The organism is Paraburkholderia sp. Ac-20342, from assembly GCF_017104985.1.
In the GTDB taxonomy this organism is placed as follows: domain Bacteria; phylum Pseudomonadota; class Gammaproteobacteria; order Burkholderiales; family Burkholderiaceae; genus Paraburkholderia.
This window is the reverse complement of sequence record NZ_JAAGPQ010000025.1, coordinates 1-55,787: the sequence shown is the minus strand read 5'-3', so window position 1 is coordinate 55,787 and position 55,787 is coordinate 1. Positions and strand designations below refer to the sequence as shown.

Sequence of the window (55,787 nt, the reverse complement as noted above, 5' to 3'; positions counted from 1 at the left end):
GAAGGGCGGGGCGGGTCCGCGCTGGAGACGTGGGCGAGTTATTGCGTTCTGCAGGCACGGGTTCTGCTTGCCGAGAATCTCGCCGATAAAGCCGCTGCCATTCTCGAACGCCAGCTCGACACGCTCGTCAAAATGGGCTGGCGTGCTCTGGAAGCGCTCGTCGCGCTGCTGCTGGCGCGAGCGTGCGCGCAATGCGATGCCGCCGAAAAATCGTTCGACGCATTGAATCGCGCGCTGCGCATCGGCGTCGAGATTGGGCTCGTCAACAGTTTCGTCGACGAAGGAGCGCCGATTCGCGCGCTGTTACAGCAGTTTCGCCAGAACGCGGGCGACGCTGCAAGCACGGAGGTGGCCTATGCCGACCGATTGCTCGCCGCGTTCGATGAACTCGATAGCTCGTCGCGATCAGGTGCCGCGAGGCCGCTCAGAGTGATGACGTCGTCGTCGGAGATCCTCAGCGTGCGGGAACTGGAGATCGTCAATTGCGTGGCGCTCGGGTTGTCGAACAAGGAAATCGGACGCTCGTTGAAGCTCGCGCCCGAGACCGTCAAGTGGCACTTGAGGAATATCTTCGAGAAGCTCAACGTGAGTTCGCGCATCGAAGCGGTGCAGAGCGTTCTCGGGCTCGGGGTCGGTGAAGGGCGCGCTGCGATGTAGATGCTGCGCGCCGCTACTTGTCGAACAGCGCCGTATACCGGCGCTGCATTTCTTCGGGCGCCACCGCTTCGATCTGCGAGCCGAGCATCCATTCGTGGCCGAACGGATCGCGTACGGTTGCCGAGCGTTCGCCATAGAATTGATCGGTCGGCGGGCGAACCACGGTTGCGCCCGCTTTCACCGCCTGCTCGAAAAGCGGGTCGACGTCGTCGCAATGGATGTGCAGCAGCACGCTCGTTCTGTTCTCGGCGCTCGGTCCGAGCATGCCGTGCTCGGGGTATTCGTCCGACAGCATCACGATCGCCGGGCCGATTTTCACTTCCGCATGGCCGATCCGGCCGCCCGGTTCGGTCAGACGAAACTGTTCGACGCCGCCGAACGCCTGCGCGTAGAACTCGATGGCCTGCGCGGCGCTGCGCACGCGCAGATACGGATAGACCTCGTGAATCGTGTTCATCGTCACCTCCGGGGTTGCCGATGAACGATTATCGGCGAAATCGAGTTCGTTTTGCATACCGGGCGACGACGCAATACCTCGCGCGAATGTCAGCGCAAGAAGCGGATGGCGAGTACATTTTCCGCTTCATATCGTTCACTCCAGACGCGGCCATTCCGCTGCGTCGCTCATCGATAGCAAGGAGTCGAACAATGCCGATGCCGCTTCTCTCGCTTCATGCTCTCGCGGCGCAACGCGGTGATGGTCTGCGCCCGGAGCTTCTCGAGTTGTTCGCGCGTCATGCGAGGCCGTGCGTGGGGCTGAGTGTTTCTATCGAGTCGGAACCACACGAGACCCTAATCCAGGAAGACCCGTACGATCAGTCATTGACGGGGGACGCCTCTCTTCACGCAAAAGGACGGTAGCGATGCGACCCATTTCGACGCCACCGGGTGAGTGCCGACCCGCTCGATGCGAAGGCTGGCTGTGAGGGGCACGGGATTACAATGGTCCGATTGATACGGCATCCTACTATTCGCGAGGCACGAGAATCCCATGAATCCATCGAACCCGTCCGAACGTATCGACCAGATGATCGCGGCTCTCACCGACTGGCGCGGTGAAACCTTCGCACGCATCCGCAAGACGATGCTCGCGGCGGATCGCGGCATCGTCGAGGAATGGAAGTGGATGGGCAGCCCGGTCTGGTCGCGCGACGGCATGATCGCGGTCGCCAATGCGCACAAGGGCAAGGTGAAGGTGACGTTCGCGCACGGAGCGGGACTCGCCGATCCGGACCGGCTCTTCAACGCGGGTCTCGAAGGCAATGCGCGGCGCGCGATCGACTTTCTGGAAGGCGACAAGGTCGATGAACGGGCGCTCAAGGCGCTGGTGCGCGCGGCGATCGAGTACAACCGGGCGCATCTGAAGAAGAATACGCGGGGCAAGAAGGGCGAGGATGCATAGCCCGACCGAACGCGCCGGCTAAGCAGGCCTCGGGCGATAAACGAGGCGGGGCAAGGCGGGCGGCGCACTACCGTGTCGTCATCGATCGAATACCGGAATTGATATTGATATCGCCAAAAATATAATTGGAAAGATATCAACCCGCTCCGTACACTTCACCATCCCCAGAGCCTGAGAGAGGCCTTCCGTCATCGTGCCGGTCGCGTGGCGCCGGTTCGGTCAAACCGGCCGGCGCGGTGTCCCGGCACATGCATCAAGGACAGAGCATGTCGGAAAAAAAGCGGAAATTGCGCTCAGCCGAGTGGTTCGGTACAGCTGACAAGAACGGCTTCATGTATCGAAGCTGGATGAAGAACCAGGGCATTCCCGAGCACGAATTCGACGGCCGTCCGGTGATCGGCATCTGCAATACATGGTCGGAGCTGACGCCCTGCAACGCGCATTTCCGCAAGCTTGCCGGACACGTGAAGCGCGGCGTGTACGAGGCGGGCGGTTTTCCGGTCGAATTCCCGGTGTTCTCGAATGGCGAATCGAACCTGCGGCCGACCGCAATGCTCACGCGCAATCTCGCGGCGATGGACGTGGAAGAAGCGATTCGCGGCAACCCGATCGACGCGGTCGTGCTGCTATGCGGCTGCGACAAGACCACGCCCGCGCTGCTGATGGGCGCGGCGAGTTGCGACGTGCCGGCCATCGTCGTGACGGGCGGCCCGATGCTGAACGGTAAACTCGACGGCAAGAACATCGGCTCGGGCACCGCGGTGTGGCAGTTGCACGAATCGCTGAAGGCGGGCGAGATCGACCTGCATCAATTCCTCTCGGCCGAAGCGGGCATGTCGCGCTCGGCGGGCACCTGCAACACCATGGGCACGGCTTCGACGATGGCCTGCATGGCCGAAGCGCTCGGCGTGTCATTGCCGCACAACGCGGCGATTCCCGCCGTCGACTCGCGCCGCTACGTGCTCGCACATATGTCAGGAATCCGTATCGTCGAAATGGCGCTCGAAGACCTGATGCTCTCGAAGATCCTCACACGCGAAGCGTTCATGAACGCGATCCGCACCAACGCGGCGATCGGCGGCTCGACCAATGCAGTGATTCATCTGAAGGCGATCGCGGGGCGCATCGGCATCGATCTCGAACTCGACGACTGGGTGCGCATCGGCCGCGATACGCCGACCATCGTCGATCTTCAGCCTTCTGGCCGCTTCCTGATGGAAGAGTTCTATTACGCGGGCGGCCTGCCGGCGGTGCTGCGCCGGCTCGGCGAAGCGAACCTGCTGCCGCATCCGGGCGCGTTGACGGTCAACGGCAAATCGCTATGGGACAACGTGAAGGATGCGCCGAGCACCGATGACGAAGTGATCCGTCCGCTCGACAAACCGCTCGTCGCCGATGGCGGCATCCGCGTGCTGCGCGGCAATCTCGCGCCGCGCGGTGCCGTGCTCAAGCCGTCGGCGGCGACGCCCGGCTTGCTCAGGCATCGCGGACGCGCGGTCGTATTCGAGAACCTGGAGCACTACAAGGCGCGCATCGTCGACGAAACGCTCGACGTCGATGCGAACTCCGTGCTGGTGATGAAGAACTGCGGGCCGAAGGGTTATCCGGGCATGGCCGAAGTCGGCAACATGGGATTGCCGCCGAAGCTGCTGAAGCAGGGCGTGAAAGACATGGTGCGGATTTCCGATGCGCGCATGAGCGGCACCGCGTACGGCACGGTCGTGTTGCACGTGACGCCGGAAGCGGCGGCCGGCGGTCCGCTTGCGGCGGTGCAGGACGGCGACTGGATCGAACTCGATTGCGACGCGGGCACGCTGCATCTCGACATCAGCGACGCGGAACTCGCGCGCCGTCTCGCGCAGCACCTGCCGCCGCAGCCGCCCGAGGGCGGCGGGTATCGGCGTCTTTATATCGATCACGTGCTGCAGGCCGATGAGGGCTGTGACCTCGACTTTCTCGTCGGGTGCCGGGGGGCGGTGGTGCCGCGGCATTCGCATTGAGGCTTTCAACACGGGCGGCGCTCGTCTTCCTGCTGAGCAGTCGTGTGCAACGCTCCCTATCTGTGGTTCGGCTGCGTGATACGCATGAGTACCTGCAGGTATTTGCCGTTGTCGATGTCGGTTTCTCCTGGCATCCCGAATCTTTTATTCTCTTCGGAATGATCGAGTAGCTCAAATCCCACTACGAACTCCGACATTCAACGTCTCGCCGGGTGCTTTGTCCGCACACATTCGAAATAAAAGAAAGTGCAGAAATGGTGCATGACCTTTTTCGTCTGCTCTGCAAGCAGATTTAAGCGTTGTCTGACTGTATCGAGAGGAAATCCACTGTAGCGTTGAGTATTCACGATACGAATCCTGTTTGCGGTTTCGTAGTCCACGCGCTGCACGCGCGTTTACTTCAACGTTGTCTGGTCCAAAAAGGTAAGAAGGGCGGCGCAAGATATTTTTATCAAGATCGATGGGATTGCAGGAGAGTCTCGTGATGAACTGCATCTTGGGGAAATACAGGTCAGCAGTTGGCGGTGGAAAATGTCGCAGCAATCCCAAGTGATGACGGGCTCTGGTCGTGGCGTAGGCAAGGCAACAGTCAACGACCTGGAGTTCGTTCATCAAATCGACCGTGCGAGTCCGAATCTGATGCGCTACTGCCTTACCGGAAGGCATATACCCAAGGCGGTACTCAGTACGCGCAAGTCAGGCGGTATTCCGATGGATTTTCTGAAAATTGCGCTGGGCGACGTAGTCGTTACCGCGGTCGAGCCTATTGTGTTTGGTGATAGTTGTTACGAGCACGTCGCGCTGTCATTCGCCCGGGTCAAAAACGAATACACGCTTCAAAGTCCAACGGGGGGAAGCGCGGGAGCGGTTACTGCCAGTTTTGACATCAGAGAGAACCTCGAGCGGTGAAGCGCCCTAACTATTACGCACTCGCCATTGGGGTGGCTGCATCCATTGCGGCCGCGTTTTCCATTTACTCAACCATCGAATTTCGTCTGTCATCCGTCGCGACGGCGGGAACTGTCGTCAGCCTGAATTCCGGTGGGCATCACCCGCGGATAGCCTTCGATGCAAAGAATGGGCAGCACTATGAATTGCCGACCGGCACGATCAGGTCGTTCGAAGTCGGCCAGGCTGTTCTCATTCGCTACAACCCCGGGAACCCGGGCCGCTCGGCCATGATCGATAGTGCGTTCGATCTATGGGCTCCATCCGTTTTCCTGTTGATTCTCGCCGTGGGTTTTCTCGATGCGGGGTTTAGAGGCGAGGCACTTGGAAAGGGCTGGCGATAATGGTTTTGCGAGAGAGTCACTGGAGATTCAATACTAGCGCGGGCATCGGAATTGGTTTCGGCGCGTTCAAGTCAGAAAGCGGTATGTTTGCGCTCGATGCCCCGTCGGGTCAAACGTATGAGTATATTTACGGCGGTTTTGGAGTCGGCACATCCCGTGGGCTTGCGACGCTGCTTCGCATCCCGCGACTCGCACTGCCGAAGGTCCTCGTTAAAAGCGACGAATTGAGCGGATCAGGTTCGACGGCCGACTTCACCAGCAGGGGCAGACTGTATCTGACGGATTCGTTTAAAGGCAATGACTTGACGAATCCGCAAAGCCTCGAAGGCGGAACGATCTATCTGGAAGGGGCCGCCGGTTATCTGTTTGGCGGCACAGGCTCATTCATGCTTCTCGGCATCCACGCGGATCTTCTTCTCATGGCAATCGTGAAGCCGGATCTGATCGGCATGGCAATTTGCAGCGCGCCGGCAGCATTGATAGTGGGCGGGGTCAACGAAGGTCTGCAAGATGCCGTGGGATTTGCCTTCATGTGCGGAAAAATAAAATGCAACGGCTTGTATGTCGATGGATAGGCCGTACATTGCCGTGCCGCGCGATGCAGGAGTCGTTGAACCGTTGACCTATCCGCTCGATAACCGGGCACCGCCAGATTCCACGCAAACTTCCACGCAAACGCCCCCACCCAAACAAAAAACGCCTCACAGAGAGGCGTTTTCCACTACAGCATTCACCACAGCAACCCGGCAAGGAGCGCATGCGCTCCTTGCCGGCAACAAGCCGCTTAGAACTTGTGACGCAGACCGACGCGGAACGCCAGCTGGTTGTCGGCCGTACCCGACGTGCCGAAGTAGCTCGTGCTCGAACCGATCTGAGCTTGCAGATCCTGCGTGCCGTTGTGGCCCGAGGCGATCTGGTAGATGCCGAGCACGTAGACGTCCGTGCGCTTCGACAGCGCGTAGTCGCCGCTCAGGTCCACCTGGTTCCAGTGACCCACGTTCGCGCCGCTCAGGTGCATGTACGTGTAGCCCGCGCCTGCCGTGATAGCCGGCGTGATCGCGTACTTCGCGCCTGCTTCGTATGCGGCGAACGTCGTCGACTGGCCCGAGATCGGGGCGAGGCGCGTGTTCGTGTACAGGGCCCACAGCATGGCCGGTCCGATCGTGTAGCGGCCGCCGACGCCGAACGTGCGCAGATCCTGGATCTGGCCGACGCCGGTCGTCGCGAAGCTCACGTTAGCCAGCGAGGTCGAGAAAGCCGGCGAAGCCTGACCCGGATAGCGGATGTCCGTGTAAGCAGCGCCAAGGCCGAACGGGCCGTTTGCGTAGTTCGCGCCGAAGCTGTAAGCACGCGACGAACCTGCGGTCGTGCCCACAGCCGGCGTGCCGGCGAAGCCGCCTGCCGTGTTCGAGAAGCCGTACATCGCGCCGAAGGTCAGGCCCGAGAAGTTCGCGCTCGAGAACTTCACCGCGTTGTTGATACGGCTCGACGTGAGCTGGTCGACGTCGTTGATGTGGTACGCGTAGTTACCCGCGACGGTATTGCCGCCGGTCGAGTAGTTCGAGCCGAGCACGTCGGTCGAGAACGAGTACTGGCGGCCGAACGTCAGCGAGCCGACGTTGTTTTGCGACAGACCGACGTACGCCTGGCGGCCGAACATCGCGCCGCCCTGGCCGGCCGTGCCGTTCGCGCTGCTGAAGCCGTTCTCCAACACGAACAGTGCCTTCAGGCCGTTACCGAGGTCTTCGGTACCACGCAGGCCCCAGCGGCTGCCTTGCGCAACGCCGTCGTCGAACTTCGTGAGGCTGTCGTGGCCAGTCGACGTCTTCGAGTTGTTGACGTAGCTGATACCCGCATCGATCACGCCATACAGCGTGACGCTGCTTTGTGCGTGAGCGGCGCTTGCGAAGAGGGCGAAGGTAGCGGCGGTCAGGATTTTCTTGTTCAAAACATTCTCCGGTTGAAAATTGGATGATCGCGACGCGCTGCTCTGCGGCAAAGTCGCGCGATTGCCGGCAATTTAAGGGGGCGCTGAGTAGGCTATGTGACAGTGAAAAATTTTTGCCAATCTGTCGTATCGACGCGACACTTTGCTCGTGTGCGGGCCGATAAAGAGAAAAAGGGGATCGCCTGCCGTGTCGGCAGGCGATCCCCTTTTTTATCGGGAGTTGGTGCGACTAAGGCGCTGTTATCAGTTGCTCAGCAGCGAACCGCTTCTGAACGGCGTGGCACCGGCAATGCGGGCGAATTCGAGCCCGGCCGTCGCGAAGCGCGTGAGATGCCGCGCGTACAGCACGCCGGCCACGCTGTTTTTGATCGTGACGACGCGATCCGTCAGCGGATCGACGATGTCGGCGATTTCGTGGCCCGCGTCGACCCAGGTGCCGACTTCGCAGCGGTACACGAGCACGCCGCTGATCGGTGCGACGAGCGGCTCCGTGCCCGCGAGCGGCGTGGCGGCGAATTCGAGCGGCGGCAGCGGGGCCGGCTCGCCGTCGATCACGCCGCGCGAGGTCAGGTACTCGACGATCGCTTGCGCATCGTGTTCCGCGTACTCGTACGACACCTCGCGCTGGCCGCGCAGCTCGATCGTGACCGAGACCGAACCGTTCGGAATCGGGAAGCGCTCGCCGAAGCGGCCGCGCAGATCGGACCAGCAGAAGCTGTGGATTTCATCGAACGGATTGCCGACCGAGTTCAGCGCGAGCAGCGACGCCTTCGCGTCGAGATAGCGCGCAAGCGGTTCGACTTCGGGCCACAGATCGGGGTTCGTGTAGAGGTGCATCGCGGCTTCCCAGTCGCAGTGCAGATCGAGCACGACGTCGGCGTCGTACGAGAGCTTTTGCAGCGCGAGGCGCTGTGAGGCGAGTTCGGTGGCCGGCTGCTGCGCGTCGAGCGCCTCGCGCATCGCGGCGCGGATCGCCGTGCGGTTCGCGTCGATGTCGCCGGTCAGGCGGCCTTCGATGTCCGGCAGCACGAGCGCCGCGAGATCGTGGAAATTGCGGTTGAAGTTCTGCGCGGTGCCGGTTTCGAAGCGGCCCATCAGATGGCCGAGCAGGTGCTGGTTCAGGCCGATCGGGTTCGGCACCGGCACGATCACGACTTCGCCGCGCAGCTTGCCCGCGGTTTCGAGCGCGGCCAGCTTGCGGCGCAGCGCCCACGACACCAGCATGCCGGGCAGTTCGTCGGCATGCAGCGACGACTGGATGTAGATCTTCTGTCCGCCGGCCGGGCCGTAGTGAAAACTCGTGAGGCTGCGGGCGGTGCCGAGCGACGGGGCAATCAGCGGATGGGTTTGCGTTTGCATGATTTTCGAAAGCCGCGGCTCACAGGTGCAGGCCGCGTGATGGGGTTGGTTGCAATGGAGAAAGCATGCTGCCGGGGGACGGCCCGCGGGCGCGGACCACGGGCGGCGGTACTGCGGGCGGCGCCACGTTTGTGCACGATCTTAGCCGATATGCCACACGATGTGGCTCGAAGAGCGCAGATGAGCGGGCGCAGCGGTGGCCCGGGCGCGGCACAACCATGGCCCAGGCGTGGCCCAGGCGGAATACAGGCGCGGCACAAAACAGAACGGGCTCCGCATCGCGGAGCCCGTTCGAGAGCCAGTCGGCCGGCGCGCCGCGAGGCGCGCGTCGTGGCGTTAGCTGCCGTACACGTCGAAGTCGAAGTACTTCTGCTCGATCTTCTTGTAGGTGCCGTCCTTGATCATGTCGGCGATCGCCTTGTCGACCTTCGTCTTCAGATCGGTGTCTTCCTTGCGCATGCCGATGCCGGCGCCGGTGCCGAGAATCTTCGGATCGTCGAGGTTCTGGCCGACGAACACGAAGCCCGCGCCGCGCGGCGTCTTCAGGAAGCCCTGCTCAGCCTGCACCGCGTCCTGCAGCGCCGCGTCGAGACGGCCCGAGATCAGGTCGGCATACACCTGGTCCTGGTTCTGATACGGCACGACCTTGGTGCCCTTCGGCTCCCAGTAGGTCTTCGCGTAGGTTTCCTGGATCGTGCCCTGTTCGACGCCGACCGACTTGCCCTTCAGCGAATCGGCGGTCGGCAGCAGGCTCGAACCCTTCTTCGCGACGAGGCGCGTCGGCGTGTTGAACAGCTTGGCCGAGAACGCGACCTGCTCGGCGCGCTGCGGCGTCATCGACATCGACGACAGCACGCCGTCGAACTTCTTCGCCTTCAGTGCCGGGATCATGCCGTCGAAGTCGTTTTCGACCCACACGCACTTCGCGCCGACGCGCTTGCAGATTTCGTTGCCGAGGTCGATATCGAAGCCAACGAGCTTGCCGTCCGCGCCCTTGGACTCGAACGGGGGATAGCTGGCGTCAACGCCAAAACGGATCGTCGACCAATCTTTAGCGTGTGCGCCAATCGAGACGGTGGCAAGCAAAGCAACCGTCAAAGCCGCTAGCAGTTTTTTCACTGTTTTTACTCCTCGGTGTAGTTCAATTACGACCGCCTGCGGTTGTGCCGCCGCGGTCTGCCCGGCACGACTTGCGGCCGGGCCTGGTCCAGGTTGCAAGCCGGGCTGGCCTGCAACGCGCGCCAAGCTTATCAGTTCAAAAAGATTGGGAAGCTAGTAAAACACCGGATGGCGCACGCGGCGGGGCCCGCGGACGAATCCGGCTGCCGGAGCGAGTCCAGATTGTGGGATAAAACGGCCGCGAGCGCCGCGACTTCCGCATGCGACTTCCGGGTGCGATTTGCGCATGCGATTTCAATGCCGCCGGCCATGCCATCGCCGCTCCCGAACGGGAGCCGGCGCGCTCAAGATTTCACGCAATTTGCCGATAACGCATTGTGCATAGCTGGAATCTGTTGCCGTCATCAGACTGTTTTTCGATGCAGCTTGAGCCAGGGACAAAAAACGCTGCTTTGGCGCTATCATCGATGCTCCTTGCGTTCGTCGCGGCCTTTCTCGAAGGGCTTGCCGGCGCAACGGGCGGGCCAGTCCGTTGCAAGTCGTCGTGCGCCACGCCGGCTTTCAATACCGCATGTTTGAGCTCGCTCAAAGGGCCTTCTGCTAAACGGTGTTATTCATGCACACGATGTCGACGGCGGATGAAACAGGCAGTGGCATTCGGCTTTTTCAGCGGCAAGTCGCGGGCGTTGGCGCGCCGGTCCGCGCGTTCTCGATGCGTGGCGACCTTTTTCGCGGTTTTTTCCGCACGATTATTCCCTCTGCATTAATCGCGGTATCGCCGGTTTTCCGGTCCCCCGTTTCGGCGTTGCTGATCGCCGCCCTGTGCTGCATCGGTTTGAGCGCGGCCACCTCCGCCCGCGCCGCCGACAAGGTCCTGCACGTGCTCGCGTGGCCCGGCTACGCGGACCCCGACGTCGTCAAGGCATTCGAGGCGCGCTATAACGCGAAGGTCGAAGTCACGCTGGTCGATTCCGACGAGGCGCTGTGGTCGCAGATGCACGGCAAGGATGCCGGGCAATTCGACGTGCTCGCGGCCAACACCGCCGAAATCCACCGCTATACGCAGGCGAATCTGCTCGCGCCGCTCGACCTCGCGAGTCTGCCGAACACGCGCAGGCAGTTGCCGCGCTTCCGGGCGCTCGGTTCGATCGAGGGGCTCACGTCGGCGGGCAAGGTGTACGCGATTCCGTTCACCTATTCGTCGATGGGACTCATCTACGACCGCAAGCAGGTTCCGGTCGCGCCGCATTCGATGCTCGAACTATGGAACCCGCGTTATCGCGGCAAGGTGCTCGACTTCAACAGCGCGCAGCACAACTTCTCGTTCACCGCGCTCGCGCTCGGCTATCCCGATCCGTTCCAGCTCGATCGCAAGCAGATGCGCACGGTCGCGCGCAAGCTCGTCGAACTGCGCCGCAATCTGCTCACGTATTACACGCTGCCCGAAGAGGCGACCGCGTACTTCATCGAGCACAAGGCCGCGCTGATGTTCGGCAACTACGGCACGCAGCAGGTCGAGCTGCTGCGCCGCGCGGGCGCCGACGTCGGCTATGTGATTCCCGACGAAGGCGCGCTCGCGTGGCTCGATTGCTGGTCGATGACGCGTTTCGCGAGCGACCGCCCGCTCGCGCTCGCGTGGATCAACTACATGCTCGAGCCGGACGTGAGCGCGTTGCTCACGCGGCGCCAGGGGCTCGCGAACACGCTGAGCGAACCCGCGGAAACGAGTCCGAACGCGCATATCGTCTGGATCGGCCCGGTCGAGAATATCCAGCAGCGCGAGGCACTGTGGACGCGAATCGAATCGGGCGATCGCTCGGAGCGCTTCTGATGCTACGGCGCGGCCTGACCTTCAAGCTGTCCGTGCTGCTCGCGTGCATCGGCGTGCTGGCGTCGGGCGCGACCGGTTACTACGCGTATCACGCGAACCGCACGATGCTCGTCAACGAAGCGGAGCGCAGCCTGCTGACCTCGACGGAACTGCTCGGCCAGCGCATCGCGTTCTCGATCGACGACACCGCGTCCGACGCGCTCGTGCTCGCGACCATGCCTTCGTCGGCGAACGTCGCCGAAACCGACGACGGCGTGGGCGCGAACGCGCCGCGCGAGCGGCTCGCGCAGGTGTATTCGAGCTTCATGCTGCATCACCCGGAGTATCTGCAGGTGCGGCTGATTGCGCGCCGGCATCATGGGCTCGAACTGATCCGCTTCGATCGCGACAGCGACGGTCTCGTGCGCGTCGACGGCGAGGACCTGCAGGAGAAAGGTCAGTTTCCCTATGTGTTCGAGACGCTCGCGTTTGCGCCGGGGCGCATCTATACGTCGCCGATCGTCGTCAATCACGAATACGGCACGCACGCGGCGCAGGGCAAGCCGACGTTGCGGATCGGCACGCCGGTCGCGGACGCGAATGGAACCGTGGTGGGCGTCGTCGTGATCGACATCGATCTCGCCATCATGCTCAGGCGTTTGCAAAGCGATCTGCCGAGCGACTATCAGGTCTATCTCGCGAACGAATGGGGCGACTTCCTGGTGCATCCGGACCCGTCGAAAACCTTTGGCTTCGATCGTGGCCGGCGCGTGCTGATGCAGGACAGCTTCCCCGTGACGAAGCCGCTGTTCGCGCAGACGCAGGGCGAAGTGCTCGCGAACGGTCTCATGCGGCCGCGCCAGGCGGCGGGCCAGGTGCTCGCGTTCGTGCGCCGGCGGTTCGGCGACTCGGAAGGCAACCGCTTCATCGTGCTCGGTCTCGCCAAGCCGCTGGAAGACGTGCTGGCCGGCGCGAATCAGCTCGGCACGCGGATCATCCGCATGGTGCTGGTGTTCAGCGCATTGTCCGTATTACTGGCTATTCTGTCCGCGCGCGCGGTGACCAAGCCTTTGCATCTGCTCGCGCAGGCGGCGACGCACCTGTTCGCCGAGCACGCGATGAATCCGCTGCCGCTCAAGCGCACCGACGAAATCGGCGTGCTTGCGCGCTGCTTCGACCATTTGCGCCGCGAAATCCGCGCGCAGATGGATGCGTTGCACAGCAAGCAGAGCGAGCTTGCGCATCTCGCGACGCACGACGTGCTGACCGGTTTGCCGAACCGCATGCTGTTCATGCAGAAGCTCGAAAGCGCGCTCGAGGCCGCGAAGCAGCAAGGCGCGGGGCTGGCCGTGCTGTTCGTCGATCTCGACCGCTTCAAGCCGATCAACGACCAGTTCGGCCACTCGGTCGGCGACAAGGTGCTGGCTGCGGTGGCGGGGCGACTCAAGGGCGTGCTGTGTGCCGACGATGTCGTCGCGCGTCTGGGCGGCGACGAATTCATCGTGCTGATCGAGGGGCAGCGCGCGGCGGACGTCACGACCGAGATCGCCGCGCGCATCATGGACGCGCTGAACGAAACGCTCGTGATCGACGGCCACGGCATGACGGTCGGCGCGAGTATCGGCATCAGCGAATTTCCGCACGACAGCGGCAATGCCGAGGAACTGCTGCTGAATGCCGACGCGGCGATGTACGCGGCGAAATCGGGTGGACGTTGCGCGTACCTGCGTTACCGGGACCTGCTCGACGAGCAGGCCGGGACGGCCGCGAAGAACGGACCCGCGCCGGCGCGGGCGGACGAGAATGCCGCGGAGGATCCGGCGGAAGCACAGTAAAAAGCGCAGTAGAAGGTGCGATCGGGCGCGCGGCGGAGCAGGTGGTTCGAGGCGCCTTCGATCCCGATCGTGCGGATTGCCTCACACGATCCGCACGCCGCCCCGGTAAGTCGCGCGCGGCACCGGCAACTTGTTGAGCATCGTCACGCGCACGAAGTCCGCGCGCAGGCCGGGCTCGATCGCGCCGCGGTCGGTGAGGCAGGCGGCGCGCGCCGGCTCGGCGGAGACCGTCTGCATGGCGCGCGGCAGTGTCCAGTCCGCCTTGTCGACGAGTTCGAACACGGCGCTCAGCAGGCTCGACGGCACGTAATCGGACGAGAGAATGTCGAGCAGGTCCGCGCGTGCAAGCTCGAGCGCCGACACGTTGCCCGAATGCGAGCCGCCGCGCACGATGTTCGGCGCGCCCATGATCGTCGCGATGCCATGCTCGCGCGCGGCTTGCGCGGCAATGCGCGTGGTCGGGAATTCGGCGAGCACGATGCCCTCGGCCTTGGCCTGTTCGACGTGCTCGATCAGCGTGTCGTCGTGGCTCGCGACCGGAATGCCGAGCGTTTTGCAACGCGTGACGAGTTCGTGGCGATGCGTATCCGCGTAACGCTCCTGTTCGACTTCCAGTTCGGCGAGCGCGGTCGCGACGCGCTCGTCGCTCATCTTGCCGTTGCGCTCCTGGTAGCGGCGCCATTGCTCGCGGTCGTGCCATTGCCGCTGGCCCGGCGTGTGATCCATCACCGAGGCGAGCCGCAGCAGCGGATGGGCGCACAACGAATCGAAAATGTCGATGACGTCGGCGGTCGCGATCTCGCAGCGCAGATGCAGAAAGTGTTCGGCGCGCAGCAGCCGGTGCGCGGCGAGCCGCAGCAGCGAGTCGGCGCATTTCGTCTGCAGATCGCGGCCGCGCACGCCGACGTTAAAGCGCGAGCCGATCGCGAGCGCGTCGAACACGGTCGTGATGCCGGCGGCCGCGACCTGTGCGTCGTGAATCACGAAGGCGGCGTCGGTATTCCACTCGACACCCGGCCGCGGCACGAGATGCTTCTCCAGATTGTCGGTATGCAGCTCGATCAGACCGGGCAGCAGATAGTCGCCGTCCCAGTCCTCGGCCTCGCGCGCCGAACTCGCGCCGCGCTCGACGTCGCGAATCATGCCGTCTTCGACGCGCACCACGCCGGTGAATACTTCGTCTCGCGTCACGACGCGAGCGTTCCTGATCAACATCGACTTGCTCCGTAGTCAGTCGGGCCTGAAGGGGTAGTACCTGGCAGTCTGCCACTGCTTCCTGTCATGCGATCTCAAGTACGGCGTGGCGCCGCGGCGGCTGTAGTTCCAGGCGGCGCGTCGCGACCTTGCTGCGCGTCTCTTCGTCATGAAAGATACCGACGATCGCCGCGCCGCGCTCGCGTGCCTCGACGATCAGATCGGCTACCACGTCGCGGTTTTCCGCATCGAGCGAGGCGGTCGGCTCGTCGAGCAGCAACAGTGGATGCTCCGCGATCAGGCCGCGCGCAATGTTCACGCGCTGCTGTTCGCCGCCCGAAAAGGTGGCGGGCGCCAGCGTCCAGAGCCGCTCGGGCACGTTCAGCCGCGCGAGCAGGCGGGCGGCGCGCGCGCGGGCTTCGTCTTCGGCGACGCCGCGCGACACCAGCGGCTCGGCGACGAGCGCGAGCGTCGGCACGCGCGGAATCACGCGCAGGAACTGGCTCACGTAGCCGACCACGCCGCGGCGCAGACGCAGCACGTCGCGCGGTTCGGCGCCGACGATCGACACGGGCCGGCCCTGATCGGTCATGTCGCGAATCTCGATCGAGCCGGTGCTTGCAAGATAGTTGCCGTACAGACAACGCAGCAGCGTGCTCTTGCCCGCGCCCGAGGGCCCGACCAGCACCACGCATTCGCCGCGTTCGACGTCGAGCGACACGTCCGCGAGCGCTTCGATCTGCACGCCGCCTTGGCCGTGCAGCGTAAAGGTCTTGCCGATACCGGCCGCGCGCAGCATCAGCGCGGGGCGGGCGGCGAAAGCCGGGGCGCTGCTGCGCGCTGCGCTGCCTGCTTGCAGGTCTGCTTCAATGGATTGCATCGTGAGCCTCAAACCGGCAGAACCGAGGAAACCAGCGTTTGCGTATACGGATGCTGCGGATCGTCGAGCACCTGATCGGTCAGGCCCGCCTCGACGACTTCACCCGCCTGCATCACCATCAGCCGATGCGCGAGCAGACGCGCCACGCCGATATCGTGCGTGACGATCAGCACCGACAGATGCAGCGTCGACGTCAACGTGCGCAGCAGATCGAGCAGACGCGCCTGCACGGACACGTCGAGCCCAGCCGTCGGTTCGTCCATGAAGACGAGGCGCGGACCGGTGACGAGATTGCGCGCGATCTGCAAACGCTGCTGCATGCCGCCCGAAAACGCGGCGGGGAATTCGTCGATGCGCGTCGCGTCGAGTTCGACGCGCTCCATCCACTGCGTCGCGGCGCGGCGAATCTCGCCGTAGTGGCGCGCGCCGACCGCCATCAGCGGCTCGCCGATATTCGCGCCGGCCGACACGCCGCTGCGCAGGCCATCGCGCGGATTCTGCTGCACGAAGCCCCACTCGGTGCGCATCAGCAACCGGCGGCGCGGCTCGGAGAGCGCGCGCAGATCGAGCGTGTCGCCATGTGTCGCGGTGTAGTGAAGCGAGCCGCTATCGGCCTCGGTTTTCAGCGCCAGCGTGTTGAGCAGCGTGGTCTTGCCCGAGCCCGATTCGCCGACGATGCACAGCACCTCGCCCGGATAGAGATCGAAGCTCACGTTGCGGCAACCGTTGCGGCCGCCGTATTGTTTGGTCAGCGCGCGGGCGCTCAGAAGCGGCGTCATGCGGATTCTCCCTGGCGCGCGGTGGGCAGCAGCGGGGCCGGCGATTCGATATCGCCGTCGCCGCGCCGCTCGTGACAGTAATCGCTATCGGAGCAGACGAACATGCGCGTGCCCGCATCGTCGACGATCATCTCGTCGAGAAAGCTCTCCTTCGATCCGCACAGCGCGCAGGCATGCTGCCACTTCTGCACCTCGAACGGATGATCGTCGAAGTCGAGGCTGCGCACCGGCGTATAGGGCGGAATCGCATGAATGCGCCGTTCGCGGCCCGCGCCGAACAGTTGCAGCGCGGGGTTCATATGCATCTTCGGATTGTCGAACTTCGGAATCGGCGAGGGCGAGGTCAGATAGCGATGATTGACGATCACCGGATAGTCGTAGGTCGTCGCGATGCTGCCGTGATGCACGATGTCTTCATAGAGCTTCACGCTGATGAGGCCGTAATCGGCCAGCGCATGCAGCTTCTTGCATTCGGCGACGCGCGGTTCGAGCCGGTACAGCGGCTCGGGCATCGGCACCTGGTAGACCAGAATCTGCTTCTCGGTCAGCGGCGTTTCGGGAATCCGGTGGCGGGTCTGGACGATCGTCGCCTCGGCCGTGCGGCGCGTGGTCGCGACGCCGGTCGTGCGGGCGAAGAAGCGGCGGATGTTGACCGCGTTGGTGGTTTCGTCGGAGCCCTGATCGATGACCTTCAGCGTGTCTGCCTTGCCGATGATCGCGGCCGTCACCTGAATGCCGCCCGTGCCCCAGCCGAACGGCAATGGCATTTCACGCGAGGCGAACGGCACCTGGTAGCCCGGCACCGCGACGGCCTTGAGCAGCGCGCGGCGCAGCATGCGCTTGGTCTGCTCGTCGAGATACGCGAAGTTGTAGCCGTGCGCGGCGCTGTCGTGCGAGGTGCCCGTGGTGGCGGTGTTCGAAAGAGCGGTATCCGGTGCGTTCATGCTGCTTGCTCCCTGTCGGTGGCGGGGTGGGCCCCGGTTGCCGCGTCGTGGTTTGACGCGTTTTCGCCCAGAGCGCGATGTTGCGCGCGCAGCTTGCGCACCAGTTCCAGTTCGGACTGGAAGTCGACGTAATGCGGCAGCTTCAGATGCTGCACGAAGCCCGACGCTTCCACGTTATCGCTATGCGAGAGCATGAACTCGATGTCCTGCGTCGGCGAGGCGAGCGTTTCGCCGAGTTCCTCGGCACGCAGCGCGCGATCGACGAGCGCCATCGCCATCGCCTTGCGCTCCGAGTGACCGAACGCGAGGCCATAGCCCTGCGTGAACGCGGGCGGCACCGAGCCGCTGCCCGCGAACTGGTTGATCATCTGGCATTCGGTGATGTCGAGGTCGCCGATCTCGACGGCCGCGCCGAGTTCGTCGAGTTCCATTTCGACCGCGATCGTGCCGAAGCGGATCTCGCCCGCGAACGGATGCGAGTGCGCGTAGCCGCGCTGCGTCGCATAACCCATCGCGAGCAGAAAGCCTTCGTCGCCGCGCGCGAGATTCTGCAGACGCGTCGCGCGGCTCGCCGGAAACGCGAGCGGCTCGCGCGACAGATCGCCGGGTTCCGCGCCGTCGGGCGACGGACGTTCCTGCTCGATCAGCCCTTCCTTGTCGAGCAGCGCGACGACGCGCGGCATGGGCTCGCCGGCCGGCTGCTGCGTCGATGCTTCGTCCGAACCCGATGCGCTGCCGTGCGCCATGTCGTCTGCGTCATGCTTGCCTTCGTCATGACCCTCGGCGAGCAACGCGAAATCGAGCAGGCGCTGCGTGTAATCGTAAGTCGCGCCGAGCAGCTGGCCGCCCGGCACGTCCTTGAAGGTCGCCGAAATGCGGCGCTCGACCTGCATCGCTTCGGTATCGATCGCACGCGTATAGCCGAAACGCGGCAACGTGGTGCGATAGGCGCGCAGCAGGAAGATCGCCTCGACGAGATCGCCGGCGGCCTGCTTGATCGCGAGCGCCGCGAGTTCTTCGTCGTAGACCGAGCCTTCGGTCATCACGCGCGCGACCGCGAGACGCAACTGCTCGCGAATCTGCGCGACGCTGAGTTCGGCGACGCGCGTATCGCCGCGGCGCGCCTTGTCGAGCCTGCGCCACGATGCTTCGATCGCGCGTTCTCCACCCTTGACGGCAACGTACATCAGTTCACCTTCGCTTCAGTTGTGCGCGGCAGGCCGACGAGGCGCGTGCCGCAAACCAGATAACAGTCGATGCCGCACGGAAAGAGCGGGGCGAGCGCCGCGCGTTCGCGCCAGAACCGCGCGGGCAGGCCGGCCGGCGCAATCGTCGCGGTCTCGCGAATGCCGGGGCCGCGCAGCACGACCGGCGCGCCGCCCGTCAGCGACGCGACGCGGATCAGCAGCGTGGCCGATTGCTCGGGCGACTCGGCGTTGCCGAGCGCGAAGCTGTCGAGCGGCGGCAAGGCGTCGGCATCGTGGATATAGGCGAACGCGGCTTCAGCGGGCGTCTCGACGAGCGGCGCGCCGGTATGAAAGCGCAGCGCGGAAGCGAGCGCGGTATCGGCCTGGGCGAGCCAGATCGGCGTCGCGTAGTCGCACAGCGTGAGCAGCGCGGCGAACGCGGCGGGCTCGGCACGCGCTTCGTGCGAGTCGTGCGTTTCGTGCGCTTCGCTCGATCCGGGCAGGCGGTCGCCGACGACGCCAGGCGTGCCCGGCCGCGACAGCGCATCGAGCAGCGTGCGAAACACCGCCTGGGTGTCGTGGACCGGATCGGCGAAACCCGGGGTCAGCGTGGACAATGCAATCGGTGAGGTTTCCATCAGTCGCCCCGGACCATCGTGAAGAATTCGACGCGCGTGGAGTCGGCGTCCTGCTGCCGGCGTGCGCGGCGTGCCTGCTGTTGGGCGGCCAACGGCCCGATCAGCCGGCGCTGCATCGCGTCGTGATGCTCCGGCATTTGCAGCAGCGCGTCGGCGAGCGCGGCGAGTTCGGCGCGGCGGCGGTCGCGTCCCAGATGGCAGGCCACGCCGAGGATTGCCGGGGCCGCGCCATCGGCACGCAGGCGCAGCGTGGCGCGCGTGACCGTTGCTTCGCCGAGATTGAACGGATCGCCGCTGCCGCCGACGCGCCCGCGCACCATCGCGAGGCCGATTTCAGGCGGGCGCAGCCAGTCGTAGACGGGCTGGGGAAGCTCTTGCAGCACCTGCGCGAGCGTGGCCTCGAGATCGGCGCGCGGCGTGCGGGCCAGCACGGCCATCCACGCGCGCCGCGCCGGCGACGCGGCGGAAGACGGCATGCCGGGCGAAAGGGAAGTGGCGCTCATCGGGTTTCCTGTCGATCCATCGAGTGGACATTTGAGCATCTATTCATCTAAACGTCTAGACGTTTAAAGGCGCAATTGAAGGATTCGTTGTACGCAGGCACGTTTTCATATTTCCATCATGGCTCGCGCACTACAATGCACCTCACGGCGATCATTTGAACCTAGGGGAATGACAGCACCATGACATCGAACGACAGCGCGACACCGGCCACGATGCTCGAGCGCGGCGCGGGCGTGGCCGTCTGGAGGCAGATCGAACAGATTCTGGCCGCCGAGATCGCGGCCAGCGGTTTTGGCGAGGAAGGGCGCCTGCCGAGCGAGGGCGAACTCGCCAGGCGCTTCGACGTCAACCGCCACACCGTGCGCCGCGCGATGCTCGGCCTCGCCGCGCTCGGCCTCGTCAGCGTCGAGCAGGGCCGCGGCACGTTCGTGCAGCCGGGCGCTATCGACTATACGATCGGCCGCCGCACGCGCTTCACCGAGAACCTGCGCCAGCAGCATCACGCGCCGGCCGGCACGATGCTGGCGGCCACGCGCGTGAAGGCCGAGGCCGGCGTCGCGAAGGCGCTGGGCCTGCGCGCCGGCGCGGCGGTGTATCGCATCGAATCGCTGAACGAGTCCGACGGCGTGCCGCTCACGTTCGCGCGCAGCTGGTATCCGGCCACGCGTTTCGCCGATCTGCCGGAAGTCGCGCAGCGTGTCGGCGGCGTGACGAAGGCGCTCGCCGAATTCGGCGTGAGCGATTATCTGCGCAAGTGGAGCCGTATCGGCAGCGTGCTGCCCGAGCCGGAAGTCGCGCGGCGTCTGAACATCAACCGGCAGCAGCCGGTGCTGTGGGTCGAAAACGTCGACGTCGACCTGCAAGGCACGCCGATCAAATACGGCTTCACGCATTTCGCGGCGGACCGCGTGCAACTGTACGTGGAGCACGACCTGTGAGCGGCACTGCATCGGCCACGGCAGCGGCCGCGGCATGGGACGCGCGGACGCGCTTTGCGGTGTACTACGCGCCCGCGCGGGAGTCGGCATGGTGGCAGGCCGGCTCGGCATGGCTCGGGCGCGACGCGCAAAGCGGCGAGCATTGCGCGGCGCCGCAGCCGGCGAGCCTCGCGCGTGCGCTTGCGGAGTTGACCGAAGCGCCGCGCCGCTATGGTTGGCACGGCACGCTGGTCGCGCCGTTTCGTCTCGCGCCCGGCCTCGCGCCGGACGACGTGCTCGCCACAGCGCGCACGTGGGCGCTCACGCAACACGCGTTCGACCTGCCGGTGGAAGCCGCGACGCTCGGCGATTTCGTCGCGCTGCGTCCCGCCGATGAGCATGGCGACGCCCGCATACGCGACGTCGCGGCGAGCGCGCTGCAAGCGCTCGATGCGCTGCGCGCGCAACCGTCCGAGGCCGATCTCGCGCGCCGCCTCGCCGCGCCGCTGAGCGAGCGACAACGCAGCCTGCTGTTGCAATGGGGCTATCCCTACGTGTTCGACGAATTCCGTTTCCATATGACGCTGTCGAATTCGCTCGACGATGCCGGCGAGCGCGCGGCGCTGCTCGCCTGGTGGCGGCAGCGTGTGCCCGCGCTCGGCCCGTTGAGCGTCGATCACGCCGCGCTGTTCGTCGAGCCGGCGCCGGGCGAGCCGTTCGTGTTGTGGCAGCGTTTGCCGTTTCGCGCCGACGGGCCGAACGACGGCGCGGTCCCGCAGGTGACGCGGCGATGAACGGGCGTCTGATCTATGTGATGGGGCCGTCGGGCGCGGGCAAGGACTCGCTGCTCGGCTTCGCGCGTGAGCATCTGATGGGCGAGCCGATCGTGTTCGCGCATCGCTACATCACGCGGCCGAGCGGCCATGGCGAAGTGCATGTCGCGCTGAGCGTCGAGGAATTCGCCGCGCGTTCGGTGCTGGGGCTGTTCGCGCTCGAATGGTCGAGCCATTCGCTGCGCTACGGCATCGGCATCGAACTCGATGCGTGGCTCGCGCGCGGCTGCACGGTGGTCGTCAACGGTTCGCGGCAGTATGTGCAGCATGCGCTCGCGCGTTATCCGCAGGCGGAAGTGGTCCACGTCGACGCGGCTGCACATATTCTTGAAGCGCGGCTCGGCGCGCGGGCGCGCGAATCGGCCGAGCAGGTCGCGGCGCGGCTCGCGCGGCGCGCGCCGTTTTCGCTGCCCGACGGCGTGCGTTGCACGACGATCGACAACTCCGGCGCGCTCGAAGACGCCGGCCATGCGTTGATCGCGGTGCTGAGGGAGCATGCGAACCTGTAGCGCGTGCGTTACCCTATGCGGCCATTTTTGCGGTACGTTGGGCCATTTCCGTTGCCGACTCGCCTGGCCGGCCTGGCCCGAATTCATGGAGCAATACGATAATGAACGAGACCCCGCGTCTGACCGAAGTATCCGATCTGGAACCCGCCGTCGCGAGCCTGCGCGAAATTCGCCATCACATTCACCGCCATCCCGAACTCGCCTACGAGGAAGTGCAGACCGCCGAACTCGTGGCCGGGAGGCTCGAACAATGGGGCTGGCAGGTCACGCGCGGGGTCGGCAAGACCGGCGTGGTCGGCACGCTGACAGTGGGCGACGGCGCGCGCCGCATCGGCATTCGCGCGGACATGGACGCGCTGCCGATTCTTGAGCAGACCGGCTTGCCCTACGCGAGCGCGACGCACGGCAAGATGCACGCATGCGGCCACGACGGCCACACGACGATCCTGCTCGGCGCCGCGCAACGGCTCGCGGCCACGCGCAATTTCTCGGGCACCGTGCATCTGTACTTCCAGCCGGCCGAGGAAAGCGGCATCGACAGCGGCGCGCTGAAGATGATCAAGGACGGCCTGTTCGAGCGCTTCCCGTGCGACGCCGTGTTCGGCCTGCATAACCATCCGGGCGCGGAGCCGGGCATGCTGCTGTTCCGCAAGGGGCCGTTCATGTCGGCGGGCGACAAGGCGATCATCACGATCGAGGGCGTCGGCGGCCATGCGGCGCGTCCGCACCTGACCGTCGATCCGGTCGTGGTGGCCGCGAGCATCGTGATGGCCTTGCAGACCATCGTCGCGCGCAACGTCGATCCGGCGCAGCCCGCCGTGGTGACGATCGGCTCGATGCACGCGGGCACCGCGAACAACGTGATTTCGAGCAGCGCGCGGCTCGAGCTGAGCGTGCGCTCGTTCAGCCCCGAGGTACGCGCGTTGCTGAAGAGGCGCATCACCGAACTGGCCGAGTCGCAGGCCGCGAGCTACGGCGGCAAGGCGTATGTCGAGTACATCGAGGGCTATCCGGTCGTCGTCAATACGGAGGCCGAAACGGATTTCGCGGTGCAGGTTGCGCGCGAACTGGTCGGCGACGACAAGGTGGTCGAGCAGACCGATATCCTGATGGGCAGCGAGGACTTCGCGTTCATGCTGCAGCAGCGGCCGGGCACGTTCCTGCGCATCGGCAACGGCGTCGGCGAGGACGGCTGCATGGTGCACAACCCGCATTACGACTTCAACGACCACAACCTGCCGATCGGTGCGGCGTTCTGGACGCGGCTCGTGGAGCGTTATCTCGCGCAGTGAGTGATTGGGCGATTGGGCGGCTAGGCGATTGAACGATCGGGCGAGGCAGGGGCGCTGCCTCGCGCCCGGTTGCCGCGTCCGCCGGCCGCGCGGTGATCTGTGCGCCTTAGGGGCGTTCCGTGGGAGCGTTCTTTAAGGGCGTTCTTCAGGCGCGTTTTTTAAGCGCAGCCCTTGAGCGCACGCCTCAACCGCGCCGCGCCACCATATCCGACACCGTCTGCGCGGCCTGCTGCAGCGGTTCGAGAAACGCTTTCACCATTTGCCGCGCCGAATTGCGCTGCGCGTTGCCGCTGATGTTCAGCGCCGCGATCACGCGCCCCTGGCGGTTGCGGATCGGCGCGGACAGCGAAATCAGTCCGCCTTCGAGTTCCTGATCGACGATCGCCCAGCCCTGGCGGCGCACCTGCGCGATCAGCTTCTTCAGCTCTTCCTTGTCGGTGACCGTGCGCGGCGTGTGCGCGTAGAGCGGCGCCGAGTTCAGCGTGGCGTCGAGCTCGTCGTCGTCGAGCGCGGCGAGCAGCACGCGGCCCATCGACGTGCAATACGCAGGCAGGCGGCTGCCGATCGAGAGGTTGATCGTCATGATCTTGTGCGTCGGCACGCGCAGCACGTAGACGATCTCGGTGCGATCGAGTACGGCCGCCGAGCAGCTTTCGTGAACCTGCGACGACAGATTTTCCATGACCGGTTCCGCGAGATTCCAGAACGGCATCGACGTGAGGTAGGCGAAGCCAAGGTCGAGAATCTTCGGCGTCAGGCGAAACAGGCGGCCGTCGGCTTCCACGTAGCCGAGCGTCTGCAGCGTCAGCAGAATCCGGCGCGCGCCCGCGCGCGTGAGGCCGGTCGCGGCGGCGACGTCGGTGAGCGTCTGCTCGGGGCGCGTCGCGTCGAACGCGCGGATCACCGCGAGACCGCGCGCGAACGACTGCACGTACGAGTCGCCCGGTTTCTCCGGGGCCGGCTCGGCGTGGGCGGGAACGGCGGAAGACGACGGCAGGGCTTTGCTCATGGGCCTTGAAAAGTGCGTTCGGAAAAGATGCGCATGAAGGCGCGCGGGCGTGCGCCATTCGATGCCGCGCATTGTGGCGCAAAGGCGTGACGATAGCTTAAGCCTTCTGTTTCGCCAAATGACGCGCGTTCTCTCAAAAATGCCAGGGTTTGCGTGGATAGGGCTGAACTCGTGAAATTTGTATGATGACCCGATAACCTGACTAATTCGGCTCATCCGCAGCCATCCGATACCTCATGTTCGACAAGATTCCCGCGCGGGCGTTGAGCGACACGGTCGCGCAGCAACTGCTCGTGCAGATCGACAAAGGCGCTTTCGTGCGCGGCGGCAAGCTGCCGACCGAGGCCGTGCTCGCGCAGCAGTTCGGCGTGAGCCGCACGGTGATCCGCGAGGCGATTTCGCGCCTGAAGAACGAGGGCGTGGTCGAGCCGCGCCAGGGCAGCGGCGTGTTCGTCGCCGGGCACGGCGCGATCCGGCCGCTGCGCATCGACTACGCCGAAGCGGCCGAGCCGGGCTCGGTCGTGCAGATTCTCGCGCTGCGCCGCGCGATCGAGGCCGAGGTCGCCGCCGAAGCCGCGCTGCGGTGCGGCGACGCCGAGATGGCGTCGATCGAGGCGGCGCTCGCGCGCATCGACGAGGCGGTGGCCGAGGGCGACGACGGCGTCGCCGAAGACGTCGCGTTTCATCGCGCGATCGCGGCGGCCACCGGCAATCCGTATTTCCTCAAGACGCTGACGTTCCTCAATCAATACCTCGAAGCGGGCGTGGTCGTCACGCGCCGCAACGAGGCGCTGCGCGAAGATTTCTCGCGGCAGGTGCGCGACGAGCATGCGGCGATTGCCGCCGCGATCCGCGCGCGCGATCCGCAGGCGGCGCGCGAGGCTGCGCAGACGCATCTGTATAACGCGGCGCGCCGGCTGGCCGAGGCGGGGATGAGTTAGCCCATGACCGATTTCTTCAAGGCATTACGCCATCTGGATGGAACCCTACGATGACCGCTGCACCTGTATCCACCCCCGCACTCCACACGACTGACGAAGCGCGCGTGCGCGAGGAAATCTGCGCCTGCGGCGCGAGCCTCTACCAGCGCGGCTATACGGTCGGCACCGCCGGCAACATCAGCGCGCGGCTCGACGACGGCTGGCTCATCACACCGACCGATGCGTGCCTCGGCCGGCTCGACCCTACGGACATCGCGAAGGTCGACGTCGACGGGCGCGCGGTGTCGGGCGGCAAGCCGTCGAAAACGCTCGCGCTGCATCAGGGCATCTATGCGCGCAATCGCGAAGCGCGCGGCATCGTCCATACGCATTCGACGCATCTCGTCGCGCTGACGCTCGCGGGCGTCTGGAGCGAGACCGACGTGCTGCCGCCGATCACGCCGTACTACGTGATGAAAGTGGGACACGTCCCGCTGATCCGTTACCGCCGCCCCGGCGATCCGCAAGTGGCCGCGCAGATCGCCGCGCTCGCCGACAGCGTGCGTGCGGTGTTGCTCGACCGGTTGGGGCCGGTGGTGTGGGAGCGCTCGGTCGCGCATGCGTCGTATGCGCTCGAAGAACTCGAGGAGACCGCGCGCCTGTGGCTGATGACGCAGCCGCGTCCCGCGCCGCTCGAAGAAGCCGCGCTCGAAGAACTGCGCGCGGTGTTCGGCGCGCGCTGGTAAGGCGGCGCGGGTGCTGATTGTGCGGGCATAGCTTGCGTCTCGCGCGGACGCATGTGCCGCGCCGCTCGGCTCCGCGAAGTCGGCACGCTGCGTTGCCGTCGACGTTCCCGTCCGTTCGTTTATTTTTATCGGCGCACGCGTGCTCAGCGCATGCATCGCGCGCCCTACACACTGTTTTCAAGGAGTTGTCGCCATGCCTCGCTTCGCCGCCAATCTGACCATGATGTACAACGAGCACGCTTTTCTCGACCGTTTCGCCGCCGCCGCGCGCGACGGTTTCAAAGCGGTCGAGTTTCTGTTTCCGTACGACTTTCGCGCCGACGAACTGCAAGCGCAACTCGATGCGCACGGCCTCACGCAGGCGCTCTTCAATGCGCCGCCGGGAGACTGGAACGGCGGCGAGCGCGGCATCGCGATCCTGCCGGGCCGCGAGGACGAATTCCGCCGCAGCATCGACACCGCGCTCGACTACGCGCGCGTGCTCGGCAACCGCAAGCTGCACGTGATGGCGGGCCTCGCGCCGCAGGACCAGCCGCGCGAAAAACTGCGCGACGTGTATCTGAAGAATCTCGCCTACGCCGCGCAGACCGCGCAAGCCGAGCAGATCATGATCGTCATCGAGCCGATCAATGCGCGCGACATGCCGGGCTATTTCCTCAATCGCCAGGATGACGCGCAGGCGATCTGCGCCGAAGTCGGCGCCGCGAATCTGAAGGTGCAGTTCGACTGCTATCACTGCCAGATCGTCGAGGGCGATCTGGCGATGAAGCTCAAGCGCGATAGGGCCGGCATCGGCCATATCCAGATCGCGGGCGTGCCCGAGCGTCACGAACCCGACATCGGCGAGCTGAACTATCCGTACCTGTTCGATCTGATCGATTCGCTCGGCTACGATGGCTACATCGGCTGCGAATACCGGCCGCGCGCGGCGACCTCGGCGGGGCTCGGATGGCTGCGGCCTTATCTCGACGCGGCGCGTTGAGCGTCGCGATTCATCGTTCGTTTTGCCTCTCGTTCTGCCGTTTACCTGATCGTTCTTCAGTGCCGCCGACTCCTCAAGGAATCGGCTTGCATTGAAGACCGGTTGAGAACCACTCCCTGCGCGTATTCCCTGGTATCCGCTGGCACGGCTTCGTCCGTGCTTGACACGGTTTCGCGCACGCGCCTATCATCGAGCCTGTTTGTTCGATATATGACCTTGTGTTCGTATATAGAACATAAGGCCGGGTGAGGAAACCACGCCGAGGCACGCCGCGGTTGCGGCAACTGTCGTCGATTCCAAGCCCATCGTTCACGATCCTGCGCTAAGCTGCCTTGAGGTGGCGACCGCCCGTGGTGACCGCCGCGCCGCCGCTTTCCTGCGGCGTCCCGCAGCTTGCCGCCATTTGCCGTGAGGGCCGCCGGGCCGATGCGTCGATGTGCTGATGCATCGGGCTCGCGTCATCCACGGAAAACCGGCGCGCGGCGCAGCGCACGTAGCATCTCAACTGGAGACATCACATGACCGAAGCATTCCTGTGCGACGCGATTCGCACCCCCATTGGCCGTTATGCGGGTTCGCTGTCGTCGGTGCGCGCCGACGACCTCGGCGCGGTGCCGCTCAAGGCGCTGATGGAGCGTAACCCGAACGTCGACTGGAGCGCCATCGACGACGTGATCTACGGCTGTGCGAACCAGGCCGGCGACGACAACCGCAACGTCGCGCGCATGTCGCTGCTACTCGCAGGCCTGCCGAAGGACGTGCCGGGCTCGACGGTCAACCGTCTGTGCGGTTCGGGCATGGACGCGATCGGCATCGCCGCGCGCGCGATCAAGTCGGGCGAGGCCGCGCTGATGGTGGCGGGCGGCGTCGAAAGCATGAGCCGCGCGCCGTTCGTGATGCCCAAGGCGACCAGCGCGTTCACGCGTCAGAACGAGATCCACGACACGACGATCGGCTGGCGCTTCGTCAATCCGCTGATGAAGAAGCTGTACGGCGTCGACTCGATGCCGGAAACCGGCGAAAACGTCGCGACGGACTACAACATCAGCCGCGCCGACCAGGACGCGTTCGCGCTGCGCAGCCAGCAGAAGGCGGCTCGCGCGCAGAAGGACGGCACGCTCGCGCAGGAAATCGTCGGCGTGACGATCGCGCAGAAGAAGGGCGATCCGATCACGGTGCTGCAGGACGAGCATCCGCGCGAAACGAGCCTCGAAACGCTCGCCAGGCTGAAGGGCGTCGTGCGTCCGGACGGCACGGTCACGGCCGGTAACGCCTCGGGCGTGAACGACGGCGCGGCCGCGCTGCTGCTCGCCAACGCGGAAACCGCGAAGCGCTTCGGCCTCACGCCGCGCGCCCGCGTGCTCGGCGTCGCTACCGCCGGCGTCGAGCCGCGCGTGATGGGCATCGGCCCGGCGCCCGCCACGCAGAAACTGCTCGCGCGCCTCGGCATGACGATCGACCAGTTCGACGTGATCGAACTGAACGAAGCGTTCGCCTCGCAAGGCATCGCGGTGCTGCGCGCGCTCGGCGTCGCCGACGACGATCCCCGTGTGAACCCGAACGGCGGCGCGATCGCGCTGGGCCACCCGCTCGGCATGAGCGGCGCGCGTCTGGTCACGACCGCGACGTATCAACTGCAACGCACGCAAGGCCGCTTCGCGCTGTGCACGATGTGTATCGGCGTCGGCCAAGGTATCGCAATCGCGATCGAACGCGTGTGATGACCGAACGCGGGTAGCGCGGCGCGCGCTCGGCCACGGCCAGCCCCGGCCGCTCGCGCTTCGATGACCACGGTGGTTTGACGACAGCCCCCTCGCTTTGGCGATGGGGCTGTTTCTTTTGGCGCGAGATCACGCGATCGAGCCATCCACAAGGCCGCCTATAAGACGTGAAGGTCGGCGATACGCTGTACGCGGTGTTCGTCTCGGCGGCGGCCGTGCAGGTGACGCCGCTCGGGCAGTGAGCGCCCCGAAGAGGCGACGCAAACTATGTCGAAATATGTCGCGTGCGCCGCGAAACGCCCGCCAGGCCTTGTGCGGCGGGGCGTCGCCGCGGTGACACGGCGCGACATATCTTCGCCGATGATTTACCCGGCATGTCCTTCTATAGTCCGTTCGTCGCCACGCGGCAGTGACGCAAGTGGCCCGAATCCAGTAAGGACATCTCGTGAAAAATCGTTTATTCGCAGCTTCAATTCAGACGGGCGCGCAGCGCGCCGACCTCGCTTCCGTTGCCGCGCCGGCTGGCGCATCGATGCGCCGCGTGCTGCGCACATTCCTGCTCGGCGCGGCCGCTGCCGTCTTCGAGTTCGGCAGCGCCTCGGCGTTCGCATGGTCGGGGCATGGCACGGCCTACACGTCGCACGGGGTCTATAACGGCGCGCATTATGGTTCGTGTGGCGGCGGCAGCTGTTCGCACGCGGGCGGCGTCGCCGGTCCGTACGGCGGCTTCGCGAGCAACACCGGCACGGTGACGCGCACGGCGCCCGGCCAGTTCTCGAATTCGGGCACGGCGACCGGGCGCTACGGCAACTCGGTGCAGCACTCGGGCGATACCAGCTGCGCGGGCGGCACCTGCGCGCACACCGGCACGCTGACCGGACCGGACGGCAAGACGGCCACCACGTCCGGCGACGTTACGCGCAACGGGCCGGGCCAGTATTCGTCGTCGGGTACGGTGACGGGGGCGAACGGCAATACCTACGACCATTCGGCCGCGACGAATTGCGCGGGCTCGACCTGCTCGCGCTCCGGTACGGTGACGGGCCCCGATAACGGCAGCGTCTATCACTCGGGCACGGCGACGCGCGTTGCGCCGGGTGTCGTGACGACGTCGACGAGCGTGACCGGCACGCACGACAGCACGGTGACGTCGAGCGGGACCGTGGTCACGGGCGGCGTCGTGGTCGCGGGCGGTGCGACGGCCGGCAGCGCGACAGTCAGCAGCACGACGGTGGGCGGCGCGGCCGTGGTCGTCGCGCCGAACCCGGTGGTCGCTGCGGCGCCGGTCGCGTATGTGGCGCCGAAACCGGTGGTCGTGGCGACGGCACCGGCCGTCGTGCCGCCGCCGGTCGTGTATGTGCCGCCGAAGCCCGTAGTGGTGACGCCGCCGCTGGCTTATGTGCCGCCGCCCCCGGTCGTCTATGTGGCGCGGCCCGCGCCGCGTGCCGTCTACTATGTCGCGCCGCGTCCCGTGTACGTCGCGCCGGTGCGGCGTGCGGCCGTGTGGGTGCCGGGCCACTGGGTCGGGCGTGTCTGGGTGCCGGCGCACTGGGCGTGATGCGCGTGACGGACGTGGCGATGCGACTCGTCAAATGCGGTGGATTCATGCGCTTCCGGCGTGCCAGGAAATGCGAGGCGGCGTATGAGGTCGCGAGCGATGCAACGTGTGCCGGGCGAGAAACCGCGAGGTGTCGGGCGCGAACCGGGGTGTCGTCGATACGCGCCATTTGCACCGTATCCGCACTGGCGATGCTCGTGGTGGCGGCGCTGCCGGCCATCGACACCTGGGTCGCATCGGCGGCCGATGTCGCGGGCCACCGCTTCGACGCGGCATCGCAGGACTGTTCCGCGCGATATGCCGCGTTGCTCGATCTCGCGGAACTCGCGCGGCGCGACGGCCAATCGGCGGACGTGATCGTGCGCGGTCTGAGCGGGCAGGGCGGCGGCGCGATGAGCGCATGCCTGCCCGCGGGCCACGCCATCCACGGCGGCGCTAACCTCATTCATGCTGCGCGCTGAGCAGAACCGGTGTGCGCGATGGCGCCGGCTACGCCGATTGCTCGTGCTGCTTCGTCAGATCGCATTCGAGAAAGATCGCGCCGGGAATCGGATTGAACACGTAAGCGTCGATCGGTTCGAAGCCGAGCGACGCATAGAGTCCGAGCGCGGCCTGCATCGTCGGCAGCGTGTCGAGGCGCATGCGCCGATAGCCGGCCTGTTTCGCCAGCGCACAGATGCGCGTAGCCAGATGCCGGCCCACATGCAGGCCGCGTCCCGCGGGGCGCACGTAAAGGCGCTTCATTTCGCAGATCGTTTCGTCGAGCGGACGCATTGCGACGCAGCCGACAATCTCGCCCGCGTCGTTGCTCGCGAGCAGCACGCGGCCGCGAGGCTCGGCAAATTTGCCGGGCAAGCCGGCCAGTTCGGAGTCGAACTGCTGGAAGCCGAGATCGATGCCGAGACTCCCGGCATATTCGCGGAAAATGGTCCGCACGATGTCGAGTTGTTCAGGAAAGCGGGCGGTTTGCAGATGGATCATGCGCGGTCGATAAGGCGATGAGGCTGTGGGTCGATGGGGAGATGTATCGATCCGCGCAGTGTAGCGGATCGTGCGAACGTGCCGCACGGCAATCGCGAAGGTCACTCGCTTCGCAACGGAAAGCGGATCTCGAACGTCGTGCCGACGCCTTCGCGCGACGCAAACCCGATGTGACCGTTCAGCACGCGGCATAGCTCGCAGACGATCGCGAGCCCGAGCCCCGTGCCCGGAATGTCCTCGCCGGCGGCACGCTCGAATTCGTCGAACACGCGATCCGCATCCGCGGGTGCGATGCCGACGCCGGTATCCGTCACGCGAATCGTCCAGTGGTCGGTGCCGGCGGTCGCGAGTTGCAATTCGACCTGCCCCGACTTCGTGTACTTGATCGCATTGGATAGCAGATTGACCGCGATCTGCTTGAGCTTCAGGCGATTCGACGTGACGACCGACAACGCCGGATCGATCGAGGCGAGCAGCCTGAGCCCTTTGGCTTCGACGAGCGGCCGCGACGATGCGACGAGCTCCTCGTAAAGCTCGCGCAGATCGACCGCTTCGGGCACGAGCGGCGTGGCGTCGCCGAGCACGACCGAGTACTCGACCATCTGGTCGACCAGTTGCTTCATGTCGGCGGCCTGGCGGTTGGCGAGCGTCAAGGCGGTCTCGGCTTTCGAGGGCGCCCGCGCGATCAGTTGCAGCGCGATCGAAAACGCGTTGAGGAAGTTGCGCAGATCGTGCACGACGCTGCGCGTGATCTGCATGCGCGACTCGTGCAGCGCGCCGACCAGTTGCTGCTTGAGCATCAACTCGTGATTCGCGCGTTCGAGCTGCCCCGTGTACTCGTCGATCTTGCGATCGCGCTCGTTGACCACTTCCTTGATCGACGTGTGCGTGACCATGCTGAATGCTTCGGCGATGAGCCGCCGCGCGCGGCTTTCGTGACGCCGCGTGAAGCTGCTCTCGCGCGCGGCGAATTCCTCGAGCGCTTCGGCGAGCACGCGCCGGAAAAGATCGAGTTCGCGCACGAGTTCTTCGATGCGGTAGCCCTGATCCCAGCGAATCTTGCCGTGCTTTTTCGCGTTGCGCTCGATCGACGTTTCGACCTGTTCGAGGTCTTCCACATCGAGCGCGGCGCAGAGTCCTTCGATAATTTCCGGCAGATGATCGGCGAGTTGCTGATAGGTGAGCTTGTCGGCTTCGACGAGATCGAGGTCGGTGGCAACGGCATCCATCCATTGCTGCGTGAGACGGCTGCGTTCCGCCCGGACGTAGTCGGCGAAATTGCGCAGCGGACTGATGCGTGTGTCGGTCATGATGAATGCGCCCAGGAAATTTCTACAACATACGAACGTACGAACTCGCCCGATCGCATTGCTCCCGTCGGCTCCGTGGGCCCTGGCGTCGTGCCATCGCGCCATCGCGCCGTTGTGCCGCGTATGCATGGGCGCCCGGTGCCCGGCTGGGCCCGGAGAGAGCCGAAGATGGCGCCCATTATCGCCGCAATTGCCGCATGTGGAACACCTCTTGCGCCATCTCGTCGGGCAATCGAAGCAACGAGTTCGCAGACGATGACGCGCTCAATCCTGCTGGTGGACGACGAGCCGGAAATTCTGGCCGCGTGGTGCCTGATTCTGGAACGCGAGGGGTATGAGGTGAGTTGTGCGAACAACGGCGCCGAAGCGCTCGCGTGCGCGCGTGCCCATGTTCCCGACCTGATTGTCACCGACTGGACGATGCCGGTCATGGACGGGGCCGAGCTGTGCCGCAGCCTCAAGGCGATGCCGCAACTCGCCGATGTGCCGATTCTGCTGCACACGGCCGTGCCGCCGTCCGAAGGCGAGGCGCGCAACTGGAGTTTTTACCTGCGCAAGCCGAGTGGCGTGGAATATTTTCTGACGATGATCGCGCGTCTGTGCAGGGGCGATCGCTGAGGCGGCATGTTGCTCATGTCCCGGCCGGCTCGGCATCAATCATCAGGATGCCTGTGCGTCGTCTTTGAGAAAGTCGACGAATGCGCGCAGCGGCGCGGGCACGTGGCGATGCCCTCGGGTAATACAGAAACGGCCCCGAAAAGCGCAGCCGCCACGGTTCGAGAGTTGGTTCGGGCGCGCCGCTGGCGATATGTGCGCGCAGCATCTCCTCGAACAGATGAATGATGCCAATACCCGCGAGAGCGCAACTGACCGCGAGGTCGATCGCCGCGCCCGGCTGTACGAGCAGTGGTCCGCCCGGATGCCATTGCAGCAGTTCGCTCTCGCGTTCGAGGTACGAGGTCGGCGTCGCGCCGCCGGAGAATTGCTCGCGCAGGCACGTGTGGGACAGCAGTTCGTGCCGAGGCTCGGGGCGCCCGTGCGCGTCGAGATAGACATCCGCCGCAATCTCGTCTGGACGTTACCGGGTGGGAGCATCGGGGGTATGTCGAAACATGCCGATGGTGTTCCCATCGCTCGCTTTGCATGGAATCCTGGTAAGCTGACGCGCTTGCTTCAGTCGACCAGGGAAAGATGTCATGCCTATCGTCAATTACGTGCCACACGATGGCGAGCGCGGCGAACTCGACGTGCTCGCGCGCACGAGCGACGCGTTGATTTCTGCCGCAGATGGCGGCGCTGCCTGCGTGCCGTACAGGGCGCTGCTGGACGCAGCGTGCCGCATTGAATCCATGCCGAACGTCAACGATGCTAGGGCAGTGCCTACCGGCCGGCCAGCGCACGGAGCCGCATGATGTCTCTGGATAACATCGACCTGAACCTGCTGCGCGTCTTCGACGCGGTATTCGAGGAGCGCAGTCTCGCGCTTGCGGGCAAGCGCCTGCACCTGAGCCAGTCAGCAGTGAGCCATGCACTGGCACGCCTGCGCCAGGTCCTCAACGACGATCTTTTCGTGCGTACCGGCAAGGGCATGCAGCCCACCGCGCGCGCGATGGACATGGCAGGCCCGTTGCGCGGTGCGCTTCAGCAGATCAAGCTGGCGCTGGGCGTCGCCGCATTCGAACCGGCCGACGCGCAGCGCAAGTTTGTCGTCGCGGCCAACGACTACATCACCTCGCTGTTGCTCGGGCGACTCAGCCAGCGTCTGAGCGCGCAAGCGCCGCTGACGGATCTCGTCGTCCGGCCGTCGACACGCCTCGATCTCGCCGGCCAGATCGATGTGGGCCGCATCGATATCGCGGTCGGCATCTTCGCGGAGATTCCGTCGCGCTTGCGCTGGATGACGATCTGGGAGCAGACCGATGTTTTGCTGATGCATCGCGATCATCCGCTCGCCGGGCGGCCGCTTACGCTCGATGATCTGCTCGAATACCCGCTCGCGACCATCTCGCTCGGCGGGGAAGAAGAGGGCGCGGTAAGCGGCTTTATTCTCGAACGCGGTCTTGCCAGGCAGTCCGAGATGTTCAACCGCGATGCACTCGATCGTGCCTACGCGGCGCGCGGCGAGTCGCCGCGCGTGCGCGTGGCGGTCGCGCACGCGCTGGCCATGCCGGCACTCCTGCGTTCCAGCAACATGCTCGCGCTTGTTCCATTGCCACTCGGGCGCGAGATGGAGAGCCAGGGAGAATTGACGACGCGCGCGACGCCCTACGCGTGCCCGAGCGAAGAGGTACGAGTCGTTTGGCACGAGCGCAATGACAACGACGCAGCACTACAGTGGCTCAGGCGGCAGATCGAGGACGTGGTCAGCGAGGTTCAGGCGTGAAGCGCGTCTGACGTTCGAGCTTGCGGCGGCTTTGCATCGTAGGAAATTCGTCCCGAGGGCAGGAAGAACAGGGCGATGACGGCGCCGCCTCTCGCTTCCGGATAGTGGCTGCTGCCCGGGGCCGGGGCTGTCCAGCCGGCGTGGCACCAGCCGTTCGGGCCCATCAGCGCGGCGCCTTCGTCGAGCGGCACGACCATGTTGAACTCGCCATACGGATGCGCGTGGTAGTCGCCGCGAAAGCTGCCTTCGGGATTGTTCTGGGTGTTGTCCGAGCTGTCTATCAGAACCGCGGTGATGCTGAAATAGAACGTCTCGGCGGAGGGCGTGACGAGCCGGGCACGGCGATAGCGTGGGCCGCCGACTTCGACGTCGGCCGCCCAGCCTTCCTTCACGCCGAGCCGGATCAGACGCGACAGATCCTGGTACAACTCGCTATCCACGCCATAGCGGGTATTCAGCCATTGTTCGACTTCCGTGCTCGTCGTGATGTCTTTGACCTCTTCCAGAAAGGGGATGCAACGGGCGATAAGTTCATCCTTGCCACTGAATTGTTGGGGGTGGGACATGCTGGTTTCTCCTTGAATTGATCGTCATGAGCATTCGATATGTGGAGCGCGGCGCGCTCACCTCTTCCCTGGGGGAAGTGCGAAGCTCGATACGTTGCAGCGCGATATGACGATGCCACAGGCGTGTGCGCCGAAGAAGGGAAACTCTTGCAAGATGACTATGCATGGCGTGCATGATGGGGCGGGTTCGGTTGAATGCGGGAAGCGGGATGTGCCTGACGTTCTTGCCGAGCCATTCATGGTGAGTCGCGTGTTCTTGGATCGCGGAATCTGAGTCCGCTTATCCAATCCCGCCATTCACTCTCGGACATGTAGCTAATGGTTTCCTGTCGCTTCCTTGCAAGAAACTCAGACTGTTCGTGGAGACTGAGCGCTTCCCAGTACCGGTCCCAGACGTGGTGATACCAGTATTCGGCGTTACCCTGTAAGGAGCCTGCAATCGGGCCAAGCTCATAGAATGCGATCCATGGGCAAGGGGGATTGAATCGTGCGTCAGCGAGTTGCCGGATCAAGGCAATGTCGTTGGTCAGGAGCCGCATATTGAATCCCGCAAGTTCCTGGTCATGCTTGAGGAAAGTATGCAGATGGTCGTTGTTATAGTGTTGCCACTCTGTTTCCTCGCGACCGTTGCGAATAGTCATGACGTAACGCGGCATTTGGGCAACCTCGATAGTCTGACTCACGAGAAAGGCATTGACGCCGATATCGCGAAGAGGGCGAATCTCGATGTAAGCGGGGAAGTCGTCGAGAATCGTGACTATGCCGGACGATGGAAATATCTCCTTCAGTTTGTCGATATCGGCTCCGAAGACGTGCTCGATGACTTCCGTCAGCCGGTTTTGCGACTGCGAAGCAAAGCGCCGCTCTTGCCGCTTGCGACCGATATCGTCGATTATTCGTTGCAATGAGAACACGCTGATTTCCCTGTTAATGCGTCGGCATCTTCGTGGTGGCGAAGCTTCCGCCGAGATAGCCTATCGTTCCGAAAACTATTCCGCCAATCAGACCCGTAATCACGGTTCCCGGTCCTGTCTCGACACCAATCATGGTCCCGGCAATTGCACCGATCCTGGCACCAGCTATCGCGCCACCCCAGCCGCCCATCTGTCGCACAACTTCCTTTTCGATGGGGCGAACCGACGTTGTCTTAAACGATTGCCCGATTGCCACCGAAAGATCATAAGCGGTGAATGCAATGCAAAATACCTGTACCACGCGCACGTATTTCACGAGGCCCCGCGTCCCACCCAATCCCTCCGGTGTGAACACGCCTGATGGCGGCACGCTGGGATGGGGTTGTATCAGGATTTCCCTATCCAGGGCTTCCGAATAGCCGCGTATCGTCTCTATTCGTTTCTTCAAATGTGGATTCTGTTGGGCGTATTCGTCCAGTGCGGCACGAATTTGTTGACCGGTAACAAGTCGCGCGCCGGAGCGCTTCGCCTTTGCGATGTCGATATAGACTGTTTTCCCATCAAAACGGGTTGCACCACCCGGAAAGTCTGATCTTGTAGAGGAAAAGCTTGTGACTCTTTCTTCACCCATTACATGCTCTGCGATCGTTGCACCCGAGCCAGATCCTTTTCCCCATAGCCCATATTTTTCCGGGTACACCTCTCGCAAATTTCCCAACTCACCAAGTTTCAACTCTTGCAGATAGGGGTTGTCAACGTCAGCGTAGCATTGGCGAACGAGAAAACCATCCTGTCCAGGTTCGTCAACGACGACAAAGATGAATACCTTTGCGGGCATAGGATGCCCAAGCACATCGTATTGAGAGTTTGCTCTCCGATTGGTGTTGGTTTGATAAACGTAATTTCCCATTATCTTCAGTGCTCCGGCACTTTAGTCATGAAGCGATTGTCCAGCGCTCCAGCGCACGAATCCCGACTGCAATATCGAGTCGCGATATGTTGTTGGTATAGACGCGTGGACAGTAGCCAAGAGAATCCGTTACACCCTGGTAGACTGCGCCGCTCGCCGTTCGTATGTGATACGGCGTCGCGACGAGTGCTCGACGCGTTAGCGTCGATGATGCGCACTCGCTCGTCAAAATCGCCGGTTGGATCGGTTGGCAGTGCCTGACCGCGAGCGTCATATTCCACTGGCTCCAGTCCATGAGCTTGGAAACCGTACAATGAGTGGCTTTGCGATGTATGAAGGATGGGTGGCGGGCAGCATTTGCACAGGCAAATGTCCCCGTCTAGTGCTTCCTGTTTGCCGTATCTGACTGCGCGGTGGCGCGGCCCAGTTGGTTCAATATGACCAACAGACTGGCAACCGCTACACCAGACCTGCGCGCCAAGATAGGTTATCGGCACACCATGATCGGTGCAGTTTCAATTCCCTCCGTAACGATGCCGCCATTGGTCGATTTGTCTCCTTTCCTGAGTACGTAGCGCTTCACTTTGCCTCACTATGGGTAACGTCAACAGCCGTGAATATCGATATCCGGCTGCGCAAGTTTGATTCCCAGGCAGCTTGAGAAGTCCGCTACCTCATCATGGAAAAACGATCGGGTCAACACGGAAAAATCGAGATAGAACGATTTTCACAAAGACTGACAAAAACGCTGTCTATCTCGATTTCAAATGCCTATTTATGAGGGGCGTGTCTGTCGTCTTGCCGTGTTTCCATTTAATGGGGCGATTTTGATGCGCAGCGTCACCGCCCGTCCACAAAGCCCGAAATACGCCGAACACCGAAGATCTCTGGCACGACCTGTCCCACAACGCCCTGCCCCTGACGGACCGTATGTTTCGCTGAAATACGGTTGTAAGTCGCTCTTGCTAAAGTCGTCGGGAGACATTGGCCGACGCATGCGCAATGACTTTATTCGCATGCCTGACGAATGAAAGCGAAGCGGAGAGCGACCCACCATGAATCCAGTTCGTGCGTTCTGGCTCATTCTGATGCTGATTGCGTCGCCGGTATGGGCATTTCAGACACGCGTCGTCGCGATTCCGAGCGTGGCGATGCATCGTTCGTTCGATGCGACGGTCGTGCTGCCCGATCAGTACGCGCGCGGCAATGCGGACAAGCGCTTTCCGGTCGTCTACGTGCTGCACGGTTCGGGCGGCGACAATACCGACTGGACCGCGAATTCGCATATCGGCAAACTGGCCGACCGCTATCACGTGATTCTCGTGATGCCCGACGGCGGGCACGAGAGCTGGTACATCGATAGTCCCGTCGATCCTCGCAGCCGTTACGAGACCTATGTCGGCACCGAAGTGGTGAGCTATATCGACGGACATTTCCGCACGATCGCGGCGAAGCAGGCGCGCGCGATCACGGGCCTGAGCATGGGCGGATTCGGCGCGCTGCGCATCGCGCTCGACCGGCCCGGCGAATTCGGTGCGGCGGGCAGCATCAGCGGCGCGGTGGACCCGCGCGGCTGCGAAGACGAACCCGGCATCGACCAGGTTTTCGGCGATCCGTCGCAAGATGCCGACTTCTGGAACAGCGAAGCGATCGTCGCGAGCGCGCAGGATTTCGGCCGCGAGCATATCGCGCTGACGATCGACTGCGGCGTCAACGATTCGCTGGTGCAATCGAACCGGCTGCTGCACGAGCGGCTCGTCGAACTCGGCGTGCCGCACGATTACGCCGAGCGGCCAGGCGGACATACCTGGCAGTACTGGTCGAACGCGGTGCAGTATCAGGTGCTGTTCTTTGCCGGCATGTTCAGACACGCGGCGCAAGCGGGCGCCGCAGCCTGATTCGCCAATGATGCCGTAAGCAGAACCGGCAGCGGGCTCGCTCTCAGTCGATGCCGTGAAACACCGCGTCATCCGGGCCGAGATACACGGGCGGGCGCCATGCGGCATCGCGCATCGAATGCTGAACCTGCTTTTCGACGCCGAGCAGCACCGCGAAAATCGCCATCCGCACCGGAATGCCGTTGTCGGTTTGCCGGAAAATCGCGAGCCGCGAGTCGTGGTTGAGGTCGACGCTCAGATCGTTCGCGCCGGGCCGGCTGTCGCGCGGTAGCGGATGCATGATGAGCGTGTCGGCGCCGCAGATGCTGTCGACGAGCGCCTGGTTGATCTGGAAGTCGGGCGTGTAGCCTTCGAACGATTCGTCGGTGAAGCGTTCCTTCTGGATGCGCGTCGCGTACACGACGTCGGCGCCGGCGAGGCCGTTGCGCAGGTCGTGCGTCTGCTCGATCACATGGCCGTTGCGCGAAATCTGCTCGATGATGTAGCCCGGCATTTCGAGCATCGGCGGCGAGATCAGCGTGAACTTGATGCCACGGTACAGCGCGAGCAGTTTCACGAGCGAGTGCACGGTGCGGCCGTATTTGAGGTCACCGACCAGCGCGATATGCGCGCCGTCGACGATCTTGCCCAGGCGCGAAAACTCGCGCTGGATCGTGTAGAGGTCGAGCAGGGCCTGGCTCGGATGCTCGCCGGGGCCGTCGCCGCCGTTGATGACCGGCACGTTGGTCGCGCGCGCGAATTCGGCCACCGAGCCTTGCTCCGGATGGCGGATCACGAGCGCGTCGACGTAGCCGCTCATCACGCGGCTCGTGTCGTAGATCGATTCGCCCTTCGCCATCGACGAAAACGTGAAGCCCGTGGTGTCGCAGACCGAGCCGCCGAGCCGGCAGAACGCCGCGCCGAAACTCACGCGCGTACGCGTGCTGGCTTCGAAGAACAGATTGCCGAGCACCGCGCCTTCGAGCACGCGCGAGATTTTGCGGCGTCGCGCGATGGGCTGCATGATGTCGGCGACGCGAAAGAGCGTCTCGACCGAGTCGCGCGAGAACTGATCGACCGACAGCAACTGCGGCCTGCCCTCGAACAGCATCTGGCTCGCCAGCGATTGCGAGTCTACGCTTTGCGTATATTTTTCACCGGGCTCCGCGTTGACGATTTCCGACACGAAGCGCTCGACGATTTCCGGCATCGCACGCGATTCCTGCGAGTCGTCCGGCAGCAGCCACGTATCGAGCGCCCGCCGCGATACGCCGATACGGCTCGCGAACGTATCGCGCGTCATGTTCAGGCGACGCATCGCATCGCGTAGGAAGGCTTGTTGCGGAACGCTCATGAGGGCACCTGTCGGAAAAAGGAATCGGCGGGAAGGGCGAGGTAAAAATATACGCGTTGCGTATATTAGTTTCTGGACGCCAGAAGTCAAGCGTTTTCTCGCGGGGCGGGCCGCCGCCCGAACGGCGCCGCCGATTACCGCGCGGTCTTGCACCTTGCACGCGCAGCGGCGCATCGCCGGTCATGCCCGTGTGCCGACCGACGCGAACGCGCATCGGCTCGTACCGCACGACATGGCGCAGCGCGCAACACACGCTTCGAACGCCACGCGTTGCTCCATTCGCTGCGCATCGCGCATGTCTCTCCAGGCCCCGTCCTGTATTTGAGATAGAGCCTGGCAATCCCAGGTGATAATCGCCAGCTTCGTCTTTTATCGCCTCCGGTTTTATCCGGCCGATACCGTATGAATCCAATGCCGCTGATCCCTTCGCCGTTCTCTCCGCAGTTCCGTTTTACCCGGCGCGCCGCACTGGCTGCGCGTGGCATCGAGGCTCATGCCGATGGGCTGTTTCCGCGCATGCGAGGTCTCGCGCATGCGCCGCTTCGCGCGCGAGGCCGCACGCGCGCCGGGCGTCGCTAATGGCCGCCCCGTTCCGGCTGGGCAGCGGACTGGCAAGCGGCTCGCTGCGATTCGTCACGCGTCGTACCGCGTTATCGCTCGCGTTGGGCGCGGCGTGCGGCACCGCCGTCGTGGCCGTTGGCGCGGGTATCGCGATCGGCATGCACTGGCCGGTTCATGAGGCCGCTGTCGTCCCGCAGGAAAATCACGTCGAACGCGACTACCGGATCGCGCAACTCGGCGAACTGAACGCGTCGGTCGCGCAGATCGAACCGCGGATTGCGCGGCTCACCGCCGAGGTCGATACGCTGCGCGACTTCGAAACGCGTTTGAGCACGCTGCAGCCGACCCGGCGCCCGGCCATGCCACGCTCCGCCGCGCCGGCCAGTGCCGCATCGGATGGCGAATCCGACATGTCCGCCACCGACGGCGAAGGCGGTCCCGCATTGCCGCCGCGCGGCTGCGATGAACTTGCCGGGCAGGCACGCGGCCGTGCCGATGCGCAGCGCACGCGCGAGCAACTGAGCTGCATCGACGCGACGCTGTCGCAACTGGAACGGCAGACGGCCCGGCATGCCGTCGTCTATGCCGCGTTTCCCGGCCGCATGCCGGTCGACGGAGCGCGCTTCGGCTCGCCGTTCGGCAATCGCAGCGATCCGTTCACGCATCGTTTGAGCTTCCATCCTGGCGTCGACCTGGTTGCCGGCACAGGGACGCCGATCCTCGCGGCCGCCGGCGGCCGCGTCATCTTCGCCGGCGAAAAATCGGGCTACGGCAACGCCATCGACATCGATCACGGCAACGGGTTCGTCACGCGTTACGGCCATGCCTCGCGGCTCGTCGTGCATGCGGGCGAACTGGTGCTGCCGCGACAGCATATCGGTGATGTCGGCTCGACCGGCCGCTCGACCGGTCCGCATCTGCATTTCGAAGTACGGGTCAATGGCGAGGTCGTCAATCCCGTCGCTTATCTCGCGCTGTTTGCGCCGCCGGCTCATGGTTAAGCGGCGCATGGGCGGTCACACCTCGCGCGTGACGATGAGTTTGAGCCGCCACGGCTATACGCTGCGTCCCACGCGGCCGCTGGCGTGGCGCATGGCCGTCTGGGCCGTGGTCTGCATGCTGAGCGCGTGTGCCGGCGCGTTCGCGCTGAAGGCGTGGCAGATGGGCCAGGCTCGCGGGCCGCACGAGCCGTGCGATCGATGCGCCGTGGCGAGCGCGGACGCCGGCAGCCGGCAGGCGGAAGTGCTTCGCCTGAGGCTCGCGCTGGCCGAAGAGTCGGCGGCGCGCGGCGCGGTGCAGAAGACGGCCGACAGCGCCGCCGCCGAGGTCGCGAGGCTCGGCGCCGAGCTGGCGTTTCTGCGCGAGCAGGGCACCGCCCGCGCGACGGCGCCGCGTCGCTGAGCGAAACAATGCACGGCTGCCGCAGAGGCGCGGCATGACCATGATGCCGTGCTGTAGTGGAGTCGAGTCGCCGTCGCCAAAGCCTGAGCGGCGGCTTTTTTCGGGGAAACCGTGATGTTCAGCAAGAAAAAAAACGCAGGTATCGAGCGCTCGAGGCTTGCCACGTTGATCGCAGAAGACGTGCGAATTACCGGCGATCTTCAGTTCAGCGAGGGGTTGCGCATGGACGGCCATATCAAAGGCAACGTCAGCGGCGCGGCCGGCAGTCAGACCTTGCTCGTCCTGAGCGATCGAGGCTCGATCGAGGGCAACGTGCACTGCTATGACGTGGTGGTCAATGGCCGGATCGTGGGCGATCTGACGGCCGATCACTTCGTCGAACTGCAGGGTAATGCGCATGTGACCGGCAATATCTATTACCAGCAGTTGCAGATGGATTGCGGCGCTTCGGTCGAAGGCAAGCTCAAGAAATGCGAGCCGGCTCAGCCGCTGCTGGCACGTCCGGCCGCAGGCAGCGAACCGGTGCGGGTCATGCTGCGCGAGAGCGAACCTCGCGAAGTTCGCCCCGCCGAACTCAAACCGTCTCCGTCGAAGGCTGAGCGGGGGTGATGCCGGGCCTGGTGTCCGCACGCCTCGCCGGGCGTCTCCTTCGGCTGACGCAGCACGCGCACGGCGCGGTGTGCCGACGCACTGACGCACCGATGCACTGACGCGCCGCGCCCGAGCGTGGCGAGCATGTCACGCTCGACGCTCGGCCGCTTGAACAGAGGAACACGATTCAGCCGCTCGCGAGCAGCAGGTCACCGGTGAAGACGAACCCGCATGCCATGCCGGATTGCACCTGCTGTGGCGCTATCGCGGTTACACTGCGGTTCATGCACTCCGGCTCCACGTTCCGACTCCGTCCGTCGACCTCCGTCCGCACCGCTTTCGCGAGCGTGGAGTTCGCACGCATGGACGCTTCGCTCAACGTGCACGCCAAAGCCAAAAAACAGCCGCTCATCTGACCGGAGCACGCTGTTCCGTCGTCAGATGTGCGACGGAACGACCGGTTGACCGCCCCCCAGCTTTCTCCTTTCTTCCTCGCACCGCTGACCGGATTCGATACGGTCGTCATCGAGGTAGAAAACATGTCTGATTTCTCGGGTATCTGGATTCCGCTGATTACGCCGTTCGCCGACGGCGCGGTCGATCACGCCGCCTTGCGCGCGCTCGTGCGCCGCTATGCCGACGCCGGCGTGGCCGGTCTCGTCGCGCTCGGCACGACCGGCGAGCCGGCCACGCTCGACGCCGCCGAACAGGATGCCGTGCTCGCGACGATTCTCGACGCGGTGCAGGTTGCCGCTGACGCGACCCCGCAGCGGCACGCGTTGCCGGTACTGGTCGGCGTGTCGGGTAATGGCACGGCGAGCATGCGCGAGCGCATCGAACAGTTGAATCCGCTGCCGATCGCGGGCGTGCTGATTGCCGCGCCGTATTACACGCGGCCTGCGCAAACCGGTATCGTCGGCCATTTCAGCGCGCTGGCCGACGCGAGTGCGCAACCCGTCGTGCTGTACGACATTCCGCAGCGCACCGGTGTGCGGCTCGAACTCGACACGCTGCTCACGCTGGCCGCGCATCCGCGGATTCGGGCGATCAAGGATTGCGCGGGCTCGCTCGACACAACGCTTGCGTTGATTCGCGACGCTCGCTTGCAGGTGCTGGCCGGCAACGACCTCGAGATCTTCGGTACGCTGTGTCTTGGCGGCAGCGGGGCGATTGCGGCAGCCGCGCATGTGCGGCCCGAGCGTTTCGTCGCGCTGCATCGTGCGCTCGCCGATGGGCGGCTCGACGACGGGCGGCGGATTTTTCAGGCGCTCGTGCCGCAGATCGAGCTTGCGTTCGTCGAGCCGAATCCGTCGCCGGTCAAGGCGATGCTTGCGGCCGAAGGCTGGATCCGCAACGAGTTGCGCATGCCGATGACGCCTGCGAGCGACGCATTGGCGCGGCGGCTCGAAGCGCTCGTCGCGAGCGCAGAGGGCGAACGGAGGTAAAGCGGCAGGGCTAAGCGGCGGCATGAGGTCGCGGCACGAAGCCGCGACGCGCGGCCGTGGCGTAAAGCGGTGATCCGAAGCCGAGAAGCGCGGGCTGGCCGGCCCATGCCCGGCCTAGACCCGGTTCATACCGGCCCGTGCTTTCTCAAATCGTGCCGGCTGCCGTCGGCGCATATCCGACATCGTCGTGATGCACGCGGGCCGCCCCGAGTGTCTCCGTCGACTGACGCAGCGCGCGCATGGCGCGGCGTGCCGCGCGGTGCGCCGACGCGCTGCGATCGAGCGTGGCAAGCATGTTGCGCTCGACGCTCAGCAGCTTGAACGCGAGCACGATCAGGCCGCTCGCGAGCAGCAGGTCGCCGGCGAAGACGAAGGCGTACAACGCCGACGTCGTGCGCGGATTGGCGAGCACGAGCGACAGGTTGGTGCGGTTCAGCAGCGCGAGCACGAGCGGCAGGATTGTATTGAGCGACGCGAGCATGGCGCCGGTCGCCGCGATAGAGCGTGCCGGGCTGAGATGCGTGCGGCGCGGCCGGCAGATGTCGTAAAGCGTGCCGAGGCGGCACGGCAGGAAGAACAGCGCGAGCAGCGCGGCGCGGAAGAGAATCGGCAGCGGATACGCGAGCGCGCCGCCATAGAGCGCGCAGAACAGCAGCGACAGCGCGAGCCCGGTGCGCCACGGCGCGCGAATGCCGAGCAGCTTGCGCAGGCCGCACCAGATCAGGATCCGGCATTGCAGCGCGAACGTTGCGCCGAGCACGAGAAACACACCGTGCCGCCACGTCAGATGCAACGCGAAGCAGGCCGACGACGCGCCGTTCAGATAGAACCCGACGGCCCAGAAACGGAATGCGACGACCTGCGGGAACATGCGCGACAGCGCCGTGGTGATGAGCGCACAGCAGAGGAACGTGATCAGCCACAACGAGGTATACGTCGCTACGTCGAAAGTCATGAAATCTCCAACACCTTGCCTGTTTTGTTTTGTGCGTTGCCGTCGTAGCCGTCGTTGCGGCCGGGCGTCTGCCCAATCGTCATGAAAACTGACGACAACATGCTTTTATGTCATCCCGAAGTCGTTTCGGGGAAATCATTCTGAAAAGTCGTTGCGAAGCTCGTTTCAACGCGTGGCGTGCTCACGCGGCCATTGTTCTCCCCCTGAGCATGGCGCCGAAGTCGCCGGCGTTGACTGGCTGGCCGGGCAGGACGCCTGGCATTGCGTTGCATGTGTTGCTGGCGTTGCGCGTCGTCGAGGGCGGCTGGTCGGCCTGCGATTTCGTCTCGACGTCCGCGGCCCGTGTTGCCATTTCGAAAGGATGTGCGAACGCGGCAGCGAAACGTTTGCGCGAAAGATCGAGTGGATTGGGTTTGCCGGGCGCGCGCGCGATCCGAGGCGTGGCCGTCGAGGTGGCGCGCGCGAGCGGGCAGGCCGTCGCCGCGAGCGCGTCGGCGAGCCGCCACGCGTGCCGCAGCGGCATCGGCGCAAGCAGAAACATGCGGTCCGTCAGTTCGGGCGCGCCGGACGACGCCAGCGCCACGGCCACGAACGAAATAGCGACGAACCAGAAAGGGTGGGAACTCAGCATATGGGGTCCAACCGCCGGGAGAAGGGCGGTTTGACCTGTTATCGGCAGTTCGCGGCTTTTATTTAGACAAATCGAGATGCCTTCGCGAGCCGGCACGATTGGGCGCGGATGGCGGCCGGGCCGGGCTTTGCGGCGTGTTTCAGCGGTGGATCACGGGGGCGAGTCGCAGCGGCGAATCACGCTCGCAGATCGCGTTGGCGGACCATGGCAGCAAGCCCCGGCGGCGCGTCATGGCAGCGCTGCCTCGGGACGGCTCAGCGCGAAGCCTTCGTCGAGCCAGCCGGTGACGCCGCCGGCCATCAGCTTGACGGGGCGCGCGAGTTGCGCGAGCCGCAGGGCACTGCGCGCCGCGCCGTTGCAGTGCGGGCCCGCGCAATAGGTGACGAAGAGCGTGTCGGCGGGATAGCCGGCCAGCTTCGACGCGACGATCTTGCCATGCGGAAGATTGAGCGCGCCCGGCACGTGGCCCTGGGCGAACAGCGCGGGACTGCGCACGTCGAGCAGCACGAAGCCGGGCGCGCCGCTCGCGAGCGCGGTGTGGACGTCGGAACAATCGGTTTCGAATTGCAGCGACGCCTGGAAGTGGGCGAGCGCGGCGGTGCTGTCGGCGGCGGGGATCGCGGTGACGGCGTTGGCGCGATTAGTGACGTTGGTGCCGTCGCTGTCGGCGGTGCGGCTGGAAGGCATGGAAGTGTCGGACATGGCTAGGCGCGATGGCAGGGTTGAGCGGATGGCCTGTCGGCGGGCGGGGCTGCGGTGCGATCAGGCGGTTTGATTGTGCCGCTCGGCCCATACGCGGATAAGTGGCGTAATTGTCAATATCCGGTAACATCGCGCCATGCAAAACCATCTCGTTGTCGCGCTGGCCTACGATCGGCTCTGCACCTTCGAATTCGGCTGCGTGACCGAACTGTTCGCGCTCGAACGTCCCGAACTCGGCGTGCCCTGGTATCGCTTCGCGGTTTGCGCGGCCGAGCCGGGGCCGATCCGCGCGGCGGGCGGCATTACGATCGGCGCGCCGCATACGCTGACGCTGCTCGCACAAGCCGACACGATTGTGATTCCGGGCTGGCGCGACGCGGACGAAGCACCGCCCGCCGCGCTGCTGAGCGCAATCCGCGCCGCCTACGAGCGTGGCGCGCGACTCTGCTCGATCTGCTCGGGTGTGTTCGTGCTCGCGGCAGCGGGCGTGCTCGACGGCAAGACCGTCACGACGCACTGGCGCTATGCGGAGACACTGCAGCAGCGCTATCCGCATCTGCGCGTGCGACCCGACGCGCTCTATGTCGACGAAGGGCGGATCATCACGTCGGCGGGATCGGCGGCCGGGCTCGACATGCTGCTGCACCTCGTGCGGCGCGACCACGGCAGCGCGATCGCGAACCGCGTCGCGCAACGGCTCGTGGTGCCGCCGCATCGCGAGGGCGGGCAGGCGCAGTTCGTGCCGCGACCGGTGCCGCACGACGAAAGCGGGCGTCTCGCGAAGCTGATGGACTGGGTGCGCCGCCATCCCGCCGAGCCGCACACGCTGCGCTCGCTCGCCGAGCGTGCCGCGATGAGCACGCGCACGCTGCAACGGCAATTTCGCGACGCGACCGGCATGGCGCCGTACGACTGGCTCGTGCGCGAGCGCGTCGCGATTGCGCGCGAACTGCTCGAAGCGCTGTCGCCGTTGCCGATGGCGCGCGTCGCGGAACTGGCGGGGTTCGGCTCGGAAGAATCGCTGCGGCGGCATTTCCGGCGCATTGCGCTGACGAGTCCGGGGGCGTACCGGCGCAAGTTTGGGGCGCGGGACGCAGGTTGAGTGCCGGGTGGCGGTGGATTACGCGATCCGGGTGGTGTCAGGATTGCGCAATGCCGGTTTAGGGGCTGTGAGGTTCGGGTGGATTTTCAGGTCGATCCTTAGGTGGCCCCTTAGGTGGCCCCTCAGGTGGACCTGAGGGCAGCGCTTTCTGAAAAGCGCATCAAACCAGCGCGGTCTGCACATCCACGCTTCGATGCAGGGCCTTCGAATACGGGCAGGTCTGATGGCAGTGATCGACAGCATGGCCGAATTGAGCGCGTGGGCGCATCTGCGCAGCGGCGGCGGGCAGAAGTCGGTGATCGCCGATGACCTGATCGCATTCGGCAACCGGCACGACTGGCAGTTGCCGCTGATCGATCTCGCGCAATGCGAGGCGCAGGTGGCGCCAGCTGGAAAGCGTATTGCGAGGCTTATGATCGCGGTGCGATAGCCTCGCAGCCACGCGAGATCCGCAACATCGCCACTCAGAACAACTCCCTTTGCCCCGACATCAACCTCGTGAAATCGTCGCGCAGCAAAGGCAGAATCGCGTCGGCAACCGGCTGCAATTGCCGCGTCAGATAGTGCTCGTAGTCGATCGCCGAGCGCAGCGTTTCGAGCGGCTCGGGCCCGGCGATCGTCATCACGTAGCTGATCCAGCCGCCGTTCTGATATTGCAGCGGACGTCCCTGCGCGCGATTGAAGTCATCGGCGACGCGTGCCGCGCGCACGTGCGGCGGCACGTTGCGCTCGTAGGCGGCGAGCGGGCGGCGTAACTGCTTGCGATACACGAGTTGATCGTCGAGCCCGCCCGCGAGCGTATCGCGCACATAGTCGCGCACGTAATCCTGATACGGCTGCTGTTTGAAAATGCGCCGGTACAGCTCCTGCTGAAACTGTTGCGCAAGCGGTGTCCAGTCCGTGCGCACGGTTTCGAGCCCCTTGTAGACCACTTCCTCGCTGCCGTCCGCGGCCACGCTGAGACCCGCATAGCGCTTCTTGCTGCCTTCTTCGGTGCCGCGCACGGTCGGCATGAAAAAGCGCCGGTAGTGCCGCTCGAATTGCAGTTCGAGCGCGCTGTCGAGTCCGAAGCGCGCCTGCAAGGTCTGCCGCCACGCCGCGTTGATATGGTCGACGAGCGCGCGGCCGATGCGCGCGGCGGCGTCCTCGTCGCGCGCGTGCTTGAGCCACACGAAGGTCGAATCGGTATCGCCGTAGATCACTTCGTAGCCTTGCGCCTCGATCCATTCGCGCGTCGTGTGCATGATTTCATGGCCGCGCATCGTGATCGACGACGCGAGGCGCGGATCGAAAAAGCGGCAGCCGGTCGAACCGAGTACACCGTAGAACGCGTTCATGATGATCTTCAGGGCCTGCGAGAGCGGCTTGTCGTGCTCGCGCTTGGCCGCTTCGCGCGCGTCCCAGACCTGCGCGACGACCGACGGCAGGCAGTGGCGCGTGCGCGAAAAGCGCGCGCCGAGAAAGCCCGGCACCGAGTGTTCGTCGTCGGGATGCAGCAGGCCTTCGACGAGACCGAGCGGGTCGATCAGAAACGTGCGGATGATCGACGGATAGAGGCTCTTGTAGTCGAGCACGAGCACGGAGTCGTAGAGGCCGGGCCGCGAATCCATCACGAAGCCGCCGGGGCTCGCGGCGCCGGCGACGTCGCCGAGATTCGGCGCGACATAGCCTTGCCGATGCATGCGCGGCATATACAGATGCGTGAACGCCGCGACCGAGCCGCCGCTGCGATCGGCGGCGAGGCCGGTCACGCTCGCGCGTTCGAGCAGAAACGACAGCAGTTCGGTCTTCGCGAAGATGCGCGTAACCAGTTCGCAATCCTTGAGGTTGTAGCGTGCGAGTTCTGGCTTGGCTTCGTCGAAGCGGCGCTGGATTTCATCCATGCGCTGATACGGGTTGTCGATCGCCTTGCCCTCGCCGAGCACCGAGCGCGACACGTATTCGAGGCTGAACGACGGAAAGCTCCACGTCGCCGAGCGCAAGGCCTCGATACCGTCGATGACAAGACGACCCGCCACGCCCGCAAAAAAGTGATTGCGCGTGACGCTGTGCTCGCGCCACTCCATCACGGCGCCGCCGCGGCCGATGCGCAACGGCACGCGATACTGTTGCGCATGCTGTTGCAGCACCTTCAGATCGAACTGCACGAGATTCCAGCCGATGATCGCATCGGGATCATGCAACTCCATCCACGCGATCAGTTTTTCGAGCAGCTGGGCGCGCGTTTCGCAGTATTCGAGCCTGAAGTCGAGCGCGCCGGCGTCGCCGTCGCTGTCGTTACCATTAGGCGGGCCGAGCATATACACCTGGCGCTCGCCGCAACCTTCGAGCGCGATCGAATAAAGCTCGGCATGCACGCTCGTTTCGATGTCGAGCGACACGAGCTTCAACGGCGGACGATAACCGTTGGCCGGTTTCAATTCGCCGTTCAGAAGCGGGCCTTTGGGCTGCGGCTCGCCGCTGAACCACACGGGCGCGGTGATGAAGCGCTCCATCATGTAGCGCTCGGGCGGCTGGATATCGGCTTCGTAGACGTCGATACCGCCTTGTTTCAGGCGTTTTTCGAGGCCCTTCAACTGCCGGTATTGCGGGCAGTAAAGCCCCATCACCGGACGCTGCTGGAAGTCGCGCAATTCGAGCGACCGCAGTTCGTGCTGCTTGTCCTCGCGCAGAATCGTCTCGGCGCGCTCGCGATGTTCGCCGGGAATGAAGGCGACCGAAGGCTGAAGGCGCAAACGGATATGGCGCGGCCCGCTATCCGTGGCCAGCCAGAATTCGATTTCCGTGCCGGCGGGCGTGTCCCGCCAATGCCGGGTCAAAATGAAACCCTGCTCGAACTCAGTCAAACTCGCACCTCTTTTACGCCTCTTCGCTCTACCTCTCGACGGGCTTGATCGCCTTGTGCGATTTTACCGCCGCAAGCGTTGGCCGCGATGGCCGAAGAAGGGCGCGGAGTGCGGATGTAGAGCGACGCAGTAAAACGAAGTCGTGCAGGTGAGGCAACGGCCTGCGTTAAACGGGCGAAATAAAAAAGGCGCTCCTGAATGGACCAGGTGAATCAAACGGACCAAACGGACCAGGCGGCGCGCCTGCGCAAGGCACGTCGAACGGAAAACCCGCTCAGGCTTCGAGCGCGAGCGTCGCGAACGTGCCGAGCCAATGCTCGCCCATATAGTCGCCGGCCACGTGCGCGAGCGCGCTATGCAGATGGCGCTCGGCGCTTTCGAACAGCACCGTGCGGCGTACGTCGCCAGCCGGCAGCACGCGCGCGAGCGAGCGCTGGCACCACGCGCGGCTCAGATTGAGACCGTCGAGGTGGGCGATCTTGCCGTCGCTGCGATCGGTCACGATGGCGGGCTCGAACAGCGTCGCGGGCTTCTTCGCGCCGAGGTCCGGCAGAAAGCGGCCAAACCAGTCGACGAATTGCGCGGACGGCAGCACGCGCCGCATCAGTTCCGCTTCCATCAGCGAAGGGGAGAGAAATTCGTCGCCGCACGGCTCCCATGCCTGGCAGGCGACGTCGTCGAGGAACCAGCGCTCGGCGGTGCTGACGATCAGCGCTTCGAGCGACGTGCGCGAGGTTTGCCGCGCGAAATCGAGCGTCAGCGCCAGCGCGAAAGCCATGTTGAAGTGCGTGCCGACCCGCAGCGGATAAGTCGCCTTCGGCAGAAACTCCTCGAAGCGTTCGACGAAGGTAGCCGTGAGCGGCGCGAACGTCTTCGACCAGCGCGCAGCCTCGGAGATCTTCAGCGCTTCGAGCTGCGCGCTCAGCGCGAGCAGCCATGCCCAGCCATAGGGACGCTCGAAGCCGCGGTTGTGCGGCAGGTCGAGATACGCGAGTTCGCCGGCCACGTTCGCGTGGGTGAAATGCTCGTCGGCCACCGCGACGATGCGTGCGGCCTCGGGCAGATCGGGGAAGCGTTCGAGCAGATGCAGAACCAGCCAGTAGCCATGCACGCACGAATGCCAGTCGTAGCTGCCGTAGAAGATCGGGTGCAGCGCGCGCGGGCCCTGCACGTCCTGCGCGCCGGCAAGCGCGTGCGTGAGCTTGTTCGGATACTCGCGCGTGAGGTGGGCGAGCGCGAGGTTGGCGAATTTCGACGCGAATTCGCGGGTGAGTTGTTGCGGCAACGGCGCGGTCATCGGCGGCTCCTCAGAAGCGGAATACGAACAGGTACAACAGTATGGTGTTGACAACCAACAGGAGTAAAGCGGTCGGCCATTGTGCCTTGATGACGCCGTTCTGGTCTTTCAGTTCGAGCAGCGCGGCGGGCACGATGTTGAAGTTGGCGGCCATCGGCGTCATCAGCGTGCCGCAGAAGCCGGACAGCATGCCGATCGCGCCGAGAATCGCGGGGTTGCCGTTGAACTGATGCACGATCAGCGGCAGGCCGATGCCGGCCGTCATCACAGGAAACGCGGCGAACGCGTTGCCCATGATCATGGTGAAGATCGCCATGCCGAACGTGTAGGCCGCGACCACCGCGAACGCCGAGTCGACCGGAATCCACGTTTTCACGAGATCCGACACCACGTGACCGACGCCCGCGACCGCGAACAGCGCGCCGAGCGCCGCGAGCATCTGCGGCAGGATCGCGGCCCAGCCGACCGTGTCCATGGTTTGGCGCGCATCTTTCAGCGCATGCACGGGCGAGTCGCGCAGCATGAAGAGCGCCGCGCCGAATGCGACCAGCGTGCCGAGCACGAGCGAGATCAGCGTGACGTTCTTCGTCTCGACGAAGGGGACGTATTTGAGCGTGAGCGTGCCGGCCAGCGTGATGAGCGGAATCAGCAGCGCCGGCACGAACAGCTTGTTGCCGAAGCGCCGCGCATTCGCCTCGCGGCGCGCGGCGGCGGCTTCGCCGTTGCTGTCGGTGTGGCCTCGTCCGAGCTTGCCGGAGCCCGCGATCAGGGCGAGCGCGATGGCGAGGCAGCCTGTCACGAAGTGCGGCAATTCCGCGCCGAACAGGAACGTGAGCGCGTAAATGCCCCAGAACAGAAAGTTGATGACGCGGCGCGGATTCGAGCGGTCGCGCAGATTGAACAGCGCGAACGCGGCGAACATCAAACCGGCGAGGACGTAGAGGGATTCGAGCTTGATCATCGCGCGGCGCTCCGTTTGTAGGCGCTCATTTTGTGCGACAGATTGCGGTCGAGCAGGATCAGGCGGATCACGTGAATGATGAGCGCGGCGATCGCGGTCGGAATGGCCCACACCGAGACCTGCAACGGTTCGACGAAGACGCCGTTCTGTTCGAGAAAGCCCTTGATGAGCAGGATCGACTGGATCGCGATGAAGATGTCCTCGCCGAAGAACACGGCGATATTGTCGACCGCCGATGCGTTCGCGCGAATCTGCTGGCGCACCGCCTCGGGCAATTCGCCGTGACGGTTCGCGGCGGCGGCTTCGGCCATCGGCGCGATCAGCGGCCGTACCATTTGCGCGTGGCCGCCGAGCGAGGTGAGGCCGAGCGCCGCCGTGATCTGGCGGATCACGAAGTAGAGCATCAGCACGCGGCCGGTGGTGGCGGCCTGCAGGCGTGAAATCAGATGCCGCGCCTGTTCCTTCAAGCCGTTGCGTTCGAGCAGCGCGATCACCGGCAGCGTGAGCCAGATCAGGCCCATGTAGCGGTTATCGGCAAAGGCCTTGCCGAACGCGCTGACGATCTCGACCGGGTGCAGGCCGCCGGCCACCCCGGTCGCGATGCCCGCGAGCGTGACCACCAGCAGCGCGTTGAAGCGCAATGCGAAGCCGAGCACCACGATCGGCACGCCAATCAAAACCCACATGCGGCTCTCCTTCTGGTTGCGGCGACGCCCGGTTACCGGCGCGTTGCGCGATGACGATGCGGCGGATGAACGATGGCCCGGCGATCAGCGAACCCGCGCGCCTGCCGGCACGGCGACGGAATCTAGCACGATAATTTATCGATAAATAGGCGAGAAAATATTTTCACAGGGTAAACGCCAAGATTCGCCAACCCCACCGTCACTCCACGCCGATTTCCTCGGCCGTCAGTTGCCGCAACTGTTCGAGCAGCTTCACGGCCGGACTCGGCAGAATGCCTTGCCGGCGCCGGAACGCGGTCAGCGTGCGGCGCCCGGCCACGCCGGGCAGGCCGAGCGTATCGAATACGCCGGCCTTGCTCTCGGTCACGTACATCGGCGCAGCCATCCAGCCCAGAAAACCCGAACGCGCGACGAGGCTCTTCAGCACCGTGATCGAACGCGTTTCGACGACCACGTTCGGCAGCCCGAGCCCGTGCTCGGCGAACACGCTCTGCATCTGCTCGAACGGCCCGGTGCCGCGCGGCGGAATCGCCCAGCGCTCGCCGAGCGTATCGGCGAGTGTGAGACCGGGCTTGCGCCGCAGCGGATGATCGGGCGCGGCGACCACATAGCTCGCGTCTTCCCAGCGGCAATCGGCGATCGCCGTGATTTCGTCGCTATCGGGCACGGCTACGCTGAGCGCGAGGTCGATCTCGCGCCTGACGAGCGCGTCGGCGAGACGGTCCCACACGCCCTCGATGATCTCCACGCGCAGATTCGGCCACTTGTCGAGCACGCGGCCCACCGCGAGCGGCAACACGAGGCTCGCGATGCTGCCTGCCGCGCCGACGCGGATCGTGCCGCGCGCGAGCCCGCGCAGCGCGTCGATTTCCTCGCGCGCCTGTTCGGCCTCGCGTTGCAACAGAAGCGCATGCGGCAGCAGCACCGCGCCGACCTCGGTCAGATGCATGCCGCGCGAATGCCGCTCGAACAGCGGGGCGCCGACCTGTTCCTCGAGACGGCGAATGGTCCGGCTCAGCGCGGGCTGCGTGACGTGCAGCGCATCCGCCGCGCGGCCGAGGCTGCCGCTTGCGACGATCGCCGCGAACGCCTGAAGTTGCTGCAGGTTGTAAGTCATGCCAAAAGGTAATGCCTTTTTTCAAATAAGGCAATTTCCGGCTACCCATACCGTCGGGATAATGGCCGTTCGTTTTGTTGCGCCGATTTTTCGCGCCGACGTGTTGTACTTATAAAAAACAGGAGACATCGCATGACAGCCCACGTGACAGCCCACGCTGCGCAGCAGAATCCCGGCAATCACCCGCAATGGACCGTGCGCGACGCGGTCATCGACTTCGCGCGCCGCGTCGGCATGACGTCGATCTTCGCGAACCCGGGCTCGACCGAGTTGCCGATGTTTCGCGATTTCCCCGCCGATTTCCGCTATGTGCTCGGTCTGCAGGAAGCCGTGGTGGTCGGCATGGCCGACGGCTATGCGCAGGCCACCGGCAACGCGGCGCTCGTGAACCTGCATTCGGCGGCGGGCGTCGGCAATGCGATGGGCAACATCTTCACGGCGTTTCGCAACCGCACGCCGCTCGTCGTCACGGCGGGCCAGCAGGCCCGCTCGATCCTGCCGTTCGATCCGTTTCTCGCCGCGACCCAGGCGACCGAATTGCCGAAGCCCTATGTGAAGTGGAGCATCGAGCCCGCGCGCGCGCAGGACGTGCCGCTCGCGATCGCGCGCGCCTACGCGATTGCGATGCAGGAGCCGCGCGGCCCGGTGTTCGTGTCGATTCCCGCCGACGACTGGGATCAGCCCGCCGAACGCGTGCCGGAGCGCGAGGTCGCGCAGGTCATGCGCCCCGATGCGGCAATGCTCGCCCGCATCGGCGCGTTGCTCGACGCGTGCGAGCGGCCCGCGTTCGTGGTCGGCGGCGCGGTCGATCGCGCCGATGCGGCGGCGGACGTCGTGCAACTGGCGGAGCGCCATCGCGCGCGCGTCTATGTCGCGCCGATGAGCGCACGTTGCAGCTTCCCCGAAACGCATCGCCTGTTCGGCGGTTTTTTGCCCGCGATGCGCGAGCGTATCGTCGACCTGCTCGACGGGCACGATGCGATCTTCGTGATCGGCGCGCCCGCGTTCACGTATCACATCGAAGGACATGGCCCGCATGTGCCGCCGGGCGCGCAGCTATGTCAACTGATCGACGATCCGGGTGTGGCTGCATGGACGCCGCAGGGCATCGCCGCGGTCGGCAACGTGCGGCTCGGCGTGCAGGACCTGCTGGCGCGCGCCA

The 55,787-nt window shown here is 64.8% G+C and carries 55 protein-coding genes and 2 pseudogenes (1 of these 57 running past the window's edge); 29 read left to right on the top strand and 28 right to left on the bottom strand.

Going from position 1 to position 55,787, the window contains the following annotated elements:
• Positions 1 to 657: the end of a LuxR C-terminal-related transcriptional regulator gene (locus G3N58_RS12875; RefSeq protein ID WP_205989790.1), read on the top strand. It extends 2,130 nt beyond the left edge of the window; 657 of the gene's 2,787 nt are visible here — the last part of the coding sequence; the start codon falls outside the window, past its left edge; its stop codon occupies positions 655 to 657.
• A 13-nt stretch (positions 658 to 670) separates the two neighbouring features.
• On the opposite strand, the gene G3N58_RS12870 is transcribed toward G3N58_RS12875, so the two are convergent.
• Positions 671 to 1,114 (bottom strand): VOC family protein, encoded by a 444-nt coding sequence (locus tag G3N58_RS12870; RefSeq protein WP_167283685.1) that lies wholly within the window; start codon positions 1,112 to 1,114, stop codon positions 671 to 673.
• Between the two features lie 534 nt (positions 1,115 to 1,648).
• On the opposite strand from G3N58_RS12870, the gene G3N58_RS12865 reads away from it, so the two are divergent.
• The 5 genes from G3N58_RS12865 to G3N58_RS12845 all read left to right on the top strand — a co-directional run bounded on the left by G3N58_RS12865 (position 1,649) and on the right by G3N58_RS12845 (position 5,926).
• Complete coding sequence (locus G3N58_RS12865; RefSeq protein WP_167039707.1) at positions 1,649 to 2,059, top strand: DUF1801 domain-containing protein; 411 nt, start codon at positions 1,649 to 1,651, stop codon at positions 2,057 to 2,059.
• Between the two features lie 266 nt (positions 2,060 to 2,325).
• The gene (locus G3N58_RS12860; protein ID WP_205999322.1) at positions 2,326 to 4,059 is read left to right on the top strand and encodes an IlvD/Edd family dehydratase; all 1,734 of its coding nucleotides are present in this window, start codon (positions 2,326 to 2,328) and stop codon (positions 4,057 to 4,059) included.
• A 444-nt stretch (positions 4,060 to 4,503) separates the two neighbouring features.
• Positions 4,504 to 4,968 carry a type VI secretion system tube protein Hcp gene (locus G3N58_RS12855; protein ID WP_205999340.1) on the top strand — a complete coding sequence of 155 codons (465 nt, stop codon included), beginning with the start codon at positions 4,504 to 4,506 and terminating at the stop codon, positions 4,966 to 4,968.
• A complete protein-coding gene (locus G3N58_RS12850; protein ID WP_167283688.1) occupies positions 4,965 to 5,351 on the top strand; it encodes a DUF3592 domain-containing protein in 387 nt (128 codons plus the stop codon). Before G3N58_RS12855 ends, G3N58_RS12850 begins: the two co-directional genes overlap by 4 nt.
• 83 nt (positions 5,352 to 5,434) lie before the next feature.
• A complete protein-coding gene (locus G3N58_RS12845; RefSeq protein WP_205999321.1) occupies positions 5,435 to 5,926 on the top strand; it encodes a hypothetical protein in 492 nt (163 codons plus the stop codon).
• Between the two features lie 209 nt (positions 5,927 to 6,135).
• Here the strand turns inward: G3N58_RS12845 and G3N58_RS12840 are convergent, their stop codons facing one another.
• From G3N58_RS12840 to G3N58_RS12825, 4 genes are all read right to left on the bottom strand, one after another.
• Entirely contained in the window at positions 6,136 to 7,299 is a 1,164-nt protein-coding gene (locus G3N58_RS12840; protein WP_205999320.1) for a porin, read from the bottom strand.
• Positions 7,300 to 7,542: 243 nt separating this feature from the next.
• A complete protein-coding gene (locus G3N58_RS12835; protein WP_167039717.1) occupies positions 7,543 to 8,658 on the bottom strand; it encodes a succinylglutamate desuccinylase/aspartoacylase family protein in 1,116 nt (371 codons plus the stop codon).
• A 336-nt stretch (positions 8,659 to 8,994) separates the two neighbouring features.
• Complete coding sequence (locus tag G3N58_RS12830; protein ID WP_167039719.1) at positions 8,995 to 9,777, bottom strand: ABC transporter substrate-binding protein; 783 nt, start codon at positions 9,775 to 9,777, stop codon at positions 8,995 to 8,997.
• Positions 9,778 to 10,129: 352 nt separating this feature from the next.
• Positions 10,130 to 10,366, bottom strand: coding sequence for a hypothetical protein (locus G3N58_RS12825; protein ID WP_205999319.1), 237 nt, complete (start codon positions 10,364 to 10,366; stop codon positions 10,130 to 10,132).
• Positions 10,367 to 10,489: 123 nt separating this feature from the next.
• Between G3N58_RS12825 and G3N58_RS12820 the strand changes: the two genes are divergently transcribed.
• Positions 10,490 to 11,608, top strand: coding sequence for an extracellular solute-binding protein (locus G3N58_RS12820; RefSeq protein ID WP_205999318.1), 1,119 nt, complete (start codon positions 10,490 to 10,492; stop codon positions 11,606 to 11,608).
• Positions 11,608 to 13,422 (top strand): diguanylate cyclase, encoded by a 1,815-nt coding sequence (locus tag G3N58_RS12815; protein WP_167039725.1) that lies wholly within the window; start codon positions 11,608 to 11,610, stop codon positions 13,420 to 13,422. Before G3N58_RS12820 ends, G3N58_RS12815 begins: the two co-directional genes overlap by 1 nt.
• Positions 13,423 to 13,503: 81 nt before the next feature.
• Here G3N58_RS12815 and G3N58_RS12810 read toward each other — a convergent pair whose 3' ends face one another.
• The 7 genes from G3N58_RS12810 to phnG all read right to left on the bottom strand — a co-directional run bounded on the left by G3N58_RS12810 (position 13,504) and on the right by phnG (position 19,547).
• Positions 13,504 to 14,637, bottom strand: a complete 1,134-nt coding sequence (locus G3N58_RS12810; protein ID WP_167283692.1) for an alpha-D-ribose 1-methylphosphonate 5-triphosphate diphosphatase — start codon at positions 14,635 to 14,637, stop codon at positions 13,504 to 13,506.
• Between the two features lie 64 nt (positions 14,638 to 14,701).
• On the bottom strand, positions 14,702 to 15,496 hold the full coding sequence (gene phnL, locus G3N58_RS12805) for a phosphonate C-P lyase system protein PhnL (RefSeq protein ID WP_205999317.1): 795 nt from the start codon (positions 15,494 to 15,496) through the stop codon (positions 14,702 to 14,704).
• Positions 15,497 to 15,504: 8 nt separating this feature from the next.
• On the bottom strand, positions 15,505 to 16,275 hold the full coding sequence (phnK, locus tag G3N58_RS12800) for a phosphonate C-P lyase system protein PhnK (protein ID WP_167039731.1): 771 nt from the start codon (positions 16,273 to 16,275) through the stop codon (positions 15,505 to 15,507).
• Positions 16,272 to 17,219, bottom strand: coding sequence for an alpha-D-ribose 1-methylphosphonate 5-phosphate C-P-lyase PhnJ (locus G3N58_RS12795; protein ID WP_205989800.1), 948 nt, complete (start codon positions 17,217 to 17,219; stop codon positions 16,272 to 16,274). The genes phnK and G3N58_RS12795 overlap by 4 nt, the downstream gene beginning before the upstream one ends.
• Positions 17,216 to 18,406, bottom strand: a complete 1,191-nt coding sequence (locus tag G3N58_RS12790) for a carbon-phosphorus lyase complex subunit PhnI (RefSeq protein ID WP_205999316.1) — start codon at positions 18,404 to 18,406, stop codon at positions 17,216 to 17,218. The genes G3N58_RS12795 and G3N58_RS12790 overlap by 4 nt, the downstream gene beginning before the upstream one ends.
• Positions 18,406 to 19,044: a phosphonate C-P lyase system protein PhnH gene (gene phnH, locus G3N58_RS12785; protein ID WP_205999315.1), complete on the bottom strand. Its 639-nt coding sequence runs from the start codon at positions 19,042 to 19,044 to the stop codon at positions 18,406 to 18,408. Before phnH ends, G3N58_RS12790 begins: the two co-directional genes overlap by 1 nt.
• Positions 19,044 to 19,547 (bottom strand): phosphonate C-P lyase system protein PhnG, encoded by a 504-nt coding sequence (gene phnG / locus G3N58_RS12780; protein ID WP_205991204.1) that lies wholly within the window; start codon positions 19,545 to 19,547, stop codon positions 19,044 to 19,046. The genes phnH and phnG overlap by 1 nt, the downstream gene beginning before the upstream one ends.
• A gap of 180 nt (positions 19,548 to 19,727) precedes the next feature.
• On the opposite strand from phnG, the gene phnF reads away from it, so the two are divergent.
• The 4 genes from phnF (at position 19,728) to G3N58_RS12760 (ending at position 23,099) form a co-directional block, all read left to right on the top strand.
• On the top strand, positions 19,728 to 20,486 hold the full coding sequence (phnF, locus tag G3N58_RS12775) for a phosphonate metabolism transcriptional regulator PhnF (RefSeq protein ID WP_167039741.1): 759 nt from the start codon (positions 19,728 to 19,730) through the stop codon (positions 20,484 to 20,486).
• Entirely contained in the window at positions 20,483 to 21,259 is a 777-nt protein-coding gene (locus tag G3N58_RS12770) for a DUF1045 domain-containing protein (protein WP_205999314.1), read from the top strand. Before phnF ends, G3N58_RS12770 begins: the two co-directional genes overlap by 4 nt.
• On the top strand, positions 21,256 to 21,807 hold the full coding sequence (gene phnN, locus G3N58_RS12765; protein ID WP_167039745.1) for a phosphonate metabolism protein/1,5-bisphosphokinase (PRPP-forming) PhnN: 552 nt from the start codon (positions 21,256 to 21,258) through the stop codon (positions 21,805 to 21,807). The genes G3N58_RS12770 and phnN overlap by 4 nt, the downstream gene beginning before the upstream one ends.
• Positions 21,808 to 21,908: 101 nt before the next feature.
• Positions 21,909 to 23,099 carry a M20 aminoacylase family protein gene (locus tag G3N58_RS12760; RefSeq protein ID WP_167039747.1) on the top strand — a complete coding sequence of 397 codons (1,191 nt, stop codon included), beginning with the start codon at positions 21,909 to 21,911 and terminating at the stop codon, positions 23,097 to 23,099.
• 184 nt (positions 23,100 to 23,283) lie between these two features.
• Here the strand turns inward: G3N58_RS12760 and G3N58_RS12755 are convergent, their stop codons facing one another.
• Positions 23,284 to 24,108 carry an IclR family transcriptional regulator gene (locus G3N58_RS12755; protein WP_167283696.1) on the bottom strand — a complete coding sequence of 275 codons (825 nt, stop codon included), beginning with the start codon at positions 24,106 to 24,108 and terminating at the stop codon, positions 23,284 to 23,286.
• Positions 24,109 to 24,344: 236 nt separating this feature from the next.
• Here G3N58_RS12755 and G3N58_RS12750 point away from each other — a divergent pair, with 236 nt between their 5' ends.
• From G3N58_RS12750 to G3N58_RS12725, 6 genes are all read left to right on the top strand, one after another.
• On the top strand, positions 24,345 to 25,049 hold the full coding sequence (locus G3N58_RS12750; RefSeq protein ID WP_167283697.1) for a FadR/GntR family transcriptional regulator: 705 nt from the start codon (positions 24,345 to 24,347) through the stop codon (positions 25,047 to 25,049).
• 50 nt (positions 25,050 to 25,099) lie between these two features.
• Positions 25,100 to 25,774, top strand: a complete 675-nt coding sequence (locus tag G3N58_RS12745; RefSeq protein WP_205990647.1) for an aldolase — start codon at positions 25,100 to 25,102, stop codon at positions 25,772 to 25,774.
• A gap of 193 nt (positions 25,775 to 25,967) precedes the next feature.
• Positions 25,968 to 26,756 carry a 2-oxo-tetronate isomerase gene (gene otnI, locus G3N58_RS12740; RefSeq protein ID WP_205999313.1) on the top strand — a complete coding sequence of 263 codons (789 nt, stop codon included), beginning with the start codon at positions 25,968 to 25,970 and terminating at the stop codon, positions 26,754 to 26,756.
• 518 nt (positions 26,757 to 27,274) lie between these two features.
• Positions 27,275 to 28,477, top strand: coding sequence for a 3-oxoadipyl-CoA thiolase (pcaF, locus tag G3N58_RS12735; protein ID WP_205990646.1), 1,203 nt, complete (start codon positions 27,275 to 27,277; stop codon positions 28,475 to 28,477).
• Positions 28,478 to 29,009: 532 nt separating this feature from the next.
• The gene (locus G3N58_RS12730) at positions 29,010 to 30,035 is read left to right on the top strand and encodes a hypothetical protein (RefSeq protein ID WP_205999339.1); all 1,026 of its coding nucleotides are present in this window, start codon (positions 29,010 to 29,012) and stop codon (positions 30,033 to 30,035) included.
• A gap of 149 nt (positions 30,036 to 30,184) precedes the next feature.
• Positions 30,185 to 30,496 (top strand): hypothetical protein, encoded by a 312-nt coding sequence (locus G3N58_RS12725; RefSeq protein WP_167039760.1) that lies wholly within the window; start codon positions 30,185 to 30,187, stop codon positions 30,494 to 30,496.
• 28 nt (positions 30,497 to 30,524) lie between these two features.
• On the opposite strand, the gene G3N58_RS12720 is transcribed toward G3N58_RS12725, so the two are convergent.
• Positions 30,525 to 31,016 (bottom strand): GNAT family N-acetyltransferase, encoded by a 492-nt coding sequence (locus tag G3N58_RS12720; RefSeq protein ID WP_167283702.1) that lies wholly within the window; start codon positions 31,014 to 31,016, stop codon positions 30,525 to 30,527.
• Positions 31,017 to 31,117: 101 nt separating this feature from the next.
• Positions 31,118 to 32,326: a sensor histidine kinase gene (locus tag G3N58_RS12715; RefSeq protein WP_205999312.1), complete on the bottom strand. Its 1,209-nt coding sequence runs from the start codon at positions 32,324 to 32,326 to the stop codon at positions 31,118 to 31,120.
• A gap of 255 nt (positions 32,327 to 32,581) precedes the next feature.
• Between G3N58_RS12715 and G3N58_RS12710 the strand changes: the two genes are divergently transcribed.
• A complete protein-coding gene (locus G3N58_RS12710) occupies positions 32,582 to 32,944 on the top strand; it encodes a response regulator (protein ID WP_167283704.1) in 363 nt (120 codons plus the stop codon).
• A gap of 42 nt (positions 32,945 to 32,986) precedes the next feature.
• Here G3N58_RS12710 and G3N58_RS34170 read toward each other — a convergent pair.
• Positions 32,987 to 33,389, bottom strand: a pseudogene (locus G3N58_RS34170) (LysR substrate-binding domain-containing protein); the annotation flags it as partial.
• A gap of 133 nt (positions 33,390 to 33,522) precedes the next feature.
• Here G3N58_RS34170 and G3N58_RS12705 point away from each other — a divergent pair.
• Together G3N58_RS12705 and G3N58_RS12700 are read left to right on the top strand one after the other, a co-directional pair.
• Complete coding sequence (locus G3N58_RS12705; protein ID WP_167039767.1) at positions 33,523 to 33,738, top strand: hypothetical protein; 216 nt, start codon at positions 33,523 to 33,525, stop codon at positions 33,736 to 33,738.
• Complete coding sequence (locus G3N58_RS12700) at positions 33,738 to 34,709, top strand: LysR substrate-binding domain-containing protein (protein WP_205999338.1); 972 nt, start codon at positions 33,738 to 33,740, stop codon at positions 34,707 to 34,709. Before G3N58_RS12705 ends, G3N58_RS12700 begins: the two co-directional genes overlap by 1 nt.
• Here G3N58_RS12700 and G3N58_RS12695 read toward each other — a convergent pair.
• The 3 genes from G3N58_RS12695 to G3N58_RS12685 all read right to left on the bottom strand — a co-directional run bounded on the left by G3N58_RS12695 (position 34,700) and on the right by G3N58_RS12685 (position 37,099).
• Positions 34,700 to 35,275 (bottom strand): DUF4863 family protein, encoded by a 576-nt coding sequence (locus tag G3N58_RS12695; RefSeq protein WP_205990642.1) that lies wholly within the window; start codon positions 35,273 to 35,275, stop codon positions 34,700 to 34,702. The two genes, G3N58_RS12700 and G3N58_RS12695, sit on opposite strands and share 10 nt — an antisense overlap.
• A gap of 236 nt (positions 35,276 to 35,511) precedes the next feature.
• A complete protein-coding gene (locus tag G3N58_RS12690; protein ID WP_167039771.1) occupies positions 35,512 to 36,189 on the bottom strand; it encodes a hypothetical protein in 678 nt (225 codons plus the stop codon).
• 13 nt (positions 36,190 to 36,202) lie between these two features.
• Complete coding sequence (locus tag G3N58_RS12685; protein ID WP_205990640.1) at positions 36,203 to 37,099, bottom strand: glycine zipper family protein; 897 nt, start codon at positions 37,097 to 37,099, stop codon at positions 36,203 to 36,205.
• Between the two features lie 1,055 nt (positions 37,100 to 38,154).
• On the opposite strand from G3N58_RS12685, the gene G3N58_RS12680 reads away from it, so the two are divergent.
• Positions 38,155 to 38,997 (top strand): alpha/beta hydrolase family protein, encoded by an 843-nt coding sequence (locus tag G3N58_RS12680; RefSeq protein WP_167039774.1) that lies wholly within the window; start codon positions 38,155 to 38,157, stop codon positions 38,995 to 38,997.
• 43 nt (positions 38,998 to 39,040) lie between these two features.
• Here the strand turns inward: G3N58_RS12680 and G3N58_RS12675 are convergent, their stop codons facing one another.
• Complete coding sequence (locus tag G3N58_RS12675) at positions 39,041 to 40,330, bottom strand: aspartate carbamoyltransferase (RefSeq protein WP_205999311.1); 1,290 nt, start codon at positions 40,328 to 40,330, stop codon at positions 39,041 to 39,043.
• Positions 40,331 to 40,908: 578 nt separating this feature from the next.
• Between G3N58_RS12675 and G3N58_RS12670 the strand changes: the two genes are divergently transcribed.
• The 4 genes from G3N58_RS12670 (at position 40,909) to dapA (ending at position 44,328) form a co-directional block, all read left to right on the top strand.
• Positions 40,909 to 41,892, top strand: a complete 984-nt coding sequence (locus G3N58_RS12670; protein WP_205999310.1) for a M23 family metallopeptidase — start codon at positions 40,909 to 40,911, stop codon at positions 41,890 to 41,892.
• A gap of 7 nt (positions 41,893 to 41,899) precedes the next feature.
• On the top strand, positions 41,900 to 42,292 hold the full coding sequence (locus tag G3N58_RS12665) for a hypothetical protein (RefSeq protein WP_167039780.1): 393 nt from the start codon (positions 41,900 to 41,902) through the stop codon (positions 42,290 to 42,292).
• Between the two features lie 114 nt (positions 42,293 to 42,406).
• A complete protein-coding gene (locus G3N58_RS12660) occupies positions 42,407 to 42,901 on the top strand; it encodes a polymer-forming cytoskeletal protein (RefSeq protein WP_167039782.1) in 495 nt (164 codons plus the stop codon).
• 521 nt (positions 42,902 to 43,422) lie between these two features.
• Positions 43,423 to 44,328, top strand: coding sequence for a 4-hydroxy-tetrahydrodipicolinate synthase (gene dapA / locus G3N58_RS12655; RefSeq protein WP_205999337.1), 906 nt, complete (start codon positions 43,423 to 43,425; stop codon positions 44,326 to 44,328).
• 145 nt (positions 44,329 to 44,473) lie between these two features.
• Here dapA and G3N58_RS12650 read toward each other — a convergent pair whose 3' ends face one another.
• The 3 genes from G3N58_RS12650 to G3N58_RS12640 all read right to left on the bottom strand — a co-directional run bounded on the left by G3N58_RS12650 (position 44,474) and on the right by G3N58_RS12640 (position 46,601).
• The gene (locus G3N58_RS12650) at positions 44,474 to 45,283 is read right to left on the bottom strand and encodes a hypothetical protein (protein WP_205999309.1); all 810 of its coding nucleotides are present in this window, start codon (positions 45,281 to 45,283) and stop codon (positions 44,474 to 44,476) included.
• A gap of 181 nt (positions 45,284 to 45,464) precedes the next feature.
• Entirely contained in the window at positions 45,465 to 46,010 is a 546-nt protein-coding gene (locus G3N58_RS12645) for a hypothetical protein (RefSeq protein ID WP_205999308.1), read from the bottom strand.
• Positions 46,011 to 46,142: 132 nt separating this feature from the next.
• Positions 46,143 to 46,601 carry a rhodanese-like domain-containing protein gene (locus G3N58_RS12640; RefSeq protein WP_205999336.1) on the bottom strand — a complete coding sequence of 153 codons (459 nt, stop codon included), beginning with the start codon at positions 46,599 to 46,601 and terminating at the stop codon, positions 46,143 to 46,145.
• 151 nt (positions 46,602 to 46,752) lie between these two features.
• On the opposite strand from G3N58_RS12640, the gene ftrA reads away from it, so the two are divergent.
• Positions 46,753 to 47,718, top strand: coding sequence for a transcriptional regulator FtrA (ftrA, locus tag G3N58_RS12635; protein ID WP_205999307.1), 966 nt, complete (start codon positions 46,753 to 46,755; stop codon positions 47,716 to 47,718).
• 226 nt (positions 47,719 to 47,944) lie between these two features.
• Positions 47,945 to 48,147: pseudogene (locus tag G3N58_RS12630) on the top strand (DUF2252 domain-containing protein); the annotation flags it as partial.
• A gap of 35 nt (positions 48,148 to 48,182) precedes the next feature.
• Here G3N58_RS12630 and G3N58_RS12625 read toward each other — a convergent pair.
• The 5 genes from G3N58_RS12625 to G3N58_RS12605 all read right to left on the bottom strand — a co-directional run bounded on the left by G3N58_RS12625 (position 48,183) and on the right by G3N58_RS12605 (position 54,625).
• Positions 48,183 to 50,564 carry a DNA polymerase II gene (locus tag G3N58_RS12625; RefSeq protein WP_205999306.1) on the bottom strand — a complete coding sequence of 794 codons (2,382 nt, stop codon included), beginning with the start codon at positions 50,562 to 50,564 and terminating at the stop codon, positions 48,183 to 48,185.
• Between the two features lie 274 nt (positions 50,565 to 50,838).
• The gene (locus G3N58_RS12620; protein WP_167039940.1) at positions 50,839 to 51,849 is read right to left on the bottom strand and encodes a DUF2891 domain-containing protein; all 1,011 of its coding nucleotides are present in this window, start codon (positions 51,847 to 51,849) and stop codon (positions 50,839 to 50,841) included.
• A gap of 22 nt (positions 51,850 to 51,871) precedes the next feature.
• Entirely contained in the window at positions 51,872 to 52,822 is a 951-nt protein-coding gene (locus G3N58_RS12615) for a DUF979 domain-containing protein (RefSeq protein ID WP_205999305.1), read from the bottom strand.
• Positions 52,819 to 53,508 carry a DUF969 domain-containing protein gene (locus G3N58_RS12610; protein ID WP_167039796.1) on the bottom strand — a complete coding sequence of 230 codons (690 nt, stop codon included), beginning with the start codon at positions 53,506 to 53,508 and terminating at the stop codon, positions 52,819 to 52,821. Before G3N58_RS12610 ends, G3N58_RS12615 begins: the two co-directional genes overlap by 4 nt.
• Before the next feature lie 199 nt (positions 53,509 to 53,707).
• Positions 53,708 to 54,625, bottom strand: a complete 918-nt coding sequence (locus tag G3N58_RS12605; RefSeq protein ID WP_205999304.1) for a LysR family transcriptional regulator — start codon at positions 54,623 to 54,625, stop codon at positions 53,708 to 53,710.
• A 132-nt stretch (positions 54,626 to 54,757) separates the two neighbouring features.
• Here G3N58_RS12605 and mdlC point away from each other — a divergent pair.
• A partial coding sequence (gene mdlC / locus G3N58_RS12600) for a benzoylformate decarboxylase (protein WP_205999303.1) occupies positions 54,758 to 55,787 on the top strand: 1,030 nt, incomplete at its 3' end.

Excerpts from the sequence above, each read along its gene's own strand:
- G3N58_RS12870 (WP_167283685.1), bottom strand. The coding sequence starts at position 1,114 with ATGAACACGATTCACGAGGTCTATCCGTATCTGCGCGTGCGCAGCGCC.
- G3N58_RS12865 (WP_167039707.1), top strand. The coding sequence starts at position 1,649 with ATGAATCCATCGAACCCGTCCGAACGTATCGACCAGATGATCGCGGCT.
- G3N58_RS12860 (WP_205999322.1), top strand. The coding sequence starts at position 2,326 with ATGTCGGAAAAAAAGCGGAAATTGCGCTCAGCCGAGTGGTTCGGTACA.
- G3N58_RS12845 (WP_205999321.1), top strand. The coding sequence starts at position 5,435 with ATGTTTGCGCTCGATGCCCCGTCGGGTCAAACGTATGAGTATATTTAC.
- G3N58_RS12835 (WP_167039717.1), bottom strand. The coding sequence starts at position 8,658 with ATGCAAACGCAAACCCATCCGCTGATTGCCCCGTCGCTCGGCACCGCC.
- G3N58_RS12820 (WP_205999318.1), top strand. The coding sequence starts at position 10,490 with ATGCGTGGCGACCTTTTTCGCGGTTTTTTCCGCACGATTATTCCCTCT.
- G3N58_RS12815 (WP_167039725.1), top strand. The coding sequence starts at position 11,608 with ATGCTACGGCGCGGCCTGACCTTCAAGCTGTCCGTGCTGCTCGCGTGC.
- G3N58_RS12810 (WP_167283692.1), bottom strand. The coding sequence starts at position 14,637 with ATGTTGATCAGGAACGCTCGCGTCGTGACGCGAGACGAAGTATTCACC.
- phnL (WP_205999317.1), bottom strand. The coding sequence starts at position 15,496 with ATGCAATCCATTGAAGCAGACCTGCAAGCAGGCAGCGCAGCGCGCAGC.
- phnK (WP_167039731.1), bottom strand. The coding sequence starts at position 16,275 with ATGACGCCGCTTCTGAGCGCCCGCGCGCTGACCAAACAATACGGCGGC.
- G3N58_RS12795 (WP_205989800.1), bottom strand. The coding sequence starts at position 17,219 with ATGAACGCACCGGATACCGCTCTTTCGAACACCGCCACCACGGGCACC.
- G3N58_RS12790 (WP_205999316.1), bottom strand. The coding sequence starts at position 18,406 with ATGTACGTTGCCGTCAAGGGTGGAGAACGCGCGATCGAAGCATCGTGG.
- phnH (WP_205999315.1), bottom strand. The coding sequence starts at position 19,044 with ATGGAAACCTCACCGATTGCATTGTCCACGCTGACCCCGGGTTTCGCC.
- phnG (WP_205991204.1), bottom strand. The coding sequence starts at position 19,547 with ATGAGCGCCACTTCCCTTTCGCCCGGCATGCCGTCTTCCGCCGCGTCG.
- phnF (WP_167039741.1), top strand. The coding sequence starts at position 19,728 with ATGACATCGAACGACAGCGCGACACCGGCCACGATGCTCGAGCGCGGC.
- phnN (WP_167039745.1), top strand. The coding sequence starts at position 21,256 with ATGAACGGGCGTCTGATCTATGTGATGGGGCCGTCGGGCGCGGGCAAG.
- G3N58_RS12760 (WP_167039747.1), top strand. The coding sequence starts at position 21,909 with ATGAACGAGACCCCGCGTCTGACCGAAGTATCCGATCTGGAACCCGCC.
- G3N58_RS12755 (WP_167283696.1), bottom strand. The coding sequence starts at position 24,108 with ATGAGCAAAGCCCTGCCGTCGTCTTCCGCCGTTCCCGCCCACGCCGAG.
- G3N58_RS12750 (WP_167283697.1), top strand. The coding sequence starts at position 24,345 with ATGTTCGACAAGATTCCCGCGCGGGCGTTGAGCGACACGGTCGCGCAG.
- G3N58_RS12745 (WP_205990647.1), top strand. The coding sequence starts at position 25,100 with ATGACCGCTGCACCTGTATCCACCCCCGCACTCCACACGACTGACGAA.
- otnI (WP_205999313.1), top strand. The coding sequence starts at position 25,968 with ATGCCTCGCTTCGCCGCCAATCTGACCATGATGTACAACGAGCACGCT.
- pcaF (WP_205990646.1), top strand. The coding sequence starts at position 27,275 with ATGACCGAAGCATTCCTGTGCGACGCGATTCGCACCCCCATTGGCCGT.
- G3N58_RS12730 (WP_205999339.1), top strand. The coding sequence starts at position 29,010 with ATGCGCCGCGTGCTGCGCACATTCCTGCTCGGCGCGGCCGCTGCCGTC.
- G3N58_RS12720 (WP_167283702.1), bottom strand. The coding sequence starts at position 31,016 with ATGATCCATCTGCAAACCGCCCGCTTTCCTGAACAACTCGACATCGTG.
- G3N58_RS12715 (WP_205999312.1), bottom strand. The coding sequence starts at position 32,326 with ATGACCGACACACGCATCAGTCCGCTGCGCAATTTCGCCGACTACGTC.
- G3N58_RS12710 (WP_167283704.1), top strand. The coding sequence starts at position 32,582 with ATGACGCGCTCAATCCTGCTGGTGGACGACGAGCCGGAAATTCTGGCC.
- G3N58_RS12705 (WP_167039767.1), top strand. The coding sequence starts at position 33,523 with ATGCCTATCGTCAATTACGTGCCACACGATGGCGAGCGCGGCGAACTC.
- G3N58_RS12700 (WP_205999338.1), top strand. The coding sequence starts at position 33,738 with ATGTCTCTGGATAACATCGACCTGAACCTGCTGCGCGTCTTCGACGCG.
- G3N58_RS12695 (WP_205990642.1), bottom strand. The coding sequence starts at position 35,275 with ATGTCCCACCCCCAACAATTCAGTGGCAAGGATGAACTTATCGCCCGT.
- G3N58_RS12685 (WP_205990640.1), bottom strand. The coding sequence starts at position 37,099 with ATGGGAAATTACGTTTATCAAACCAACACCAATCGGAGAGCAAACTCT.
- G3N58_RS12680 (WP_167039774.1), top strand. The coding sequence starts at position 38,155 with ATGAATCCAGTTCGTGCGTTCTGGCTCATTCTGATGCTGATTGCGTCG.
- G3N58_RS12675 (WP_205999311.1), bottom strand. The coding sequence starts at position 40,330 with ATGAGCGTTCCGCAACAAGCCTTCCTACGCGATGCGATGCGTCGCCTG.
- G3N58_RS12670 (WP_205999310.1), top strand. The coding sequence starts at position 40,909 with ATGGCCGCCCCGTTCCGGCTGGGCAGCGGACTGGCAAGCGGCTCGCTG.
- G3N58_RS12665 (WP_167039780.1), top strand. The coding sequence starts at position 41,900 with ATGGGCGGTCACACCTCGCGCGTGACGATGAGTTTGAGCCGCCACGGC.
- G3N58_RS12660 (WP_167039782.1), top strand. The coding sequence starts at position 42,407 with ATGTTCAGCAAGAAAAAAAACGCAGGTATCGAGCGCTCGAGGCTTGCC.
- dapA (WP_205999337.1), top strand. The coding sequence starts at position 43,423 with ATGTCTGATTTCTCGGGTATCTGGATTCCGCTGATTACGCCGTTCGCC.
- G3N58_RS12650 (WP_205999309.1), bottom strand. The coding sequence starts at position 45,283 with ATGACTTTCGACGTAGCGACGTATACCTCGTTGTGGCTGATCACGTTC.
- G3N58_RS12640 (WP_205999336.1), bottom strand. The coding sequence starts at position 46,601 with ATGCCTTCCAGCCGCACCGCCGACAGCGACGGCACCAACGTCACTAAT.
- ftrA (WP_205999307.1), top strand. The coding sequence starts at position 46,753 with ATGCAAAACCATCTCGTTGTCGCGCTGGCCTACGATCGGCTCTGCACC.
- G3N58_RS12615 (WP_205999305.1), bottom strand. The coding sequence starts at position 52,822 with ATGATCAAGCTCGAATCCCTCTACGTCCTCGCCGGTTTGATGTTCGCC.
- G3N58_RS12610 (WP_167039796.1), bottom strand. The coding sequence starts at position 53,508 with ATGTGGGTTTTGATTGGCGTGCCGATCGTGGTGCTCGGCTTCGCATTG.
- G3N58_RS12605 (WP_205999304.1), bottom strand. The coding sequence starts at position 54,625 with ATGACTTACAACCTGCAGCAACTTCAGGCGTTCGCGGCGATCGTCGCA.